Origin of the sequence: Cohnella suwonensis (assembly GCF_042655365.1) — a bacterium.
GTDB lineage: Bacteria > Bacillota > Bacilli > Paenibacillales > Paenibacillaceae > Cohnella > Cohnella suwonensis.
In genome coordinates, this window is record NZ_JBHSMH010000005.1 from 454,655 (window position 1) to 512,325 (window position 57,671).

General features: G+C 56.3%; 48 protein-coding genes (2 of these 48 running past the window's edge). 9 read left to right on the forward strand and 39 right to left on the reverse strand.

Translation table 11 applies throughout. The annotated features are described in order from the left end of the window. From ACFPPD_RS04330 to ACFPPD_RS04340, 3 genes are all read right to left on the reverse strand, one after another. Positions 1-611, reverse strand: partial view of a carbohydrate ABC transporter permease gene (locus ACFPPD_RS04330; RefSeq protein WP_209743467.1) — the 5' portion only. 277 nt of this gene lie to the left of the window's left edge; only the first 611 of its 888 coding nucleotides appear in the window; the start codon lies at positions 609-611; the stop codon falls past the left edge of the window. 92 nt (positions 612-703) lie between these two features. Continuing rightward, entirely contained in the window at positions 704-2,089 is a 1,386-nt protein-coding gene (locus tag ACFPPD_RS04335) for an ABC transporter substrate-binding protein (RefSeq protein WP_209743469.1), read from the reverse strand. Between the two features lie 91 nt (positions 2,090-2,180). Continuing rightward, positions 2,181-3,173, reverse strand: coding sequence for a glycoside hydrolase family 43 protein (locus tag ACFPPD_RS04340; protein WP_209743472.1), 993 nt, complete (start codon positions 3,171-3,173; stop codon positions 2,181-2,183). A 347-nt stretch (positions 3,174-3,520) separates the two neighbouring features. Here ACFPPD_RS04340 and ACFPPD_RS04345 point away from each other — a divergent pair, with 347 nt between their 5' ends. Further along, positions 3,521-4,468, forward strand: coding sequence for an ArsR/SmtB family transcription factor (locus tag ACFPPD_RS04345; protein WP_209743474.1), 948 nt, complete (start codon positions 3,521-3,523; stop codon positions 4,466-4,468). A 576-nt stretch (positions 4,469-5,044) separates the two neighbouring features. Here ACFPPD_RS04345 and ACFPPD_RS04350 read toward each other — a convergent pair. From ACFPPD_RS04350 to lacZ, 3 genes are all read right to left on the reverse strand, one after another. Beyond that, entirely contained in the window at positions 5,045-5,284 is a 240-nt protein-coding gene (locus ACFPPD_RS04350) for a DUF3892 domain-containing protein (protein WP_209743476.1), read from the reverse strand. A 116-nt stretch (positions 5,285-5,400) separates the two neighbouring features. Then, positions 5,401-7,593: an alpha-galactosidase gene (locus ACFPPD_RS04355; protein ID WP_209743478.1), complete on the reverse strand. Its 2,193-nt coding sequence runs from the start codon at positions 7,591-7,593 to the stop codon at positions 5,401-5,403. 40 nt (positions 7,594-7,633) lie between these two features. Next, on the reverse strand, positions 7,634-10,756 hold the full coding sequence (lacZ, locus tag ACFPPD_RS04360) for a beta-galactosidase, LacZ type (RefSeq protein WP_378081307.1): 3,123 nt from the start codon (positions 10,754-10,756) through the stop codon (positions 7,634-7,636). Positions 10,757-10,869: 113 nt separating this feature from the next. Between lacZ and ACFPPD_RS04365 the strand changes: the two genes are divergently transcribed. The 3 genes from ACFPPD_RS04365 (at position 10,870) to ACFPPD_RS04375 (ending at position 13,322) form a co-directional block, all read left to right on the forward strand. After that, a complete protein-coding gene (locus ACFPPD_RS04365) occupies positions 10,870-11,700 on the forward strand; it encodes an AraC family transcriptional regulator (RefSeq protein WP_209743482.1) in 831 nt (276 codons plus the stop codon). Positions 11,701-11,783: 83 nt separating this feature from the next. Then, positions 11,784-12,221 carry a MarR family winged helix-turn-helix transcriptional regulator gene (locus tag ACFPPD_RS04370; protein WP_209743484.1) on the forward strand — a complete coding sequence of 146 codons (438 nt, stop codon included), beginning with the start codon at positions 11,784-11,786 and terminating at the stop codon, positions 12,219-12,221. Positions 12,222-12,290: 69 nt separating this feature from the next. After that, on the forward strand, positions 12,291-13,322 hold the full coding sequence (locus ACFPPD_RS04375; RefSeq protein WP_209743486.1) for an LLM class flavin-dependent oxidoreductase: 1,032 nt from the start codon (positions 12,291-12,293) through the stop codon (positions 13,320-13,322). On the opposite strand, the gene ACFPPD_RS04380 is transcribed toward ACFPPD_RS04375, so the two are convergent. The 20 genes from ACFPPD_RS04380 to ACFPPD_RS04475 all read right to left on the reverse strand — a co-directional run bounded on the left by ACFPPD_RS04380 (position 13,315) and on the right by ACFPPD_RS04475 (position 38,148). Further along, entirely contained in the window at positions 13,315-13,722 is a 408-nt protein-coding gene (locus ACFPPD_RS04380) for a DUF6232 family protein (protein ID WP_209743488.1), read from the reverse strand. The genes ACFPPD_RS04375 and ACFPPD_RS04380 overlap by 8 nt on opposite strands. 148 nt (positions 13,723-13,870) lie before the next feature. Further along, on the reverse strand, positions 13,871-14,881 hold the full coding sequence (locus ACFPPD_RS04385; protein WP_378081311.1) for an ABC transporter substrate-binding protein: 1,011 nt from the start codon (positions 14,879-14,881) through the stop codon (positions 13,871-13,873). 63 nt (positions 14,882-14,944) lie between these two features. Then, a complete protein-coding gene (locus ACFPPD_RS04390; RefSeq protein WP_209743492.1) occupies positions 14,945-15,958 on the reverse strand; it encodes an ABC transporter permease in 1,014 nt (337 codons plus the stop codon). A gap of 33 nt (positions 15,959-15,991) precedes the next feature. Then, positions 15,992-17,500, reverse strand: a complete 1,509-nt coding sequence (locus tag ACFPPD_RS04395) for a sugar ABC transporter ATP-binding protein (protein WP_209743494.1) — start codon at positions 17,498-17,500, stop codon at positions 15,992-15,994. Between the two features lie 193 nt (positions 17,501-17,693). Further along, positions 17,694-18,278: a Uma2 family endonuclease gene (locus ACFPPD_RS04400; RefSeq protein ID WP_209743496.1), complete on the reverse strand. Its 585-nt coding sequence runs from the start codon at positions 18,276-18,278 to the stop codon at positions 17,694-17,696. 165 nt (positions 18,279-18,443) lie between these two features. Then, positions 18,444-19,430 carry a substrate-binding domain-containing protein gene (locus ACFPPD_RS04405; RefSeq protein WP_209743498.1) on the reverse strand — a complete coding sequence of 329 codons (987 nt, stop codon included), beginning with the start codon at positions 19,428-19,430 and terminating at the stop codon, positions 18,444-18,446. Then, positions 19,427-21,205, reverse strand: a complete 1,779-nt coding sequence (locus ACFPPD_RS04410; protein WP_209743500.1) for a cache domain-containing sensor histidine kinase — start codon at positions 21,203-21,205, stop codon at positions 19,427-19,429. Before ACFPPD_RS04410 ends, ACFPPD_RS04405 begins: the two co-directional genes overlap by 4 nt. Before the next feature lie 6 nt (positions 21,206-21,211). Beyond that, the gene (locus ACFPPD_RS04415) at positions 21,212-22,843 is read right to left on the reverse strand and encodes a response regulator (protein WP_209743502.1); all 1,632 of its coding nucleotides are present in this window, start codon (positions 22,841-22,843) and stop codon (positions 21,212-21,214) included. 264 nt (positions 22,844-23,107) lie between these two features. Then, the gene (locus tag ACFPPD_RS04420; protein ID WP_378081315.1) at positions 23,108-24,550 is read right to left on the reverse strand and encodes a glycosyl hydrolase family 28 protein; all 1,443 of its coding nucleotides are present in this window, start codon (positions 24,548-24,550) and stop codon (positions 23,108-23,110) included. Positions 24,551-24,564: 14 nt separating this feature from the next. Beyond that, positions 24,565-25,488: a carbohydrate ABC transporter permease gene (locus tag ACFPPD_RS04425; protein WP_209743504.1), complete on the reverse strand. Its 924-nt coding sequence runs from the start codon at positions 25,486-25,488 to the stop codon at positions 24,565-24,567. 13 nt (positions 25,489-25,501) lie between these two features. Continuing rightward, positions 25,502-26,437 (reverse strand): ABC transporter permease, encoded by a 936-nt coding sequence (locus tag ACFPPD_RS04430; protein WP_378081317.1) that lies wholly within the window; start codon positions 26,435-26,437, stop codon positions 25,502-25,504. Between the two features lie 94 nt (positions 26,438-26,531). Then, complete coding sequence (locus ACFPPD_RS04435) at positions 26,532-28,223, reverse strand: extracellular solute-binding protein (RefSeq protein WP_209743508.1); 1,692 nt, start codon at positions 28,221-28,223, stop codon at positions 26,532-26,534. Positions 28,224-28,334: 111 nt separating this feature from the next. Further along, positions 28,335-29,789, reverse strand: coding sequence for a response regulator transcription factor (locus ACFPPD_RS04440; protein WP_209743510.1), 1,455 nt, complete (start codon positions 29,787-29,789; stop codon positions 28,335-28,337). Between the two features lie 2 nt (positions 29,790-29,791). Beyond that, a complete protein-coding gene (locus ACFPPD_RS04445; RefSeq protein WP_209743512.1) occupies positions 29,792-31,549 on the reverse strand; it encodes a sensor histidine kinase in 1,758 nt (585 codons plus the stop codon). A 202-nt stretch (positions 31,550-31,751) separates the two neighbouring features. Continuing rightward, complete coding sequence (locus tag ACFPPD_RS04450) at positions 31,752-33,236, reverse strand: esterase-like activity of phytase family protein (RefSeq protein WP_209743514.1); 1,485 nt, start codon at positions 33,234-33,236, stop codon at positions 31,752-31,754. Between the two features lie 191 nt (positions 33,237-33,427). After that, positions 33,428-33,559 carry a hypothetical protein gene (locus tag ACFPPD_RS04455; RefSeq protein WP_378081320.1) on the reverse strand — a complete coding sequence of 44 codons (132 nt, stop codon included), beginning with the start codon at positions 33,557-33,559 and terminating at the stop codon, positions 33,428-33,430. 76 nt (positions 33,560-33,635) lie between these two features. Next, positions 33,636-34,070 (reverse strand): L-fucose mutarotase, encoded by a 435-nt coding sequence (gene fucU, locus ACFPPD_RS04460; protein ID WP_209743515.1) that lies wholly within the window; start codon positions 34,068-34,070, stop codon positions 33,636-33,638. 16 nt (positions 34,071-34,086) lie between these two features. Then, on the reverse strand, positions 34,087-35,580 hold the full coding sequence (locus tag ACFPPD_RS04465; RefSeq protein WP_209743517.1) for a rhamnulokinase: 1,494 nt from the start codon (positions 35,578-35,580) through the stop codon (positions 34,087-34,089). A gap of 36 nt (positions 35,581-35,616) precedes the next feature. After that, positions 35,617-36,273, reverse strand: a complete 657-nt coding sequence (locus ACFPPD_RS04470; protein ID WP_209743519.1) for a class II aldolase/adducin family protein — start codon at positions 36,271-36,273, stop codon at positions 35,617-35,619. Positions 36,274-36,357: 84 nt separating this feature from the next. Next, positions 36,358-38,148, reverse strand: a complete 1,791-nt coding sequence (locus ACFPPD_RS04475; protein WP_209743521.1) for an L-fucose isomerase — start codon at positions 38,146-38,148, stop codon at positions 36,358-36,360. Positions 38,149-38,274: 126 nt separating this feature from the next. Here ACFPPD_RS04475 and ACFPPD_RS04480 point away from each other — a divergent pair, with 126 nt between their 5' ends. After that, positions 38,275-39,294, forward strand: coding sequence for a LacI family DNA-binding transcriptional regulator (locus ACFPPD_RS04480; protein WP_209743523.1), 1,020 nt, complete (start codon positions 38,275-38,277; stop codon positions 39,292-39,294). 183 nt (positions 39,295-39,477) lie between these two features. On the opposite strand, the gene ACFPPD_RS04485 is transcribed toward ACFPPD_RS04480, so the two are convergent. The 6 genes from ACFPPD_RS04485 to ACFPPD_RS04510 all read right to left on the reverse strand — a co-directional run bounded on the left by ACFPPD_RS04485 (position 39,478) and on the right by ACFPPD_RS04510 (position 46,596). Next, on the reverse strand, positions 39,478-39,735 hold the full coding sequence (locus tag ACFPPD_RS04485) for a hypothetical protein (RefSeq protein WP_209743531.1): 258 nt from the start codon (positions 39,733-39,735) through the stop codon (positions 39,478-39,480). 46 nt (positions 39,736-39,781) lie between these two features. Further along, positions 39,782-41,365: an amidase family protein gene (locus ACFPPD_RS04490; protein WP_209743533.1), complete on the reverse strand. Its 1,584-nt coding sequence runs from the start codon at positions 41,363-41,365 to the stop codon at positions 39,782-39,784. 46 nt (positions 41,366-41,411) lie between these two features. Further along, complete coding sequence (locus ACFPPD_RS04495; protein WP_209743535.1) at positions 41,412-42,164, reverse strand: AAA family ATPase; 753 nt, start codon at positions 42,162-42,164, stop codon at positions 41,412-41,414. Positions 42,165-42,318: 154 nt separating this feature from the next. Further along, positions 42,319-42,900, reverse strand: a complete 582-nt coding sequence (locus ACFPPD_RS04500; protein WP_209743537.1) for a nitroreductase family protein — start codon at positions 42,898-42,900, stop codon at positions 42,319-42,321. A 40-nt stretch (positions 42,901-42,940) separates the two neighbouring features. Further along, the gene (locus ACFPPD_RS04505) at positions 42,941-44,848 is read right to left on the reverse strand and encodes an ABC transporter ATP-binding protein (RefSeq protein ID WP_209743539.1); all 1,908 of its coding nucleotides are present in this window, start codon (positions 44,846-44,848) and stop codon (positions 42,941-42,943) included. Then, complete coding sequence (locus tag ACFPPD_RS04510) at positions 44,845-46,596, reverse strand: ABC transporter ATP-binding protein (RefSeq protein ID WP_209743541.1); 1,752 nt, start codon at positions 46,594-46,596, stop codon at positions 44,845-44,847. The genes ACFPPD_RS04505 and ACFPPD_RS04510 overlap by 4 nt, the downstream gene beginning before the upstream one ends. Before the next feature lie 238 nt (positions 46,597-46,834). Between ACFPPD_RS04510 and ACFPPD_RS04515 the strand changes: the two genes are divergently transcribed. Beyond that, positions 46,835-47,299, forward strand: a complete 465-nt coding sequence (locus tag ACFPPD_RS04515; RefSeq protein WP_378081325.1) for a DUF559 domain-containing protein — start codon at positions 46,835-46,837, stop codon at positions 47,297-47,299. A gap of 593 nt (positions 47,300-47,892) precedes the next feature. Here ACFPPD_RS04515 and ACFPPD_RS04520 read toward each other — a convergent pair. Genes ACFPPD_RS04520 through ACFPPD_RS04530 form a run of 3 tightly spaced genes read right to left on the reverse strand, consistent with a single transcriptional unit; the run spans position 47,893 to position 50,482 of the window. Then, entirely contained in the window at positions 47,893-48,585 is a 693-nt protein-coding gene (locus tag ACFPPD_RS04520) for a DNA alkylation repair protein (RefSeq protein WP_378081327.1), read from the reverse strand. Positions 48,586-48,599: 14 nt separating this feature from the next. Then, on the reverse strand, positions 48,600-49,556 hold the full coding sequence (locus ACFPPD_RS04525; protein ID WP_209743543.1) for an RluA family pseudouridine synthase: 957 nt from the start codon (positions 49,554-49,556) through the stop codon (positions 48,600-48,602). Between the two features lie 8 nt (positions 49,557-49,564). Continuing rightward, on the reverse strand, positions 49,565-50,482 hold the full coding sequence (locus tag ACFPPD_RS04530; protein ID WP_209743545.1) for an ArsR/SmtB family transcription factor: 918 nt from the start codon (positions 50,480-50,482) through the stop codon (positions 49,565-49,567). Between the two features lie 197 nt (positions 50,483-50,679). On the opposite strand from ACFPPD_RS04530, the gene arfA reads away from it, so the two are divergent. Both arfA and ACFPPD_RS04540 read left to right on the forward strand, forming a co-directional pair. Further along, positions 50,680-52,176: an arabinosylfuranosidase ArfA gene (gene arfA, locus ACFPPD_RS04535; RefSeq protein ID WP_209743547.1), complete on the forward strand. Its 1,497-nt coding sequence runs from the start codon at positions 50,680-50,682 to the stop codon at positions 52,174-52,176. A gap of 162 nt (positions 52,177-52,338) precedes the next feature. Further along, the gene (locus tag ACFPPD_RS04540; RefSeq protein WP_209743549.1) at positions 52,339-52,659 is read left to right on the forward strand and encodes a hypothetical protein; all 321 of its coding nucleotides are present in this window, start codon (positions 52,339-52,341) and stop codon (positions 52,657-52,659) included. Between the two features lie 80 nt (positions 52,660-52,739). On the opposite strand, the gene ACFPPD_RS04545 is transcribed toward ACFPPD_RS04540, so the two are convergent. From ACFPPD_RS04545 to ACFPPD_RS04560, 4 genes are all read right to left on the reverse strand, one after another. Then, positions 52,740-53,549: a pyruvate, water dikinase regulatory protein gene (locus tag ACFPPD_RS04545; protein WP_209743551.1), complete on the reverse strand. Its 810-nt coding sequence runs from the start codon at positions 53,547-53,549 to the stop codon at positions 52,740-52,742. A gap of 12 nt (positions 53,550-53,561) precedes the next feature. Further along, a complete protein-coding gene (locus ACFPPD_RS04550) occupies positions 53,562-54,224 on the reverse strand; it encodes a helix-turn-helix transcriptional regulator (protein ID WP_378081362.1) in 663 nt (220 codons plus the stop codon). Between the two features lie 162 nt (positions 54,225-54,386). Beyond that, on the reverse strand, positions 54,387-55,895 hold the full coding sequence (gene melA, locus ACFPPD_RS04555) for an alpha-glucosidase/alpha-galactosidase (RefSeq protein ID WP_209743553.1): 1,509 nt from the start codon (positions 55,893-55,895) through the stop codon (positions 54,387-54,389). A 122-nt stretch (positions 55,896-56,017) separates the two neighbouring features. Next, complete coding sequence (locus tag ACFPPD_RS04560; RefSeq protein WP_209743555.1) at positions 56,018-56,920, reverse strand: helix-turn-helix domain-containing protein; 903 nt, start codon at positions 56,918-56,920, stop codon at positions 56,018-56,020. Between the two features lie 209 nt (positions 56,921-57,129). Here ACFPPD_RS04560 and add point away from each other — a divergent pair, with 209 nt between their 5' ends. Beyond that, positions 57,130-57,671 carry the 5' portion of an adenosine deaminase gene (add, locus tag ACFPPD_RS04565; RefSeq protein WP_209743557.1) on the forward strand. 502 nt of this gene lie beyond the right edge of the window, so only the first 542 of its 1,044 coding nucleotides appear in the window; it begins with the start codon at positions 57,130-57,132; its stop codon lies beyond the right edge, outside the window.

Consider the following 57,671-nt stretch of genomic DNA (forward strand, 5'->3'; position numbering starts at 1 on the left):
CAAAACTTCTGCAAGGCGTTCGCCCCGTCGAGCTCGGCCGCTTCATAGTAGTCTCTCGGAACGCTCTGCAATCCCGCCAAGTACAGAAGCATCGTATAGCCGAGACCTTTCCATACGAGCATCATGATGATCGCGGGCTTAACGGTGCCGACGTTGTTCAGCCAATTGGGGCCGTCGATGCCGACAAGTTCCAGCGCTTGGTTGACCAGCCCGAAATCGCCGTTGTAGGCCAGCATCCACATGATGCAGACTGCGGCAATGGACGAGATAACCGGAATGTAATAGATGGCGCGAAAAACGGTCGTGCCGGGAATGCGGCGGTTGAGTCCGAGCGCGATCAGCATGGCAAGGAACAGCCCGACCGGAATGCCCAGCATCATATAGAACGTGTTGTACATCGCCTTGTAGAACAACTCGTCCGCGAAAAGTTCCTTGAAGTTATCGAGTCCGATGAAGCTCATCTGGCCGAGTCCGTCCCAATCGGTGAAGGAGCCGTAAAGAGAATAGCCGGCCGGGAACGCCGCGAAGAGGAGAAAGCCCAGGACCGGCGGGAGGATGAACAGATAGCCGTAATACGCTTCCTTCCGGTACAATCTCGATTTCGTTTTCATAGCCCACCTCGTAGGTGCTCGGAATGAAAATGATGCTAGTTCCCGCGCCGGAGCGCGGGAGTCGCTAACATCATTTTCCGAGCTTAATTCGCTTATTTGTTTACTGCTTTTTGCTCTTGCTCGATCGCTTTATCCAGCAGCTTCTGCATCTTCGGCTGTTCCGCCTTCACGTATTCCGCCGCGGTGATCTTGCCGTCGAGAACCGGCTGAATGTCGGTAAAGAAGAGATCGTACCATTCCCGGTTATAGGTGAGGGTTTGCGGCATCGGTTTGCCGTAATCGATGATCTCCAGGAATTCCGCTTTGTTTGCCGGTTTGAAAGACGTGTCGGCGGCCCACTTCTCGGCCATGTCGGTCAAGTTCGGAATTTGCACCTTCGCGTCGGACAGCATTTGCATGCCTTCCTCGGAAGCCGACAGGTACAGGGCGAGCGCTGCCGCTTCATCCGGCGCCTTCGAGTTCTTGGATACGCCGATGCCGAGCGAGCCGACCCACGTTGAGGCTATGCCGGTGGAGCCTGCCGGATACGGGATGAGATCGAAGTCGAACGGCAGCTTCTGGTACGTGCTCAGATCCCAAGGGCCGACCGGGAAGAAGCCGATTTGACCCTGCATCCAGCGCTGGTACGTGTCAAGCGTCTGCGCTTCCGCGATCGAAGGCGTCACTTTGTGCACATTCTGCATGTCTGCAAAGAGTTGAAGCGCCTCCGCGAATTTCGGATCATCGATCGCGACTTTCGTCTGCGTCGCATCGAGGAAGTCGGCTCCGTTACTCCATACGAAGGCATGAAGCGTCCAGTTGACGTTGAGGCCCGTACCCCATTGGTCAAGCTTGCCGTCGCCGTTCGTGTCCTTGGTCAGCTGTTTGTTGACGTTGATGAACTCGTCCCACGTATACGGCTTGTCCTTGTCCGGGATCGGAATGCCCGCTTTCTCGAACATCGTCTTGTTGTAGCCCATCGCGAAAGGCCCTAGGTCTTTCGGCAGGCCATAAATGTCGCCTTGTCCGGCTACTTTGCCGTCGTAACGGTAAATGTCGACGCCTTTCTTCCATACTTTCCCGATGTCGATGTTCGAATTGCTCTCGGTATACGGCGTAATGTTAAGCAGAACTCCGCCGTTTACGAACGCTTTCAGGTCGCCCGGCTCGAAGAAGAAGACGTCCGGCACGCTTTTCCCGGTGATGGCCGCTTTCAGCTTCGTGGTGTATTGGTCCGGCGCGGTCGTGATGACTTTGACCTTCACGTTCGGATGGTCGGCTTCGAACTTATCGACCGTCTTCTTGTAAGCCGTCTGCTCGTCCGGACCCCCCCGGAACATGAACGTAATCTCTTTCTTTTCCGCCGGCGCGCCGCTACCGGGCGCGCTGCCGCTTGCGGCCGGCTCATTGCCGCCATTGTTGCCGCCTCCGCAACCGGAGAGAACCAGCATTACCGAAATAAGAAGCGATACGAGTGCAAATCCACTTTTCTTAGCCATCGCACGAACCCCTCCAATTGTATGTTTTACGCGATAACGCGCGTTGAAACCGCATTCAATCTTCCTCGGAAACAGCCGGCCGATCGGCCCGCTATTCGTTTCCTTCGCCGTTCGAGTCGCTCGAATCCGGAACCGGAACCCCGAACCAAGGCGTTCCGTCCGGGCTCCAGCCGAACGGCTGCACTCGGGTGTGACGGTTCGGATCGTACAAAGGATCGCCCACGATCTCTTTGTAGTTCCGCGCATGATAGACGAGCAAATCCTCGGAGCCGTCCTCCGACACGGTGAAGCTGTTGTGGCCAGGTCCGTATTGCCCCGTCTCTTCGCTCGTGACGAAGACGGGAACGGGGGATTTGGTCCACGAGTCCGGATCGAGCAGATCCGCCGTATCAAGCGCCGTGAGCAGTCCCATGCAATAATGGTGGTTCGTCGCGCTGCCGGAATAGGCGATATAGATCCTGCCGTTCCGTTTCAGCACCGCGGGACCTTCGTTCACCAAGAAGCCGATCGTCTCCCATTCCAATTCCGGCTTCGTCAGCATTACCTGAGGAAGCTTGATCGTCCACGGGTTTTCCATCTCCGCCATATACAAGTTCGAATTGCCCGGAACGTCGAAGTCCCGCTGCGCCCAAACCAAATATCGGACCCCGCGATGCTCGAAGGTCGTCGCATCGAGAGAGAACGACTCCCATTCGGTCTTGATCTGGCCTTTCTCCGTCCAGGTCCCGTTCAGGGGATCGGGAGATTGGCATTCGAGCACGTACATTCGGTGGTCGAATACCCCTTCCCCGTCGGCGCCGCCCCTGGCAGCCGCGAAATAGACGTACCACTTGCCGTCTATATGATGCAGCTCGGGCGCCCAAATATGGGAACTCATCACGCCGTCGTGCCGTTTCCTCCAGACGACGGCCGTCTCCGCGTGGTCCAATCCTTGCAGAGTCTCCGATCTCCGGAGCTCGATGCGGTCATACTCGGGAACGGAAGCCGTAAAATAATATTTTCCATCCGCGTGCTTATATATCCATGGATCGGCTCGCTGACTGACTAACGGATTGCGATAAGGACTTCGGATCGTTTGCTTCATTCCCTGACGCTCCTATTCTTGATGTTCCGCTTTGGCTTGCCCTTGAGGCAAGGCGTAGATTTTACCAATCCCCCTGATTGTTCAGTTGCGGATTTCCTTCAATAGTTAATAATTTTGCGAATATATTCGGCTTGATATTAACGATATCATGAAAGCGGTCACATTGTCAACGGATTAGTAAATAAATTTATTCTATTGTAAATGTTTTTATTAACTATAGGTGCGTAGTTTCTGCATTTTTTTACGCCGCGAGTCACTCATTTCCTTGCGAAAATGTTAATAAAAATATATAGTATTCATGCAACCACCTACTTTAAATGGCCCACGACCGGTCAGGAGGATCCTCCATGAACCTCGACATATCCGATAAATCGTTACCCGTGTACGAGGCGCTGGCAAGCGGCGTCCGGCACAAGATCATACATCTTTTGGCCAAGCAGCCGATGAATATGCGCGAGCTTTCCGAAGCAATAGGCCTCAGCGCCGCCATCATGACGATGCACATCAAGAAGCTGGAGAAAGCCGGGATCATCCGCACCGACATGCAGCGGAGCCGCGGCGGCGTGCAGAAAATCTGCTCGCTGCAGGTGGAGCAAGCGGAAATCATCTTTCCGAACAAGATGGAGCATATCCGGGAATATCACCAGAGCGAACTCTCGGTCGGACACTTCACCGATATTCGCGTGGAGCCGACATGCGGCCTTGCGACCGCCGAGAAATTCATCGGCATCGTCGACGATCCCCGATCCTTTCTCGACGCGGAGCGTTTTATGGCTAAAATCATATGGTTCAGCGAAGGGTATATCGATTACAAAATCCCCAACTTCCTGCTCTCGACGGAAAACCCGAAGGAGCTCGTCATCTCCATGGAGATCGCTTCCGAAGCGCCGCTTACGAACAATAACTGGCCATCGGACATTACGTTCTACTTAAACAACGTTCGGCTGGGCACTTGGACAAGCCCGGGAGATTTCGGCGACAAGCGGGGCAAATACAATCCGTCCTGGTGGCCGGACGACATTAACCAATACGGCCTGCTCAAGCATCTGACGGTAACCGCCCATGGAACCCGGATGGACGGCCATCCCATCTCGGAAGTGACGCTCGACCAGGTTAACGTGCGGGACAAACAATGGACGCTGCGGATCGCGGTGGAGAACGGCTCCCGTAACGTTGGAGGGATCACCTTGTTCGGCAAAGAATTCGGCAACTACAAGCAGGACATCCTGTTTCGCCTGTATTACGAGAAAGTCGTGCCGGCGGCGGGCGGCGAACAGCCGGTGGGTAATGGGTAGAATGGGGCGCATGGTTTTTCGTCAATCCGGCCTACGGCAGAAAAACCCCGTCCGTCGTGATAGATGAATCCAACTTATACGTACTTCTTTGCCCCATTATTCTATAACCGATACGCGTATCCGCAAGAGTCTGTTTACGGAGTCTCGACGTATCAGAAACAATAACCGCCCGAAGGCGGTTTCTAGATCGTCGAGAAACCCGCGAGCTCTTTAGTATCCGAAAAGCCTCGCTCCATCGGACATGTTACGCGCATTCCCTGGGATTCGCTGCCGCCCGTTGAAGCGCCTTCTCCCGACAACCTGCAAAAGTGCAGTTTGTTCGGGGTAATCTTGTCAATACGACTCAACAACCTGCAATAATACATTTTGTCGAGTCGAAATGGAGCGTTTCTCGCGAAAAGTAGTAAACAACCTGCATATTTGCAGGTTGTTTGGCTGTTGCGGCGAAATCGGCTAAGCGTAAACAGCAGATCGGCCAAAATACGATTGAGTAACCGTGGATAAGGACTTTCTCGACAACCTGAAAACCGCCCGAAGGCGGTTTCGGTGACCCCAAGCGAATGCTGCTGACGTCCTTTAGAAGGTCGGCAGATTGTCGAGGTTGTTGTCCGTACGACCGTCGGGATTCGAGCGCAGATGCTCGTCTCCGTCCCTGCCTTTGAACACGTTCACGTTGTCGATTTGATCGTTTTTGGCCATCGTCTGGGCTTCTTTGTACCCGACGACCTGGCCTGAGCTTAACTGCAGCTCGACGATATCCCCGTCTCCGTTCTTGCGGACGGCGACGATTTGCTGTTTCCCGGATTGCTGTTCCATTTCTTCCACCTCCGCCCCCTAGTCTGAACAGCTTCGGTCAGGTTCATGCACGCAAAGAAAAACCGCCTCCGGCGCCATGAAGACGCCGAAAGCGGCAAGAGGTGCGTTCGTACCGTTCAGGAAATCCGTTCAAGACGCCAGACGCAAGTCGCGTAGTCGCCGTGAAGCTCGGGGATGACGATGCCCGCGTACATAAGCTGGTCCCCGCCGTATACCGATTCGCCGCCGACGAGCCGGTATTTCGCCTTCGCTTCGAGTCCCTTGAAGCGAAGCCAATCGAGCGGCGCGTTCGGTTCCGCGAGCACTTTCGCGTATACCGCGAACGCTTCGGACTTATCCTCCGACACCATCATCCACGCGGCGTCGTTTCCTTCGAACGGGCTGCGCAACCGGTAGAAATCGCCGAATTGCACGAGATGGCGAACTTCTTTGTACTGGGCGACCTGCTCAGCGACTTCCTTCTTCTCCCGCTCGCTCATTTGGGTCAAGTCCAGCTCGTAGCCGAAATTGCCGGACATGGCGACGTCCCCTCGCGTCTTCAGCGACGTGTTCCGGTGCACTTGATGGTTCGGCACGGCCGATACGTGGGCGCCCATCGCGCTGACCGGGTAAGCGAGGCTCGTGCCGTACTGGATGCGAAGGCGACTGACGGCGTCCGTATTGTCGCTCGTCCACGTCTGCGGCATATAGTACAGCATGCCCGGATCGAAGCGGCCCCCGCCGCCGGAGCAGCTCTCGAACAGCACGTTCGGGAACGTCGACGTAATCGTCTCGAGCACGCGGTATAGTCCCAGCATGTATCGGTGGGCCGTCTCGCGCTGGCGGTTCGGCGCGGCAATGGCCGAGCCGATCTCCGTCATGTTGCGGTTCATGTCCCATTTGACGTACGTAATCGGAGCGGAGCTTAAGATGGCGCCGACCGATTCGATCAAATAATCGCAGACGTCCTTGCGGGACAGATCGAGCACGAGCTGCTTCCGCCCTTCCGTCCGGCGCCTACCCGGCACATGCAGGCACCAGTCCGGATGCGCACGGTACAGGTCGCTGTCGGGAGACACCATCTCCGGCTCGAACCACAAGCCGAATTGCATGTCGAGACGGTTGACCCGCGAAGCGAGATCCGCCAATCCGCCCGGCAGCTTGCGATAGTCGACTTTCCAATCACCGAGCGACGAATCGTCGTTGTCGCGGTGCCCGAACCAGCCGTCGTCCAGCACGAACAGCTCGATGCCGAGCTGCCGGCCGACCGCGGCGATGGACTCGATTTTGTCCGCGTCGAATTGGAAGTAAGTCGCTTCCCAGTTGTTCACGAGCACCGGTCTCGCCTCGTCGCGGAATTTCCCGCGGCAGAGCCTGCTGCGGTACAGGCGATGGAAGACGCGGGACATGCCGCCGATGCCTTCCGGCGAATATGCCATGACGAGCTCCGGCGTCAGGAAAGACTCGCCCGTCTCCAGCCGCCATTCGAAGTCGAATGGATTTATGCCGAGCGATACGCGGGTCGTCCGGAATTGATCGACTTCCGCCTGCGCGACGAAGCTTCCGCTATAAACGAGGCTGAAGCCGTAAGCTTCGCCGTTGTCTTCGTCCGCTAGCGGGGACACGAGCGCGACGAACGGATTATGCTGGTGGCTGCTCGAGCCTCTCCGGCTCTCGACGGCTTGCATGCCCGGCACGATCGAACGTCTGAACAAATCGCGCTCGCGCGCCCAAGCTCCGGATAACGTAATCATGTCGAACTTATCGTGCTTGAAGTCGACGCTTCCGCTCATCGCCCGAAGCAGCCGTATAGTCGCGCCGCCCGCGTTCGTCAGCTTGACGGACCTGGCGATCGCGTCATGGTTCGCGAACGCCGTATAGCTGAACTCGACGCGAAGTCCCGAGTACGCATCCGCGAGCTCCAGCAAGAGCGTCTGCGCTTCGGCGTCGCTCTCCGCGTAAGTGGACGGCAACCCTTCGAGCGCGGGTTTGCCCGCGACGATCCGGTGGCCGACGTAGGCCAGCTCCGTGATCGTCGTACCGTCTTCGAGCTGGACTTGGTAGGCGGGGTGGCGGAAGTCGCCCGTCCCGTAAGCCGGATATTCTTGCGGCATCGTATCGAACGATATGGACCGGTCTTCCGGATACGGATTCGGAGAGAAGGACGCCCGCTCCCGGAACAGCAGCATGCCGTCCCACGGCGCATCCTCGATTCTCCTTCCCCAATAGACGTGCATCGGCACGCCTTTTTCGTTTAATTGAAGCACGTAGCTCGTGTTCGGACCTTGCAAATGAAACAGCCGATGCTCGGCGACGTAATGAATTCCCATTGTCGAATATCTCCCAGCGAACGATGCTTATCGTCTTCTCTTATTTGGCGATTCCTTGCAGAGCAAAAGCATAACTATAAGATTTGTTCGCGAACAGCGTGTATTCCGGATGCGTTCTGGCGCTCCAGCTGTCGTCCCCGCCGACGCCCATTTGCTTATGGTTGACCCGGACGACCGTCTTGTCCGAAGCCGGCAACAAATGATAATGGCTCGTTTGCTCCAGCTCGCGAGGCGTATACGGCAACGCGCTCAACTCGACGGCCGTTTGCCCCTCGACGCGCAAGCCGACGCCGTTCTTGTTCGTCACGGTCGCGTAACGCACGCCCGTCTTGTTGCCCGTCTCTTGCGGTCGAAGGTACGGCGCGACTTGATCGGCCACTTTGCCCGAATGCAGGCCGAGACGCGCGCCTTCGCTCCGGTCCCAGTAATTCTCGTGCGGGCCTTTGCCGTACCAGGTCACGTCGTCGAACGAACCGTCCATCTCGAACAGCATGCCGATCTCCGGAATTTCGGGTAAGCCTTCTCCCGGCTCGAGGTCGAATTTGACGTTCAAGCGTCCGTTTCCGAGCAACGTGTACGCGATCCGGACGGAAGACGCCGGAACGGTCGGCAGAACGAACGCCGCGACGACTTCCAGCGCAGATTCCCCGAGCTGAGCGACCGAGCACTCGGTCAGCTTCCGGTTCGCGCCCGCGTCCCGCCAGATCGCGGTCCGCTCGTGATGGCCGTTGCCTCTGTCGTTGTCGGTGTACGCCCGCCAGAAGTTCGGCTCGGGCGGCCGGCGCAACAGTTCCGTTCCTTCGACGGCATAGGAAACCGCCAGTCCCGCCGCCAAGTCGAAGACGACGGCGAAGCCTTCGCCGTAAGCGGTCAGCTTGTCGCCGGCGCGTTCCGTGCGGATTTCGCCGTAAGCCGGCGTTTCAACGACGGCTTCGCCCGTCACGGGAACCGGCAATACGAATTGTCCGTATGCGACTTCGTGTCCGTTCTCCGCCCATGCCGTCGCTTCCTTCAGTATGAACGACAGAGTGAGAACGAATTCGTCGCCGACGGCTGCGCTTGCAGGGATCGAGCCGGATAAGTCGATGCTCGCGGTTTCGCCCGGAGCCGCCTGTACGTCGAGCTTGCCTTCGCCGACGGCGACGCCGTTGTTTTCCGATTTCCAGACGAGCTCGAACGTATCCAGGTCCGTGAACAAGAAGCGGTTCGTCGCGGTAAACAAACCTTTCGCGCTATCGACGGCCGCGAACTTGACGTTCTGGTAGCAGGCTTTGACCTCGTGCAGCTTCGGAGAGACGGCGCGGTCCGCGAATACGAGGCCGTTGCCGCAGAAGTTGCCGTCGTGAGGCGTCTCGCCGAAGTCGCCGCCGTACGCGAGATGCGAAGATCCGTCCTCGCCCCGCACCCGGATCGCTTGGTCGACCCAATCCCAGATGAAGCCGCCCTGCAGAATCGGGTATTTCTCGAACAGCTCGGTGTACTTATGCAGGCCTCCGCACGAATTGCCCATCGCATGGCTGTATTCGCACAGGATAAACGGCTTCTTCGGCGCGGGGACTTGAAGCGCGTATGCTTCGATGTCGCGCGGCTTCGAGTACATCTGACTCTCGATGTCCGAAGCTTTTTCCGACTTGCGGCAATGGAACACGCCTTCGTAATGGACGACGCGCGACGGATCGTTAGCGCGCAAGAAGTCGTGCATATGGACGAAGTTGTCTCCGCCCCACGCTTCGTTGCCGAGCGACCAAATGATGATCGAAGGATGATTCTTGTCCCGCTGCATCATCGAATTACACCGGTCGATGACGTTGTCCCGCCACTCCGGCTTGCTCCCGGGAACGGTATGGCCTTCTTCTTGCTGGTTGTACTCCCATGAGCCGTGCGTCTCGAGGTTCGTCTCGTCGATGACGTACAGGCCGTATTCGTCGCACAGCTCATACCATCTCGGATTATTCGGATAATGGGACGTGCGGACGGAGTTGATATTATGTTGCTTCATGAGCAAAATATCGCGTACCATGTCGGCTTCCCCGAGCGCGCGGCCGACGTCGCAGCTGAATTCGTGGCGGTTGACGCCTTTGAATTCGATGCGCTTGCCGTTGATGCGCATGAGTCCGTCTTGGATCTCGAAAGACCGGAAGCCGACTTTGCAGCTCACGTATTGCAGCGTCGTTCCGGCGTCGTCCGAGAGCCTAAGCACGAGCGTATACAGGTTCGGATGCTCCGCGCTCCACTTGCGCGGCTTCGCGACGCGTACCGCTCCTTCCGCCCGTTCGCGGCTTCCCTTCGTTCCGTTCGCCGCGAGCCGGAAAGGCTCGTCCAGCGCGGCAACTCCGAAGTCATCGTACAATTGCGCTTCCGCGTTCCACCCCGAACCGACAGCGCATTCGACGAGCGCCTTCACGCGAAGGGTCGCGTCTTGGTAGTCGGCGTCAAGATCGGTATGGACGAAGAAATCGAATATGCGAGAGTCCGGCGCGGTATACAAATAGACGTCACGGAAAATGCCGCTCATCCGCCAGAAATCCTGATCCTCTAGCCAGCTGGCGTCGCACCAACGGTACACCTCGACGGCAAGCTTGTTCTCTCCTTCGATGACGTAAGGCGTCAGATCGAATTCCGCGGGCGTGAACGTATCTTCGCTATAACCGACCAATTCTCCATTCACCCAGACGTAGAACGCGGATTCGACGCCCTGGAAGCTGATGAACACCGATTGATCTCGCCAGTCCGCCGGCACTTCGAACGTGCGAATGTAGGAACCGACCGGATTGTATTTCGTCGGAGCGAACGGAGGCTTTAGATCGGGTTCCGAATCTTTCCACGGATATCTGACGTTCGTATATTGAGGATAATCGTATCCTTGCAGCTGCCAATGGGCCGGCACGTCGATCTCGTTCCAAGAAGAAGCATCGAACCCCAGCTCGTAAAAGTTCTGAATGCGCGCGTCCGGATTGGCGGCGAATGCGAACTTCCATTTGCCGTTCAAGCTTTCGTAGCTTCGGGACGATTCGCGGTTCCCCGCCAACGCTTCTTCGAGCGAATGATGCGTGATCAACGTCGCGTGGGCGTCCATCCGGTTCAATTGGAAAATCGTCGGATTGTTGTTCCATTCCGGATAACCGTTCGCAGGCGGGGTATATTTCCATTTTGCTTTAGACAAGTTGCACACTCCCATTCATAATGTAACTATATTCGTATTATAATTTCGGAGAGCAGCCTTATATATTAAAATATTTTCGCGTTTCTATCACAATATGAAAGTAGATGCAGGACATGAACAAGCTATCGTTTCCGAACGTGACCGAACTGGACGCCGAGCTTCCCTTGTATTTGACGAGCATCGGCCATTGGGACTACCAGGAAAGGACGCGCCGGCCCGAAGGTTTTCCCGATTATCAATGGCTGCAAGCCGATGCGGGCGCCGGAGAACTGATCGTCGGCGATAAGCGCTACGCGGTGAAACCGGGACAAGGTTTCTTTCTGTTTCCGCGCGAAGCCCACTTATACCAGCCCGTCGCCGATAACTGGGGCGTTCATTGGATGAGCTTTAACGGCGGGCTCGTTCCTTCGTTGCTGCGCCAGGCGGGCATTATCCGTTCCGGCGTGTTCGCGCTTTCCGCTCCGGAGCGGATCATCGCCCATTTCGATCAAATCCACGCCCTGTCCCTCTCCAGAATACCCCTCCTCGGCATGGAAATATCGAAGCTTCTATACGCTTTCCTGCTCGATCTGTCCCGCAGCGTCCGGACGGGCGCCTCCTCCGCGGATCATCGTCTGGCGAAGCTGCAACCGGTCGTCCGGTTCATCGAGGCGAATTCGCATCGCCCGATCTCGATCGACGAGATGGCCGGCGCGATCGACGTCAGCGTTCAGTATTTATGCCAACTGTTCAAAGTCGGCATGCGGATGCGGCCGATGGAGTACGTTAACCGCGAGCGGATCAAGCGCAGCAAGGAATGGATGTTCCGCGAGCCCGGTATCAAGATGAGGGAAGTCGCCGCGAAAGTCGGCTTCGACAATCCGAGTTACTTCAGCTCCGTATTCAAGCGCATCGAGGGCATGAGCCCCGAACAATTCAAGCTTTCGCACGGCCGGAACTCCTGACACGCTTTTCTAGGGCGCCGTTTGACATCCGAGCCCTTTTCCGATAGTCTTTAGTCAATAAATTGACTTTTGGAGCTGTCCCCTTGAACAACGACGGACAATTGCACGAAAGCGTAGTCGTCAATCTCTTCCGATGCTCGAACCTGCTCGAGAGAATCGGGCGCAAGCTCGTGTCGGAAGTCGGGCTGACGAGCGTTCACCAATGGTTTATTTTGTCCGCGCTCTCCGGCGGGGATTTATCCTTGAAGCAGTTGGGGCTGAATACGCACGTCACGAAGCAGAACATGACCGGCATGGTGGAACGCCTGAAGATGGGCGGCTTCGTCGTGACGTACGACGACGCGGGCGACAAGCGCAGCACGCTAGTCCGGCTGACGGAGCTCGGCAAAGATACGCTCGCGACGTTGGAGCGGTTCGGCACGCTGAGCGACCGCGCATGCATCGACCGGCTTCGTCTGGAAGAACTCGCTTCCTTCAACGGCTGCTTGCTGAAGCTTATAGACAACATGAACGAAGACTAGATCGTCGGTTCTTTCTCGCCTCATAGTCAAGATATTGACCAAAATCATTCGACCTGGAGGTACTTTCCGATGACCCTATCCCCGAATACGTCCCGAGACGGCATTCCGTTTTCCGTTCTCGATTTCGCTTCGATCGTGGAAGGCGGCACGCCTTCCGAATCTTTCCGCCATACGCTCGACTTGGCCCGTCACGCCGAACGATGGGGCTATAACCGTTTCTGGCTCGCCGAGCATCATAACATGCCGGGAATCGCCAGCTCGGCGACGTCCGTCCTGATCGGCCACGTCGCGGGCGGCACGAGCACGATTCGCGTCGGTTCCGGCGGCGTCATGCTGCCGAACCATGCGCCCCTTGCGATCGCCGAGCAATTCGGCACGCTCGAATCGCTCTATCCAGGCCGGATCGATCTTGGCCTCGGCCGGGCGCCCGGCTCGGATCAAGCCGCTTCCCGCGTCCTTCGGCGCGGACTCGGAGCGGGCGGCGAAGACTTCCCGGAGCTGCTGAGCGAGCTGCGCGCCTACTTCGACCCGGATGCCTTCGACTTCGGCAACGTCGTGCGCGCCTTCCCCGGCGAAGGGCTTCACGTGCCGATCTGGCTGCTCGGATCGAGCGGCTTCAGCGCGCAGCTCGCCGGCCAACTCGGCCTCCCGTTCTCGTTCGCGAGCCATTTCGCTCCGGATTATCTCATGCCGGCGCTCGAAATCTATCGCGGCAGCTTCCGCCCTTCCGCCGCGCTCGATAAGCCGTACGCGATGATCGGCGTGAGCGTAACGGCCGCGGACACCGAGCGACAAGCGAGAAGGCTCGCCACTTCGCAGCAGCAAGCCTTCCTGAATATGATTCGAGGCAAGTTCGGACAACTGCCGCCGCCGGTGGATAGCATGGACGGACTCTGGTCCCCGTACGAGGAAGCGGCGCTTCGCAAGCAGTTCGGCTTCGCGGTCGTCGGCGACGCCGATCAAGTGCAAGAGCGTCTGGCCGCGATCATCGCCGAGACGGGAGCGGACGAAATCATCGTCGCTTCCCAAATCTACGACCATGCGGCCCGCCTGCGCTCGTTCGAGTTGATCGCGAACGTTCGGCGCCGGCTGTTCAGCTAATCATCAAGCCGCGTCCTCTCGTCTCCGCCATCGAGCGGCTGAACGCGTTGGCCAGTCCTTCGAGATAATCGTAATCCGTGACGCCGATCGCTTCTTTCTCTCCGGAAGCGAAGGTGAGCAGCAGCTTGTGCACCGGCTTCACGAGCGCGTAGACGAGGGCGCTCGCGACGAACCCGGCGATGCCTAGCAAGCCGACGAGGCTATGGAAGCGGTAGTCCCATCCGAAGCCGCCGATCATCAGCAGAAGCTCGAGGACGAGCAGCGTATAAGGGATCGTCCTTTTCGTCCTGACGAGCCGCACCGAACAAAGGTGGGGGATCGAAAACCGGGCATTGCCGCTGATGAACAATTCCTTCGTGATCATGAAGTTCTGGTCCTTGTAAATCGGCTGCGGTTCCATGTTCATTCCTCCTAGAGGCTGTTACGGGCTCCTTTTCTATGTTCGACGCGCGAATGGAAACTCCTACCGAATAAGGATATAGACGAGAAAAAACGGCCGGTCAAGTTCGCCCTTGACCGGCCGCTTTCGCGTCTGCGAATGATCCGTATTATTCGTACAATACCGCTTTCACTTCGTCGTTGTCGATGTTCGTTTTGTCGTACCAGACGAAGCCGGAGTCGATGATCGGCTCGACCGATTCGCCTTTCGCCGCGGCTACGGCCGCTTTGACCGTCTCGTAGCCGATGCCTATCGGATTCTGGGATACGGCTCCCGCCATCAGGCCGGACTTGATCGCGTCGATCTGCGCTTTGCCGGAGTCGTAGCCGATGACCGTGATTTTGCCTTCCATCTTCAGCTCGGACACCGCGTTGATGACGCCGATCGCGGCGCCTTCGTTCGTGCCGAAGATACCTTTGAGGTTCGGATGCGCCTGCATGATCGCTTTGGCCAAGTCGGTCGCCTTCAGGTGATCGGCGCCGTATTGGATGTCGACGATTTTGATGTCCGGGTATTTCTCTTCGATGCGATTCTTGAAGCCGTCGCGGCGGTCAATGCCGGTGCGGCTCGTTTGGTCGTGGGCGAGGATCGCGACTTCGCCTTTGCCGCCGATCAACTGCGCCATTTTGTCGGCGGCTATGCCTGCGGCGTTCGCGTTATTCGTCGTAACGGTGCTGAGAGGTATATCGCTGTCCACTCCGGAGTCGAACGCGATGACCGGAATTTTCGCATCTTGCGCTTTTTTCAACAAAGGAATCGACGCTTGGCTATCGAGAGCCGCGAAGCCGATCGCCGTCGGCTTCTTGTCGAGCGCGACTTGGAGCATTTCCAGCTGCTTGTCGACTTGGGCTTCCGTCTCCGGTCCTTCGAACGTGATCTCGACGTTAAGCTCGGCGGCCGCTTTCTCCGCGCCGATTTTGACCGCTTGCCAGAATTGGTGCTGGAAGCCTTTCGAGACGATCGGGATGTACATTTTGCCCGCAGCCGGCGATTCAGCCGCTTTGGAAGGCGATGCCGCCGACGGCGACGCGTTGCCGCCGTTGTCGTTGTTCTTGCCGCAAGCCGTTACGATGGCGACGAGCGCCACGAGCGAAATCAACCATGCTTTTCTCATGTTCATAACCCCTTCTATTTGGAAGTATGAAGTGCTATATATAATCTCCGCGAGGAGACCATACCGTGGTTACGCTTTGCGGCGGCGGATAATGTCCGCGAATACCGCAAGCAAGATGACGAAGCCGACGACGACCGTCTGCCACTCCGGCTTGACGGACAGGATGCGCAGGCCGTTCGTCAGCACGCTCATGATCAACGCGCCGATAACGGTGCCGACGATCGTGCCTTTGCCGCCGCTCAAGGAAGTGCCGCCGATGACGACGGCCGCGATCGCCTCGAGCTCGTAGCCGGAGCCGAGCGCCGGTTGCGCGGAATTCAGTCGCGATGCCATGAGAACGCCGGCCAGACCGGTGAACAACCCGGTAATCGTGTAGATGACGATCTTCCAGTTGCGCACGTTAACGCCGGATAAGCGGGTCGCTTCTTCGTTGCTGCCGATCGCGAAGTTGTAACGGCCGATAATCGTCTTCGAGAGTATCAAGCTTCCGACGATCGCCGCGAGGAAGAAGACGACGACGGCGTTCGGAATGTCGAAGCCGGGAATAAGATCGCCGAGGAACGAACCGAGCGATATCTTGATGAACGCTTCGTATTCCGTGAAGTAGATCGGCTTGGAATCCGAGATGACGAGCGAAAGCCCTTTGGCGATCATCATCATGGCGAGCGTGGCGATGAACGGGGGGATGCCCATCCGGGATATGGTGAATCCCGAGAGGAACCCGCACAACGCGCCGGTGAGCATTCCGCCGATGATGCCGATCGGAATCGGCACGCCCCACATCGTGATGAACACGCCCGTCATGACCGCGCTGAGCGTCATGACCGTTCCGACCGACAAGTCGATGCCGCCGGTGATGATGACGAACGTCGAGCCGAGCGCGAGCACGCCGATGACGGCGGTCGAGAGCAGAATGCCGACGATGTTCGAGAAGTGGAAGAAGTTGCTCGAGGCTACCGAGAAAATAATGACCAATAAGATGAGGCTCCCGAACGCGAGAAGCTGCTGCAATCCGGATTTGAAGGCGATCGACGGCTTCTGAGCCGCGTCCGTCCCCGCCGTTGGTACCGTTGCTTGTTTCATGTTTGTCTCTCCCTTTCTGTGCCGTCTCCGGGTTTAACCGATCCGGTCCGTCGCGTAGGTCATGATCCGTTGCTGCGTCGCGTATTCGTCGTTCGGAAGCTCGCCCGTGATGCGTCCTTCGCACATGACGATGATCCGATGGCTGAGTCTCAGAATTTCCGGCAGCTCGGAGCTGATCATGATGATCGATTTGCCGGAAGCGGCCAAGCTTTCGAGCAGCTTGTAGATTTCGCTTTTGGCGCCGATGTCGATGCCCCGGGTCGGTTCGTCGAAAATCAAGATGTCGCAGTCTCTCGTCAGCCACTTGCCGATGATGACCTTCTGCTGATTGCCGCCGGACAAGTATCGGACGTTCTGGCGAATGCTTGGCGTCTTCACCTTCAATTCGCCGACGACGTCGTTCGATACTTTCGCCATGCGGCGGTCGTTCATCCATCCGGCCCTATTCCTGAACTTGCCCAACGTGGCCAAGGCGACGTTCGTCTTCACGTCCATGTCGAGCAGGCAACCGAAGTGCTTGCGATCCTCGGTCAAATACCCGATGCCGTGCTTCACCGCTTCGTGGGGCCCGTTAATGCGCACCTTGTTGCCGTGAACGAAGATGTCCCCCGAATCGATCGGATCGGCGCCGAAGATCGCGCGCGCCGTCTCCGTCCTGCCCGCGCCGACCAAGCCGGCCACTCCGAGAATTTCTCCCTTTCGCAGCGTGAAATTCACGTCCTTGAGCACGTTTTTGCGGGTTAACCCGCGAACTTCGAGCACCGTCTCGCTCCGCTCCGCCGATTGCCGGTCCGGCTTGGCGGGCTGGTAGATTTCCCTGCCGACCATCAGCGAGATGATCCGGTCGACGGTAATGTCCGCCGTCGGCATCGTGTCGATATAACTGCCGTCCCGCATGACCGTGACTCGGTCGGTGATGACCTTCAGCTCCGCCATCCGGTGGGAAATGTACACGATGCCGACGCCTTTCTGGCGCAGCTGCCGGATCATCCGGAACAGCTCTTCGATTTCCGTCTCGCTGAGCGCAGCCGTCGGTTCGTCCATGATGAGCACGCGGGAGTCGTAGGAGATCGCCTTGACGATCTCGACCATCTGCTGCTTCGCGACCGTCAGCTTCGATACCGGCGTCGTCGGATCGATGTCGAGGTTCATTTGTTTCAGCAAGATCGAGGCTTGCTTGTTCATTGCTTTATCGTCGAGCAGCAAACCGAAGGTTTTCCGGGGCTCCTTGCCGATAAAAATATTCTGGGCGACCGTTAAATCGGGCGCGAGATTCATCTCCTGGTGGATCATGCAGATGCCGAGCTTCTGCGCCGCCCTCGTATCCGGTACTTGGACTTCGGCGCCTTCGTATTCGATCGTACCTTGATCCTTCTGATAGACGCCGGTTAAGATTTTCATCATCGTCGATTTGCCGGCGCCGTTCTCCCCGACGAGTGCGTGCACTTCGCCCGCCCGCAGCTCGAACCGGCAACTTTTAAGCGCCTGCACGCCGGAAAATTGCTTGTCGATCCCTTCCATTCTCACGACGGTTTGACTCATCGTCCCACCTCTTTCGGTTGCGCTGTCGCTTTCTTGAAACTAACTTTACACGCATTGCGAAGGCGCTTACATGTGATTTCTTTCGGGGATAGTCGAATAATTTACGGGATTTTTTTCGCGGAAAAAGAAAAACGATCTCCCTTTCGCCGCGTTTGGTCGCGATGAAAAAGAAATCGTATTCGGGTTGAAGGTGCTATTGCTCATCCTCAGGAGGAAAAATCTCGTTCAGCATCACGCTCAGGCAAGGTACGGTCGGCGACGTCAATTCATGATCCTCCGTTAGCGTTGCCACCTGTTTGTACTTTCCTTCCTCGAGCACGAACTGCTCCACAAGTCTATAAACCGGATCGACGAGCCAATATTCGCGGACGCCGAACTTCTCGTAGCCGTCTTTCTTGATCGTCTTGTCCCGTCGCCCCGTGCTGGAAGACAGAATCTCGACGACCAAATCCGGCGCGCCGTAGATGTATCCGTCTCGAATAATGTCCCTGTTCGAGCGGGAAACATAAATCAAGTCCGGCTGAAAAATGTTGTCGGCATCGAAGTGGACGTCGAGCGGCGCCAAGAGCACCTCCCCATCCGACGAACAAGCATGGCGAAACGCAAAGTGCAGATCGCCGAGTACGCGTTGATGAACATACAGCGGAGACGACAGAAAGTCGTATCGGACGCCGCCGATAATTTCAAACCTTTCGTCAATCAAGTAATTCGCGCTTTGCTCCTTCACTTTCGTCGAAGACTTTTTGTCGTTTTCTCCGTTTCCGACGTTCTTCGCCATTCCGCTCATTCCCCTCCGAAATCATAAAAGCACCTCGTCTAAGCAACACTTCCCGTGTTCGGCTTCGACGAGATGCTTCCTCGACTTTTACGCTATATTCAGATTATGCCGAATGCCTGTCAAGCTGTCAAGAGAATCCAATTCGCTCTCGCTCGAGCGTCCGCCTCACTTCCCGACGAACGGGAACAGCAGCTTCTGGTTCTCTTCTTCGTACATATTCTGCTTCGTGATGACGAGGGAGCCGGTGTCGACGACGCGCTGCACATTCTTGCCCAAGACGGCGTCTACGGCCGTCTTGACGCTGAGATAGCCCATCTGGAACGGCCTCTGGATGACGGTCGCCTTCATGACGCCTTCGTCGAGCAGCGTGATTTCGTTGAAGGAGCTGTCGAAGCCGATCAATGTCACCTTGTCCTGCAATTTCATCTCGCGGATCGCCCTGCCGGTGCCGACCGAAGTCGGCTCGTTCAGTCCGACGATGCCGACGATGTCGGCATTATCGGCCAGCAATTGCTTGGCCTTGACGTAGGCCTTCTCCTCGGAGCTTTCGGCGTAATACGTATCGAGCAGCTCGATGTCCGGGCTTGCCTCGAGCACGCTCCGAACCCCCTTCTCCCGGTCGAATTGGGACGCAGCGTTCTTGACGTAGCTGATAATGGCGACCTTCCCTTTGCCTGCAAGCTGCTTCAGCAGCTCCTGGCCCGCTTCTCTCCCGGCTTTGAAGTTGTCCGTCGCCACGATGCTTCGCGGCTTGTCCGAACGGATGCCGGAATCGACGATGATGAGCTCGATCCCTTTCTTGTCCGCTTTCTCGGCGACGGGGACGAGCCTGTCGTAATCGTTCGCGGCGAGCACGATCGCGTCCGGATTTTCCTCGATCGCCTTCTCCACGAGGGCAATCTGCCCGTCGACGTCGGTCTCGGTTTTCATACCCGAGATCTCGACGTTCACGTCGAACTCCAGCGCCGCTTCATTCACGCCGTCGACAAGCACCTGCCAGAACTCGACCGAGGCATCGGTCGACTTGATGATCACTTTCACGTCTACCGTCTTCTTTCCCGCGATTCCGCCGTATTCGTATATCAGCCCGAACCCGACGAGGAGCGTTGCCGCGATCGCCGCCAGCATGATTTTGACCCTTGAACCGCTCATCGCCCTTCCCCCCTCTGCCGGAACGATTTCGGAATGCGGAACAGCACGCTCGTCCCTTCCCCGGGAACGCTCTTGTACGTTAGCCCGTACTCCGGCCCGAAATACAGCTTCAGCCGTTCATGGACGTTGCGGACGCCGACGCCTCGGCCTTCTCCCGTATCGCGTCCCGGCAGCAGCAACGTTCGAAGCGTCTCCTCGTCCATGCCGTTCCCGTTGTCCTCGATGACGATATGGATTTCCGTATCGGTCTCTTCCGCCGTAATCCGGATGAGTCCCGGGCCGTGCTTCATCTTGATACCGTGATAGATCGCGTTCTCCACGATCGGCTGGAGAATGACTTTGATCGTCTTGTAATCGTATACGGACTCGGCGATCTCGATCTGGTAATCCAACTTGTTCTTGTATCTCATCTTCTGGATCATTAAATAGTTGGCGATATGCTCGGTTTCCGTCCGGATCGACACGAGCTCCTCGCCTTTGCTGATCGAAGCGCGGAACAGCTTGGCGAGCGCGGACGTCATAAGGACGACTTCCTTCGACTTGTTGCTCTCCGCCATCCAGACGATCGAATCGAGCGTATTGTACAGGAAGTGCGGATTGATTTGCGCCTGAAGGGCATTAAGCTCGCTTTGTCGCTTCAGCTCTTGGTCGCGCACGACCTGCGTCATGAGCTCCTTTATTTTTCCGACCATGATGTTGAACGCCCGCGCCAGCCTGCCGATCTCGATCGTCTTGGGCACCATGACGTAAATGTCGAAGTTTCCCTTTTCGACTTCCTTCATCGAGTCCTGCAGCCGCTTGATCGGCTTGCTTACCCGCTGCGACAAGAAGAAAGACAGCACGATCGCGAGCAGCACGCAGATGAAGCCCCACAGAATAAATGAAAACCGGATTTCGTTCTGGTTGCCGACGAGCTCGTTCACGTACGAGACGCCGACGATTTTCCACCCGAAGTCGGAATCCCGTACCGTGTACATCCGGCTATCCCGGCCTTCATCGCTCGTGAAAGTGCCGTTCTCGACCGCGAGCACCTCTTCGATCTTCTCGCTTTTCAAGTTGCTGTAGACGAGCTGTTGCTGAGGATGATAGACGATTTTCCCTTCGGAATCGACGATGAACAAGTAGCCCCTCTGGCCGAGCCTAATATCCTTGAACATGTCGTTCATGACGCTGAAGTTCAAGTCCGCGAGAAAAATGCCGAGCTTCCGGCCGTCCTTGCTGACGAGCTCGCGACTGAGAGATACGACCCATGGGTAACGCCCTTTGAAGGCGGGCTGTACGTGGGACGGAGAGAGCACGTTGACGCCGCCGGCCGCTTGCGCGTTCTCGTACCAGCTCAGCGCCTGGTAGTCGATGTACGGGTTCAGCTCCAGCTCCTTGCGTCCGCTCACGAATTGCCCGCCATAGCCGAAAATGTTAACGGAGGCAATGTCCGCGCGGGACACGAGCATCGATTCCAGCATATCGGCGATAGCTTGCTTATCCTTCTTCTCTCCTTGAAGCGACGCGTACGCATCGCCGGACAAGTAGGCTTGAACGGTGTGGTTGCCCGCCGCCAAGTCCGACATGTATTTCATGCCGTTCACGTACGATTTGATGTTGTTGTTGACCTGCTTCACCAGCTCGGTCGTATACGCCTGCGCTTTCGCCTGTACGGCGTCCTTCGTCAAGTAATACGAAATGATGCTCATGATGAAGATCGACAGCACGATCAGAAAAATCGAAGACAGCAGCATGTGCGTCTGAATGCTTCGCAATTTCGTGAAAAATCCCATGTCGCCTCACGCTTTCCCCGGTATCGTTTTGTTGCGGTAATCCATCGGCGTCTCTCCGAAATGTTTCTTGAACGCTCCGCTAAAATAGTGGGGATCGCTATACCCGACCGCGTAAGCGACTTCGTAGCTTTTCATCGAGGTCAGGCTGAGCAGCTCCTTCGCCTTCTCCATCCGCTCGTGCGTAACGAATTCGACGAACGACTTGCCGTTGTGCTGTTTAAAAATGCTGCTGAAATAGCTGCCGCTCATCGAGACGTGCTGGCAGACGGTACGGAGCGACAGCTCCGGGTCCATGTAGTGCCGTTTCACGTAGTCGATCGCCTTGGCCACTTGGCCGAGCGTCTGGTCTTCCCGCTTGCTTCGGATCGCGGCGACCGCCCTCGCGCACGCGGCTTGCATCCACGCTTCGCTCTCGTCCAGCGAGCCGAGGCGGCTGAGTTCCGCGACCGGATCGGTCGACTCCCCGAACGCGCGGGCGCCGTCGTCGTTCATTTCGTACAGCGTGTGCATCATCGTCAGCACGAGCCGCTGCAAGTAGATCGCGCAGACGTGGGCCGGAAACACGTGCTCCCGGAAGACGGCGAACAGCCTTCGCACCCACTCCTCCATTTCCTGCGGAGCGCCCGTTTTCAGCTTCGAGATCAGCTCCGCGTCCCAACTGACCGCGGACAGCAATTCCGGCCGATCCCGGCTCTCCATGTCGGACAACGCGATGATGGCGTCGGCTCCGATCACGTAGCGGTACTCGAGCGCGGATACCGCGGTCCGGTGCGCTTGCGGCGCGTTGTCCGCCAATCGGCATGCCCGGCCGATACCGATCGACAGCTTGATCGGCAAGTACGCCTTCGCCGCGTCCCGAACGTCTTCCGCGAGCTTCGCCGCCGCCTCGTTCAACGTCTGTTCGCCGTCCCCGCACAGCACGGCGACGACGCGGTTTTCCCTGTCCCGAAACGTCGCCGCGCTTTCCAGGTCGCCCGCGAACTCCTGCGCGATATTGTGAAGTCCGAAGCGGACGAGCTCCCTGTCGAACAGCGAGGTCGGCCGTTCGTTCTCCGCTTCCCATTCCCACTTGTCCACGTCGGCCGCCAGCGCGATCAGATGCGAGCCGGTCCAATCGAGGCCGAACGCCTCGAACGACTCCTTGATCTGCCGTTCCGTCATCGGCGACGTGATCAGCCGTTCCAGGAAGCGTTCCTTCAGCAGCGGCAGGCTCTCCATCAATTGCTTCTTCAGCTTCTCGTGGTCATGGGCGTGCCTCTTGCTGGCGTCCAGCTCCGACGCCAGCTTCGTGACGACGGCTTCCAGTTCCGCCGCTGTAATCGGTTTCAAAATATAGTCAACCGCCTGCAGCTTCAACGCCTGCTGGGCGAAGTCGAAATCGTCGTAACCGGTCAGAATGATCACTTTCACGTCCGGGTAATTCGCCGCCAGCTCCCGCGTCAGCTCCAAGCCGTCCATGAACGGCATGCCGATGTCGGTCAACACGACGTCGGGCGTCTCGCGCTTGACGAATTCCAGCGCCTCCAGCCCGTCCTCGCAATCGCCGACGCATTCGAACCCGAGCCGGTTCCAGTCCATCTGTTCCTTGATCGCCTCGCGAACGAGCGCTTCGTCGTCCACGATCAACAGTTTATACACGATAGCCCTCCTCGTTTGTCCGGCATAATTTGTAACCGATTACCCCATTCTTCCCTATGAGTCTAACACATCATTCAAGTAACGGGCATGCCAAACGGCAATCCATTATTCGGTATCCTCATCGTAAGAAGTGCCGCACTGCCTGCCAATGCGAAAATCTACTGAAATAGTCGAAAAATTTACTGCGTTTGACCGGCACGACCGCGAAAAAGCCGCAGGCGCTGTGGCGCCTAGCGGCTTGCATAAAATCGTGGACGAGGAGGATTACTCGCTGAAGGATATGCCGTACGCGTATTCGTTGATGTCGAAATTCCCTTTATCCGAATTCAATATTAATTCCCCATTGATCCGAAGATTGATGAAACGAACGCCTTCCACGACACGTTCGGCGTCAAAGCCGTGTATGCGGTTCGGGTTCGTATTCGCGCCGTTATACGCGATGTTTCGGAACGTAATGTTTTCGATCCGATTGCCTGCCGCCGGATTATAGTCTTTATTCCAAACGACGCGGATATCCAGCAGTTGGCCGAGCTCGAATTCCTCGACCCTGATCGCGTCGTAGGTCACGTTCCGGATCGTATTCTTGTCTCCTGCGTTAATCGACATGGCCCCCCAATAGTTCACTTGAGGCTCATGATGCTCCAGAATATCGATGTTCTCGAACGCGATATCTTCAATGACATCTCCGTCGCGATCATGGTCGCCGTGGATTCCCATATTCAAAGCATGCGCGACATCGGCCCAGAGCACCGAATTGCGTACGCGAACGTGCCGCGTATCGCCTTGATAATCCCCTCGCGAGCCATAAATCGCGATGCAGTCGTCGGAGGTACGCAGGAAGACGTCGTCAATATCGATGTGCGAGCTGGCCATCATGTCGATGCCGTCGCACCATCCGCGCGTGCTGAACGACTTGAAGTTGCGAATGCGGACGTGCTCGGATTTACCGATGTAAATACTGTAATGAGGAGGGTCTAGCGTAATGATGCCTTCGACCGAAATATGTTTGGAAAACCGGATCTGAACGCCGCGCAGATAGGTCGTCTTAAGAAAATCGGACATGTATAGGATCCCTCTGCCCCTAATGACGACATTCTCGACGCGTTCGCACACGAGCGACCCGGCGACGATGGCTCCGCCGGCAATATAAACCGTTGTATTGGACTGTATGCTCAGCACGTTCTCTTCCAAAACGTGTATCCCCGGCGCGAAGTAAATGATTTCCGGGACATTGCCGGATAGCGCGGACGGCTTCTCGGAAAGCCGGGAAATCTCTTCGCTCCGGTGAATGCCCGAATTCAGCAATAGAACATTCGGATCGTAAGGCCACGGAGCATTCTCCTCCATCGGATTGGCGAAAAGATGCAGGTTGTCGAACCGCTCGCCGTTGATCTCGATCGATAGCTTGCGCGGACGATCCAGCGCGAAGAGGATGACGTTGTCGTTCCGATCGAACGGAATGTTCGCCGATAACGGCCGGATGACCGCTTGATTCACCGGCCCGTTGCGGCAGACGATCATCACTTCGACCGTTCCTTCCATATCGAAATAGACCATGGACGTTGGGCGGACTTGATGCATGTCTACCTTCGCTTCATACACGAACAGCTCTTCCCACGAACCTCCGGGCGTACGTACGCTAACCGAAAAGTCTTCCCGGCCGATTGCGCCTATTGGTGCTTTGTATACGACTAAACGATTTATCATGTCCACCTCATTCGTCACTCTTTGACAGAACCGAGAAGCACGCCTTTAATAAAAAACTTCTGCGCAAACGGGTATATAATAATCATCGGAATCGACGCAATGACCATAGCCGCCAGCTGAAGGGTTCGGGCCGTAACGATTCCCTGACCTTGAGCTTTGGAGTAGAGCGCTGCGACAGCGGGATTGTTGGCATTTACGGTGTTAGCCATCTGTTCAACCGCATCAGTCGACTGAACCAGCTTTAAGATCAGATACTGCAGCGTTTGCAAATCGGCGGATTGGGTGAAATAGAGCGTCGCCCCGTAATCGTTCCATACGTTAACAGCCGTGAAGACCGAAAGAGCGGCCAAAACCGGCTTCGATAACGGGATGACAATGCGGAAGAAAATCGTATACTCATTCGCTCCGTCCATTTTCGCCGATTCAAACAGAGCCTCGGGAATCGCCTTGAAATTCGCATTGAAAATAATGACGTTATAAAATCCGAGAAAAAGACCGGGGATGATGTAAACCCAGTAGCTATCATACAACCCGAGCCAATTCATCAACATAAAGGATGGAATCAACCCGCCGTAGAAGTACATGCTCGTAAAGCCTATTGCCGCATACCACATTTTTCCTTTTAAATAAGGACGGGAAAAGGCGTAAGAAAACATCGCCGTATACAGAATAGAGACGACCGTTGCAAGCACAGTCCGCGACCCGCTTATCCAGGCCCCCTGAAGAATCCCTGGGTCCGACAAAACCGTTCGCCAGCTCGCCCATGTAAATTCCCTTGGCCATGCAAATATGGGTCCGCGCATAAGATCGTCGCCTGTATTCAAAGAGTTGACGACCGAAAACCAAAAGGGATACAACGTCAAGAGCATCACAATCAGCATGATGATAACATTCGACGCACTAAAAATGCGGTCTTCCCAACTCCTGCCTCCGACCATTCCGGACGCCTCCTTAAAACAAACCTGATTTTGTCAACTTCTTGGATAGATAGTTGGCTCCAAGCAGCAGCGCCAGCGCAAAGAACGATTTCATCAACCCGATCGCCGTGGCGGAAGCGAATTGGAACTGTTTCAGCCCTGTTTGATAGACATAAGTATCAATAACCTGACTGGATGGGATGTTCAATGTGTTTTGCAGGACGTAAATCTGCGTAAAGTTATTGTTCAGCATGCCGCTCACCGCGAATATGACCAGAATCATCAAGGTTGGCACAATGCCGGGCACCGTGATATGCCACATCCGCTTGAACCGGCCCGCGCCGTCAATGGCGGCAGCCTCATATAAAGACTGGTCGATGCCTGCAATCGCAGCCAAATACAAGATGGCGCCCCAGCCAAGTTCTTTCAAAAAATTTGTCCCGATCGCGATGCCCCAGAAATAATCGGGATCGCCCAAAAATAAAATGGGTTTATCGATCAGGCCCAGCTTCAAGAGCAATAAATTCACAATGCCGCCATCCGGATTGAGCAGCGTAATAAACAATCCGCCAAAGATAACCCAGGACAGAAAGTGCGGCAGGTACGTAACGGTCTGAACAAATGATCTGAACCTGGCATTCCGGATCTCGTTTAACAGCAGGGCGAATAGGACGGTTACCGGAATCCCGATCAGCGACCCCAGCAGATTGATACCAAGCGTATTTTTGACCATGGGCCAAAACTCAAAATGATTGAATATCGTCTTAAAGTTCTCGAAATCGTTCCATTGACTCGTAAAAATGCCTTTGACTCCGGAGAGGGGATCGTAGGCCTTAAATGCCATGAGCAGCCCGTACATAGGGGCAAAATCGAATATAGCAATAAGAAGAACTGCAGGCCAAAGCATGGTCTTAAGCTCAAACTGGGTACGAAAATCATGCCCAAGCTTGTATGATTTTTGTTTCGCCATCATTAGTCCCTCCCTTGGCAAACAATGATAATGCCAAAGTGCAGCATGCGCAGGCACATGCACTTTGGCACTATTCATCGCTCAAATCGTACGATTATGAATTAACGCCTTTAACCGTTACACCCATTTCCTGCGACTTCTTCTGAAGCTCCGCATCTCTTGCCGCATCAAGTTCATCGACCTTCAATGTTTTCAGCTGGGCGACATACTCGTCGTAAAGCTTGTTGAAAGCTGCTTCGTCCTTCGCCAAAAGCATCTTGGAAACCTGAGCTTCCATGTATAGTTTAATTTGTTCTCTTAACGTTACGTTTTTGCCTCCGGCCGCGTAGAAACTTCCAGGCAAATTCAGCACGGAAGAATCATATCTAACGATTTCCGGCGATCTCCCTAAAGCGGTCTTCGCCTCCATTTCGATCAATCCGCCGGCGCCTTCCCTTTTTGTAGGAGCAGGCTGCACATTCTCAAGGAATGCGATATTGGCGAATTGCCAGAAGATATCAAGTCCCGTTTTAGGGCTGTCCTTCTGGTCCTGAATCCCTTTCTCCGTCCTTACAATGAGACCTTTGTCATCTTTCGTGTATTCAACGCCTTCAATGCCAAAGTGGATGAGCGTCATCCCTTCAGGGCTGGTCATAAAGCTGAGCCATTTCGCCAATTTTTCCGGTTCCTTGGTCTCCTTGGAAATAAACGTCTGCATCCAGCCTGCCGCTGGTTCGGACCAGAATGGGAAAACAGGTTTCGTGCCTTGGTTCGATAAGATCGCGCCGGGAGAAACCCAGAAATCAAGCTTGTCAAATTTAGCGTTGGCCAAATTCCCCATGTAAGCGAACACGCGCCCGGACAAGAGGGCTGCTTCCACCGCTGCATTATCCATGGTTAACTGGCCTGCATCGAAGGCTCCGCCATTGGCTGCTTTAAACAAAAATTCAATCGCATGCTTGGTTTCAGGAGCAAGCAGAATATCTCTGAATTTCCCGTCTTTGTCAATCGGCATGGCGCCGAAAGATTTCTGAAGGAATTGGAACGTCTCGCCATGATAGGATTTGCCGGAAACCTGAAGCGGGATGACAGGCTGGCCGTCAACGGCCAGCTTCATATCCTTTACCTTTTTGAAAGCCGCGAGCAAACCATCCTCGGTTTTCAGATCATCAAGCGAAAGACCTGCCTGCTTCAGGATATTCGTGTTAACCACAATACCTTTGTTATCGCCATATTTCGCCGAGTCTTCAAAATAAGCGCTAGACGGCGGGTATTGCTTCCTCAAGTCACCGCTGACCATATGGCTCGGAATGGCATACCAATCGCCATCGCGTTTGACTAGCTCCTTCTTCATATCGGCAGGAAAATCCTTCAGTAGATGGGACTCCGGATCGTATTGCTTAAGGAATTCTTCCAATTTCCAAACCTTACCCGAACTCGCGAGCTTCTGAGACATATCAGGACCTACAGTTGTAATGACATCCGGGAAATTTTTCGACGATGAAACCATCAGCAGACTCAGTTTCGTGTCGCCGTCCTGTGCCGGAATGTTGTAGCTGAAGGTGAGCCCCGTCTTTTTTGTAATTTCGCCCGAAACAGTTCCAGACTCGGTCTTCCATTGCGGCGGGTTCCAGAAACCTGCCGTCGCGAACCACGATAAATCGACCGGCGCCTCGGTTACCGCCGACGGCGTCGCGGATCCAGCCGCCTTTGTCGGTTCGGCACCGCTTTTCGAATTGTTGGCGCCGCAGCCCGATAACACGACAGTCCCCGCCAAAGCCAGAATTGAAAACACTTTCATTTTCATAATAGTTGATCACCCCTGTGTATATTGTTTACTGCTTCTTCATCATAGCCCCCTACCCCGCCGTAACATATGTTTAGCTTTTTCTATTTTGGTGTTGATTTTTGATAGCGATTACATTTTGCGATATTTGCTCGGCGTAATGCCGAACTGTTTTTTGAACAGCTTGTTGAAATGAAAATAATCCCGATATCCCACGCGCTCAACGATCTCGTGAATGGACAACGACGCGTCGAGCAGCAATTCCTTGGCCAAATTCATCCTTTTGTTCATCACGTAATCCGAATAGGTCGTTCCCGTCTCTTTCTTGATCAGAGTGCTTAAATAACCAAGGCTGATGTTGAACTTCTTGGAAAGAACCCCGAGCATAATATCTTCCGTAAAGCTGGAATCGACATATTCGATGATCTTCTTTACGGTGTCGTTGCTAATGTGCAGCTCTTCGCCGGATTGCTGCGAGAAGATGGCTTTCAGCCTCTCGAACAGCTGCCCGATCGAGCCGTAATGGCGAAAGAGCTGATAATAGTTCAAATAGTCGACTTCATGAACCGCATCGCTGTTGCCGTAATATTTGTAGAAGAGCGAGACGATTTGATTATAAATCGCGGAGATTTGGTCGATCGGCATCTGCCTTGCCAGGCATGCCGCGCACAGCTCGTCCAACCCTCCGTTTAATGGCTCCTGCTTTTGTTCTTTTATCGCCAATTCGATTTGCAGGAGCGTCCTTCTAAGCGCCGCGGCATGATCTGCCCCTTTATATTCGATAATCCGGCTTTCGGGTCGGGAGAAAGAACTGCACAAGGCCACATCCGATTCCTGATAGAGCTTGGCTACGGGAGCCGAGTAAACGCCGATGCCGCTGATGCCGATACGATGGGCTTCGGATAGGTGAACCGAAATGAAATCAAGCAACCCGGCGGGATCCTTGTACTCGTCATAATTGATCAAGAAGGAGAGTTTATGCTGACCCGTCCGAAATCGCAAATAACGGATCCCGGAGTTCGCCGCCATGCCCGCTTCGGCATCGGAAACCGACGAATGCTCGAATAGACAACTAATAAACCGGAAGTGCGGATATTCCCATTCCAACCCGCGGCTTGCCAGAAAATTGCGTACCTTCATTTTTTGATCGGGCTCGAAAATATCGAACAAGTCGTCGAGCAGCAGATCGAGTTCTTTATACGCTTGAAGCTTTTCTATGAGCGCCTTTTTTAACCGCAGCAACGTATCCGTCAACTTGTTCTTGTCCACTTGCTTCAACAAGTAATCAAAGGCTCCCAGCCGGAGCGCTTTTTGCGCGTATTCAAACTCCGAATAACCGCTGATCAGAATTACCTTGCACGATAGGTCGTGCTGATGAATGCGCTCCAGCAGCTCGATTCCGTCCAAGCCCGGCATGCGAATATCCGAAATGACGACCTCCGGCTTCTTGTCCATTATCGTTTCCAGCGCCGACAGTCCGTTATAGGCTACTCCGATTACGGTAAAGCCTAAGCTTTCCCAATCGACCAATTCTTTTATTCCGTATGCCACCCAAGGCTCGTCGTCCGCGATTAAAACCGTGTGCATCGTCATAAAACCTCCAATTGTTCCGCATCATGTTGTAAAGGGAAGTTGATCGTGACGGTCGTGCCGAAGCCGGGCCGGCTCTCGATGTTCATGTCGGCCTCGTCTCCGTAGAATAGCTTTATTCTCCTGTAAATATTAGATAATCCGATTCCATGCTTCGCTTCTCTTGAAGTCTGACTCTGACTGTCAAAGTGCCGGAGACGATCGTTCAACTCCTTCAGCTGCTTATCGTCCATCCCGTATCCGTTATCCCGGATGACGTATTGAATTTGATTTTGCGGTGTCTTATGCACCTGGATCCGAACGATGCCGTCATCGATTTTTTTCTCCAAGCCGTGAAAGACGGCATTTTCCACGATCGGCTGAACGAGCATTTTCAAGGCGGTTGCTTCCAGAACATCTTCATCCGCTTCGATGGCGACCCGTATTCGGCCTATAAAGCGATACTCGATGATTTTCGCGTATTCCCCGATGTGGAAAAGCTCGTCCCGGATGTGAACGAAATCGCTCCCTTTGACCGAATACCTGAACATATTGGACAAGGAAGTCGATATGTCGGCGATTTCCTGCACCTTGTAATAAAAAGCGATGGCGCGGATGCATTCCAGCGTGTTGTACAAAAAGTGAGGGTTGATCTGATTTCGGAACGCCGAAATTTCCATTTGCTTCTTCGAAATTTCGATCTCGTATTTTTGCTTCTGCGTCAACTGAATCTCTTTGCCAAGGGTATCGATTTCATCCAGCATCTTGTTCAGATTCGCGGCGAGCACGCCGATTTCGTTAGGGGCGACAACTTGAACGCGGCTCTCCCCGCCCTTTCTAGGATACGATTTCATGAAGTCCATTAACGATCTGATCGGCTTCAAGATGCGCGAGAAAAACAGAATCAGGAATAATCCGAGAATGCAGAACATGACCGCATAGGTCGCAATGTTCAGCCTCTGGACCGTATTCAGTTCCCGAAGGAGCTCGTTCTTCGGAATGGCGCTGATCAGCTTCCAACCGGAATGGGGCAACGATTCCGTCTGCACGATAAATCGTTCGTCTTTGTTCCACTCGTCTATGCTGAACGTACCGGATTGAAGACCGTTTCCTTCATCGGCCATGATTCGATTGTTTTGATCGAGCAGCCACAGACGGGAACTTTCCGTCACCTTGGCGTTTTTCAAGATCTGGTTGAAATTGTTCACATCCATCATAAAAACGCTGGTTCCGCCGTAATCCCAGACCTGCGAGCTTTTCAAATTAAAGATCGGATAGGTGATGGAATAATAGTTGCCCGCGCCGGCGCCATCCGGGATCGCGATCAATCCCGAATAGTATGCCTTTCGGATCGGATAGCGGACCGATTCGCCGGTCTCGACTCCGATGCTGGTGACCGGCATCCCGTCTTTATCGTAAAGCTGAATGCCTTTAATATCATCTTTGAGCGTCATCGTATTGGAAACCATCGAAATGATTTCATCATTCTTCAGGATCTTCGCTAAGGCATCTCCCGAACTCAAGTAGGTTTGGACGGTCGGGCTGTACAGCAAATAGGTCGAGATCCCTTCCATGTCCGAATAGAAGCTGATCATCTTATCCTCAACCTGAAGCAAAATTTTCCCGGACGTATCCGTTACCTTTTTTTCGATAATCCGCTCCGCAATCCGGTTCGACACGACAAAGGAAATCAGAAGAACGGCAAGCATGATGATAATCAGGTAAAGGAATTGAGCGGTAATGCTATGTCTGTTAAATCGACCCATGAATCGATACATGGTTCCCCTCCTTGCCTTTCTATATCTTCATGCGCAGTCTGAGTGTCGCAATCGCTTCCATCATATCATCCAGGTCCGTCGTTCGACAGCCAAATTGTTACATACGACAGTAACAAATATAACCTCCTCTGGAAGCTAAGTTAGGATTGCAAAAAACCGTCAAGCGCTATCGCGCTTGACGGTTTGGCTAGCGGTCCTGCTATTACCACAAATCCTTCACTTCGATTTTCCACACTTGAGACATCTTGTCGGTCACCTTCAACACGCCGTTCGCGTCGTATTCTCCGACGCCGAAGTCGTTGTCGTTCGCGACGAGAATCGTGTTCTTGTTCAGCACCGTCAGCCCTTCGAACTTCTCGAACGGGTAGTTCAGCTTCGTCAGGTCGAGGACGAGTTCCTTCGGCGCCGCGTTGACGTTCAGCGATTTAAGCTGGTCGATGGATGTGCCTTCTAATTCCTTACTGATCTCTTTGCCGAGGATGTTCGTCGCTTTGGACAGGTCGATCTTGTAGACGCGTTTGATTTGCGCGGCGGATCCTTCGTTCTTGTCGCGTTCGTCCACGAGAATGACGTCCGCCGACAGCGCGTGCAAGTCGGAGATGACGACGTCTTTCTGCGACACGTTGACGAAGGATTTCGCGTCTTCCGCGACGTACACGTATTCGCCGACGAATTGTTTCGTCGATAGGTCCATTTTCAAAATGCGCAAGTTGCGGGATGCTTCGCCCGTCGCTTTGTCCGGTACCGCCATCGGGCTTTGGATCGACGCGTACAGAAACTTGCCGTCCGGAGACACCGTGACGCCTTCGAAGCCGCGATTAGCGATGCGTTTCGCGTAGATCGCCGGGATTGTCTCGAAGATCGGGGCTTGCGCGTCCTTCAGCTTTTCCTTGTCGCCCGCAGGCACGTAACGGCCGATGATCGTGCCGTCGCGTTTGATCTGGAGCAAGGATGGCCGGTACTCGTCGCTGATCCAGAACGTGTCGTCGGACGGACTGTACGAGATGCCTTCGAGATCGAGGCCGTCCGGATCGAGCGGCAGTAACGTCTTGCCGGTGTTGTCGTACGATTTCTCGTCCGACGCGATGTTGCTGAAGCCCGTCGTGTCGCGACTTTTCGTGATCGCGTTCGTTTTACCTTCGGGCAGCTTGATCTTGATCGTGTCGAGAATTTTCACTTCGTCGTTCACGAGTTGAACTTTGTAGAAGCGAGGCACGTAATCTTGCGCCGGGAACGTGCGGTTCACGGATTTGTCGATCGTGATCTGTCCGTTCGGACCGCGGTCGGCGATGAGGTAAAAGACGTCGTCCGGATCTCCCGGAAGATGCGTCATGCCGGAGAACCCGCCTTCTTTCAGGCCGAGTCCGAGCGACGGCGCGTTTTTCCAAGTATAGACGCCGGCTTTGATCGGGTATGGCTGCATCGTCAGCGTCTTGGTCGCGTTATCCCAAGTCGACTTCTGCCCGAGCGCGTCTCCGAGCGCCTTCACGGGAACGTACAGGCTGCCGTTGATAATGACCGGCTCCTTGGCCAGCTTCGCTTCCGAGCCGTTCACGATCACTTTCGCTTTGAGCGCGATCGCCTTCAGCGCGTTATCCGCCGCTTGCGTGATCGGCGTCGCGCATGCGACCGCGAGCACGAGCGTCGATGCGACCAAAAACCCTTTTTTGCCTGCCGGTAATTTCAATTCTATCTCTCCCTCGAATGGTAGTTCCTACTATTTACCATGATAGGAGACAAGTATTAACGGAATCTTCGGCGGGCGTAAAGAATTGTCAACGCGAGGGGAGGATAAGGGACGATGCGGTTGGCGGTTGGCGGTTGGCGGATGGCGGTTGGCGGATTGACCGCTCTGCATGTTTCTGACGAGGGGATGATTTAGTACGCCGACAGCGTGCTATTGGGTATCCGCTCGGTCAATTTACTCGTGCAGTACGCCGACAGCGTGCTATTGGGCATCCGGTCGGTCCGTTTACTCGTGCAGTACGCCGACAACGTGTTATTCTCCATCTGTCCCGCCGCCGCATAATGCAAAAGATCCCGCGCCCCGATAAAATCGAGGCGCGGGATTTCCTATCGTGCACGATCACTCCGCCGGAATGACGCCCTTCTTCAAAATCAAATTCGCGTACAACGCGCTTTCGCCCGTCGCGACGATCGCGTAGGCTTTCTTCGCGCGCTCGTAGAACGCGAACCGCTCGACTTCCTCGAACGGCGCCACCAGTCCGGTCCTCGCCGAGACGATGTCCCCGTACGTCGCCCAGATCGGCGTCTCCGTCCTGTCCCCCGGCATGACCTGCATGAGCGCCGCCGGCTTATCGACATATTGATCGAGCGGGAACAGCTTTAGAATCGCGTCCAGCAGCTCGGGAATGCCATGGCCGTCCGAGCGGATCAACCGCTGAGCGTGGCTGGCCGCCGGGAAATTGCCGTCGGCGAGCACGATCTCGTCGCTGTGGCCCATTTCCATCAATATTTTCAGCAGCTCCGGCGAAATCAAACTCGAAATTCCTTTCAGCATCCGTCATGCCTCCTTATCAAGTCCGGCCGAAGCCGAGGAACTTCCTGTACGCGTCCGCCCAGCTCGAATCGGCTTCCGGCTCGTAGACGTCGACCGGGAACGACGCGGCGACGAGTTCCCGCGCTTCCCTTAGATCTTTGCATTCGCCCGTCGCGAGCAACTGCGCCAGCATGTTGCCGATCGCGCTCGCTTCGACCGGACCCGCCCATACGGGCTTGCCGATCGCGTTCGCGGTAAACCGGCACAGCAGCTTGTTCTGAATGCCGCCGCCGACCATATGAAGCCCCGCGTACGTCCGATCCGTCAGCCGCTCCGCTTGCTCGAGCGCTTGCCTGTACCTCAAAGCCAAGCTTTCGACGATGCAGCGCGCGAACTCCGCCTCGTTCCGCGGCGCCGGCTGCCCGGTTTCCTCGCAGAACGCGCTTATTTTATCGGCCATGCCGCCGTGCGCGAAGAACCGCGGATCGTCCGGGTGGATCAAGCTTCGGAACGGCTCCGCGCCTTCGGCCATCGCCGCCAGCTCGCCGAAACCGATCTCGTTCCCCTGTTCGTCCCACTCCCGCTTGCACTCCTGGAGGATCCAGAGGCCCATGATGTTTTTGAGCAACTGGTACGTGCCGCCGACGCCGCCTTCGTTCGAGAAATCGAGCGCCAGCGTCTCGTCGCTCAACAACGGCCCGTCCATCTCCGTGCCTAGTAGCGACCAAGTCCCGCAGACGAGAAACGCGAACGGATCGTCGCCCGCCGGAACGGCCGCCACCGCGGATTCCGTATCGTGCGTGCCGACCGCGACCGCTTGCATGGCCGGAACGCCGAGCTCCGCCATCACTTCAGCCGACAATGGGCCGACGATCGTCCCCGGATGAACGGGATCGAGAAACAAATCGGCCGGAATGCCGAGGCGCCCCATCAGCTCTTTGTTCCACGCTTGTTTGTCCGGGTCGTACAAAGCAGTCGTCGTCGCCATCGAGAACTCGCATGAGCGAATTCCCGTCAGCAAATAAGCGAGCAAATCCGGAGTAAGCAGCAGCGTCCGCGCGATATCGAGCTTCGGCGAACCCGCTTTGCGCATCGCGTACAACTGGTACAACGTGTTGAACGGCATGAACTGGAGGCCGCTTTCCTTGAACAACTTCATCTTGCCCACGAGCGCGTTCACTTCGTCGATGAGCCCTTCCGTCTGCGGATCGCGGTAATGGTACGGATTGCCGATCAGCTCGCCGTTCGCGTCGAGCAAGCCGAAATCGACGCCCCACGTATCGATGCCGAACGTCGCGGGCTCGTAGCCTTGCTGGAAAGCGAAACGAATGCTCTTCTTCATCTCGCGCAACAGCCGTAAAATATCCCAATGAAGGTGGTTGCCGACTTGGACCGCATGGTTCGGAAAGCGATGGATTTCCGTCACTTCCAGCTTGCGCGAGCCGTTCACCCCCGCGATCAGCCGTCCGACGAGCGCCCTGCCGCTGCTGGCCCCCATATCGAACGCCAGCACCGTCGTCTGATTCGCCATGCGCGATGATCCTCCCTGCGTCGAAGCTTGCGCTTCTTATTTCATTTTCTGAAGCAGCTGAATACGGTACGCTTCGCTCTCGAGCGACGCGATCTCTTCGGTCTCTTCGGCCGTCAGCACTTTAGGCTCCTTGATCGCTTTGGCGATGAGGAAAATCTTCGCGCTTTCCTCGACGACTTCGGTGCGGTAGTAAGCTTCGCGAAGGTTGCGCCCCGTCGTGACGAGTCCGTGGTTGCCGAGCAGGATCGACGAATGCTCGATTTTCTCGACGACCGCGTCGGCCAACCGGTCCGTCGTCGGAAGTACGTAATCGACGTATACCGTTCTACCGACGAGCGCCGCTTGGTCCGGGAACATGATCGGCAAATCTTTTTCCACCAGCGTAAAAGCGATGCAATAAGGCGGGTGAGTGTGCACCATCGCGCCGATTTTCGGATTTTGGCGGTACGCGTACAGATGCATGAGCACCTCCGACGACGGACGAAGGCCGATATCGGTTATAGCCCCCGTCTCGATGTCAACTTCCACCCATTGCTCCGGCTTGATTTCGTCCAGCGCGAAACCGCTCGGGGACAAGTACATTTTGCCTTCGAAGCGGGCGCTGATATTGCCTCCGGGCCCTACGACCAGTTTGTTGCTGACGGTTTTCTGCGCGTATTTGCACAATTCCTCGCGAATCGCTTGGCTGCTCATATCCGTTCTCCCCATCTATGGACGGACGAAGATCGCCTGCTCCGACCGGGCAACAGGCGACGGCGACGTCCATCGTACGTATTTTTATTTGTAGAGCGGTCCGAAGTTGGCGCATGCGCGGTAGTCCGCGCTTTCGGCGTCGGCCGTTCCGAACAGTCCCCATGCCCGCGGGCGGAAAACGTTCTCCGGCGCCACGTTGTGCATGCTGACCGGAATGCGAAGCATCGATGCTAGCGTGATCAGGTCTGCGCCGATGTGGCCGAAGCTGATCGAGCCGTGGTTCGCACCCCAATTATCCATGACATCGTACACGCTCTTGAACGAACCTTCGCCCGTCAAGATCGGAGCGAACCAAGTCGTCGGCCACGTCGAATCCGTCCGCTTATCGAGCGTGTCGTGCACGCCTTCCGGCAAGTCGACGGAATAGCCTTCCGCGATTTGCAGCACCGGCCCGATGCCTTTGACCAAGTTCAAGCGGGACATCGTCATCGGCATGCCGCCGCGCGTCAGGAAGTCGGACGAATAACCGCCCCCGCGGAAATATTCCACGGACGCCGGACGCCAGGACGTCGCGTCGAGACACTTCTGCGCTTCCTCCTGGCTGATTTCCCAGAAAGGCTTCATCGCCGGCTTGCCGTCTTTCGTCTGTTCGCCCGTGCCGTCGAGCGTCGCCGGTCCGGAGTTGATCAAGTGAAGCAATCCTCCAGCTGCCGCTCCGCTCAGCTTATGTCCGGTCACGCGTTCTACAGCGTCCGCGCTCCAATAGGTACGAACGTCGGCGAAGATTTGCGCTGTGTTCGTCAGCAGGTTGCCGAACAGCATGACCGCGCCGTTCAGGCTATCGTTCTCGGTAGCGAGCATGTAAGGCGCGCGAATGCCGTTCCAGTCGAACGAGGAGTTCAGCATCGCTTCCATGAAGTCGCCGTTCGGGAAGTGGTCCGTCCATTGGCGCTGGCCTTGGAAGCCGGCGACGATCGCGTTGTGGCCTTGCGCTTCTTCGCCGAAATCGAGCTCCGCGAGGCGCGGGTTGCCGACCATCAGATCGCGCGCGATGATCGTCATCTTGACGACCGTCTCCCAGTCCTTGTCTTTGCGCTGACGGGACGTTTGGATATCGGCCGGATTGTTGTCCGGACCTTCCTTGCAGTTTTCTTTCACCCAAGCAAGCGCTTTTTCGTACTCGATCGGATCGAAGATCCCTTCGTCCATACGGCGAACGAATTCGCTCATGTCGATATATTCGGTGCGAAGGCCCAAAAATTCTTGGAAAAACGCGTCGTTAACGATCGAACCGGCGATGCCCATCGAGACGGATCCCATCGACAAGTACGACTTGCCTTTCATGAGGGCGACCGCGAGACCGGCGCGCGCGAAGCCGAGCAACTTGCCTTTTACGTCTTCCGGCACATCGGTCGTTCCCGCGTCTTGCACGTCTTTGCCGTAGATGCCGAACGCCGGCAAGCCTTTTTGCGCGTAAGCGGACAATACCGCCGCCAAGTACACCGCGCCCGGGCGCTCCGTGCCGTTAAAGCCCCATACCGCTTTCGGAACCGAAGGATCCATGTCCATCGTCTCGGTGCCGTAACACCAGCAAGGCGTAACCGTTATCGATACCCCTACGTTCTCGCGGGCGAATTTCGATGCCGCCGCGGCGGATTCCGCGACGCCGCCGATCGTGCTGTCGGCGATGACGCACTCGACGGGGGAACCGTCGGGGTAACGCAAGTTTTCGGAGATCAGCTTGGCTACGCCAATCGCCATGTTCATCGTTTGGTCTTCAAGGGATTCTCGGACGCCTTTGCGGCGGCCGTCGATCGTCGGGCGAATGCCGATTTTCGGAAAAGCGCCATTCCATCTGAAAGTTTGCTCTGCCATTCGATTAAGCCTCCATAGATCAAAATAATGTTACCGATAACCCTAAATTATCAGGGAAAGCGCTTGCTGTCAATCGGGGATTTCGGTAAGATAAACGTAACATTTGTCGGGCAAGGAGCTTTATTAATGGTTACAATCTACGATATCGCCGCCCAAGCAGGCGTGTCCGCCATGACTGTTTCCAGGGTTATCAATAACACTGGGAAGATCAGCGATAAGACGCGAGCGAAAGTTCGGCGGGTCATGGAAGAACTGAATTACGTGCCGAACCATATGGCCCGCAGCCTCGTGCTGCAACAGAGCAAGCTGCTGTTCCTGCTCATAACGGACATCACGAACCCTTTCTATACGACGTTGGCCCGGGGCGCGGAGGACGCGGCGAAGAAACACGGCTACCGGCTGTTATTCGGCAACTCAGACGAAAGCGTCGACAAGGAAAAGGATTACGTCGACGCGATTCTCGCGACGAGAGCCGACGGCGTGCTCGTCGCCCCGGCCGGAGACCTTTCGTTGCCCCACTTGGAGAGCCTGCGCATGCACAACGTGCCGTTCGTGTTGCTCGACCGCGAAGTGCCCGGCGTAGGCAGCGACGTCGTTCTCGGCGATTCGAAGGAAGGCTCTCGCAAGCTCGTCGACCATCTCACGTCGCGCGGGCATAGAAGGATCGCGCTCATCAACGGCTCTCCCACCATATCGAGCGCCCGTCTGCGCCACGAAGGCTATCGGGAAGCGCTGAAGCTGAACGACCTCGCGTACGACGAGCGCTACGTCCACGAAATGGCGTTCCAGCTTCGCAACGACCTGAGCGAAATCGAGAGCTGGCTCGACGGGATGACGCCGCCTCCGACCGCGATCGTCGCCGGCAACAACGTGCTCGCGGTCGAAGTCATCCGCACGCTGCACGGCCGCGGTTTGCGCGTACCGGACGATGTCTCGGTCGTCGGATTCGACGATCTCGGGCCTTACTCGGAGATCGATCCGTTCCTGACCGTCATCGCCCAACAGGCGTACCAATTCGGTTACCTGGGCATGCAGATGCTCGTCGAGCGCATCCAAGAACGCGGCGGCGAATCCCCTCAGCCATGGCGCAAAATCGTGCTTCCGGCGGATTTGATCGTGCGTCGGTCGGTCGCGGATGCGAAATAATGCAAAAAGCAGGCCCTCGATAGAACCCTCGGTAGGGCGATGTCGATGACCTGCTTTCTTATGACAGTATCCCCGTCTCTCAGGAGAAAAATGTGCAAATAGTCGTTATGATGGGCAGCGCTGAGTTAGTCGTTCAAAGCGACTAATTCGACGGGTTACCGTTCCGCTTCGCCCTCCGGTCTACTAGCCCAACCGCAACCCGCACTCCGAGCAGTCCGTCCCGTTCAGAGCGACCCGATGCCCGCAGGACGGGCAATCCGCGTAAGTCGCGTCGTCGCTTTCGTCTGATATATCTTCCTTGTCCGTGCCCGATAACAGCTTCTTCAGCGTTCGCACATCCTTAGCTAGCTTCGAGTTGTCGATCGCCGCTTGAATGACGTTGTACAAAATAACGAAGAAAAAGAGGATGCCGACAATCCAACCGATCAACAATCCGATCATAAAACACCTCGATCCCCGTTGAATAGCGTTACACGGTCAAAACGGTTCAATCCTCGGACGAAGCTTTCAAGTCGGGCGCAAACCGATGCTTCGTCGCTTGTTCGTAACCGTAGGCGATCTTGATCAGCGTCGTTTCGCTGAATGCCGTTCCGACGAAGCTGACGCCTTGCGGACCGCTTGTCGGCGCCTCGCCCCAAGGGCGGGTGCTCGTCTTCGCGTAACCCGCGGGCACGCAAATGGACGGGTATCCGGCTCTAGCCGCCAGATCTGTTCCGTCGTCCGCTCCGAAGAACAAGAGGGCGTCCAAGCCATGCTCGCGAAGCGCCTCGTCGATCGCGCGGCGCGCCTCGACGTTCATCGCCAAAGCCGCGACGTACTCGGGCTCCGTTAACGTGCCGCTCGTCTCCTCCGACCAGATCAGCGTCCCTTGCCCGTATTTCAGCGCCCGGTCGGCGTTCATCTCGTTATATGCGATGACTTCCTTCAACGAATGGACCGGAACATGCTCTGGCAACTTCCCCAAGTAATCGTTAAGCGCCTTCTTGAACTCGTAACGCAGCACGTCCCCGTTCCATTCCTTATCCTCGCAACGAAGACTGACGGGGTCGACGATCGTCGCGCCGCGGCTTCTTAACGTTTCGATCGCCGCCTCGAAAATCGACAATCTCTCCGCGTCCAGCCCTTGAACGTAGTGCCGAGGAATACCGATAACGGACTGCTTCAAGAACGCCTCATCCAAGCACTCCGCATAACCCTGAGCGAAAGGGATATTGGCCATAGGCACGCTGTTCCCCGTGTAACCCTGAGCGAAAGGGATATTGGCCATAGGCACGCTGTCCGCCGAATATCCCTGAGCGAGAGGGATACCGGCATTAGAAGCCGGATCCCTGGCATCCGCCCCGACGATCGCGCCGAGCACCGCCGCCGCGTCCGCGACCGTCCGAGCCATCGGGCCCGCCGTATCCTGGCTGCTCGTGATCGGAATGATGCCCGATCGGCCGACCAACCCGACGGTCGGCTTGATTCCGACGAGCATATGCTGGCAGGACGGGCTGATAATCGACCCCATCGTCTCCGTGCCGATCGCGGCAGCCGCGAAGCTCGCGGCGATCGAAGCGCCCGATCCCGAGCTGGAGCCGCCGACGAACAGCTCGCCCGGTCCGTAAGGATTTTCCGTCTGGCCTCCCCTGGAGCTATAGCCGGACCACATCGTCGACGACATGAAATTCGCCCACTCGGTCATGTTCGTCTTCCCGAGCAGCACAGCCCCCGCCTCGCGCAGACGCGCTGCCACCGCCGAATCTTCGGCCGCGAACGAACTCGCCAAGGCGATCGAGCCCGCGCTCGTATGCATTCGGTCTCCCGTATCGATATTGTCCTTCAGCAGAATCGGAATGCCGTGCAACGGCCCGCGGCTCCCCCGCTCTTCCCGTTCGCGATCGAGCGACTTCGCGATCTCGAGCGCGTCCGGATTGATCTCCAATACCGAACGGATGGCGGGATCGTACTTCCGTATCCGATCGAGATACGCGCCGACGAGCGCCACCGAGTCGAACTCGCCTTTTTCCATCGCCGCTTGCAACGTACCGATATCCTTTTCTATGATCCATTCCGGTAATTTCATGCCCATTTGTCTCTACGGCTCCCTCCGGCTCTGCCGCCAAGCTTATCCCGCTTCAATCGGCGAACAACTCTTCCAACATCCGTTTCTTGTCGTTCAAGAAACGCTTCGTAATCGTATAATGATCGGTCTCCTCCAGCGTTGTCGTCCCGATGCCGCCCGACGTCAGCTCGTACATGACCGAATCCGGATACGCCATCAAGATCGGGGAATGCGTCGCGATGACGAACTGCGAGTCCTGACCGACCAGCTCGTGGACTCGCGCGAGCATCGACATTTGCCTCAAGGGAGACAGCGCCGATTCCGGCTCGTCCAACAGGTAAAGCCCCATGCCTCCGAACCGGTGAATGAACGCCGAGAAGAACGATTCCCCGTGCGACTGCTCGTGAAGCGACTTCCCGCCGTAGGAATCCTTAATTCGAGGCCCAGGCCCGCCCTCCCGATCCAGCTCGTCGATGTTGGACGCGAGATTATAGTAGCTTTCCGCCCGGAAAAAGAACCCGTCTCGCGCCTTATACGCTCCTCGGACGAGACGAACGTATTCGTGCAGCTCCGAGTGGGTGGCCGACGTGGAGAACGAGAAGTTTTTCGTGCCGCCTTCCGCGTTGAACCCCCATGCGACGGCGATCGCTTCCATCAGCGTCGACTTGCCCATGCCGTTCTCCCCGACGATATACGTCACCTTCGGGTGAAAGTCGAGCTTATCCAAGCCGCGGATGGAAGGAACGTTAAACGGATAACGCCGGTGATCCGGAATCGAGTCGCGGTCCAAAACGATGCTTCTCAAGAACGTCGGTCGAACGGTCATGCGACAACCTCCATTTTCGGCGAATAGGACTCCAGTGTAGCATATCCATATTGGGAATAGTTGGTATACTTCGGGGAGAGAACGCATGCCAAAAGGCCAGTCTCGGCCGGTTTACGCCCGGGAGACTGGCCCATTTCCTTGCAAACCGCTTTATTTAGCTTTCCAGCCATACGGTTTTCTCCGCGGCGGGAACGCGCTTGCCGACCGGGATCGCCATGTCGGGGTAGCCGACGTAGATCAAGCCGACGATCTGTTCCTCCTCGGCGAGACCGAAGGCGCTCTTCATCTTCGGATGGTACGCAGGCTCGCCCGTGCGCCATACCGCTCCCAAGCCGTTCGCGTGGGCCGACAGCAGCAGGTTCTGCACCGCGGCGTGAGCGGCTGCCAACTCTTCGATCGCGACGGCGCGAGCGTCGTCCGACGGCGAACAGATCGCCGCGATGACCGCCGGAGCGCGGAACGCTTGCGCGACGGCTTTCTCAAGCTTGTCGCTAAGCTCCGCTTCCGGCAAATCCCCCAGCTTCTCGGCCGCGACGTCCGCGTACGCTTGACCGAGCACGCGGCGCCCTTGGCCCGTCATGACGACGAACTTCCAAGGCTGCGATCCGAAGTGGTTCGGCGCCCACGTCGCCGCTTCGATGATCCGCTCCAGCAATTCCTTCGGAACGGCATCCTCCTTGACTTTGCCTATGCTTCGTCTTCCTTGGATGACTTCTTCTATGCTTGCCATATCCATCGTTCCTCTCCCCGTTAAGCAACCTATTGTGGCGGCGTGATTAACCCGCGCTCTGCCGAAGGCCTCCGCCTACGAACTGGCTGTTGTACAGGTCGGCGTAGAAGCCGCCCTTCGCCAGCAGTTCCTCGTGCGTGCCCTTCTCGATGATACTGCCATGATTCATGACGAGAATCAAGTCCGCGTCGCGAATCGTGGACAGCCTGTGCGCGATGACGAAGCTCGTGCGGTTCTGCATCAGGTCGTGCATCGCCTTCTGAATGTGCGCTTCCGTCCTCGTGTCGACGCTGCTCGTCGCTTCGTCCAGAATGAGAATCGACGGATTCGCGAGAATCGCCCGGGCTATCGTAAGCAACTGCTTCTGGCCTTGCGACAAGTTGGACGCTTCTTCATTTAACACCGTATCGTAGCCTTCGGGCAGGGTACGGATAAAATGATCCGCGTGCGCCGCCTTAGCCGCCTCGACGATCGCCTCTTCCGACGCGCCGATGCGCCCGTAGCCGATATTGTCGCGGATCGTGCCGTTGAACAGCCACGTGTCCTGCAGCACCATGCCGAACAAACCGCGCAAATGACCGCGTTTCATCCGCGTGATCTCTACCCCGTCCACCGTGATCGATCCCGCGTTCACTTCGTAGAACCTCATGAGCAGGTTGACGAGCGTCGTTTTCCCGGCGCCCGTCGGTCCGACGATCGCGACCATCTGTCCGCTGCGCACGTCGATGTCCATGTTCTCTATAAGCGGCGCGTCCTCTTTGTAGCCGAAGCTGACGCCGCGCAGCGAGACGTCCCCTTTCGGAGAGACGAGCTTCGCATCCGCGCCGTCCGCCGCTTCCGGCGTTTCCTCCGGTTCGTCCAGCAGCTCGAACACCCGCTCGGCGGAAGCGATCGTCGATTGAATGATATTCGCGATGTTCGCCGTCTGGACGAGCGGCATCGAGAACTGTCTCGCGTATTGGATGAAGGCTTGGATATTCCCGATCGAGATCGAGCCTTTCGTAACCATGATGCCGCCGACGACGCTAATGAACATGTAGCCGATATTGCTGACCATGTTCATCAGGGGCATGATGTTGCCAGAGACGAATTGCGCGCGCCAGCCTGACTCGTACAGCCGCTCGTTCACTTGATCGAACTTTTCGACCGCGTTCTTCTCCTGTCCGTACGCTTTCACGATCTGGTGTCCGGAAAACATCTCCTCGACGTGACCGTTCAGCATGCCGAGCTCCATTTGCTGGGCCTTGAAATGCTTCTGCGATCGTCCGGCCGCCCCCTTGATGACGATCATGGAGAGAGGAAGCGTCAGTAGTAATATCAACGTAAGCCACGGACTGATCGTGAGCATCATGATAATGACGCCGATAATCGTAATAAGCGACGTGATGAGCTGCGTCAAGCTTTGCTGCAGCGTGTTGCTGATATTATCGACGTCGTTCACCGCGCGGCTCAGGATTTCCCCGTTCGGTCGGCCGTCGAAATATTTAAGCGGCAGCCTGCCGAGCTTTTCCTTCACTTCGTTGCGAAGCCCGTATACGGTTTTCTGCGCGACGCCCGCCATCAGGAATTGCTGAATATAGCTGAAGATCGAGCTGACGAGGTACAGCGCCGCGAGAAAGACGATGATTTGCCATATGCCCGGCAGATCGAACGATGCGTTCGGATCGCCGTTGAACTTGCCCATCATGCCCTTGAATAACTTCGTCGTCGCTTCGCCGAGCACTTTCGGGCTATAGATCGAGAACGCGGTGCTTAAGATCGCGGTGACGAGCACCGCCATTAATTTGACGCGCTGCGGACGCAAGTACCCCATCAGCCTGCGCAACGTTCCTTTGAAGTTTTTCGCCTTCTGCACGGGCATTCCCATACCGCCCATGCCGCCGAAGCCGCCCCCCATAGGGCCTCTTCCTTGCGGCCCTCCCTTTTCGGGTCCTCCGCGCTGCGGTCCGCTCATGCGATCTCCTCCTCGGAAAGCTGGGATGACACGATCTCGCGATAGACGTCGCAGCTTTGCATCAGCTCGCGGTGGGTTCCGCTGCCGACGATCCTGCCTTCGTCGAGCACGATGATCCGGTTCGCTTCCATGACCGTGCTGACGCGTTGGGCGACGATGATGACGGTCGCTTCCGTCGTCTCGGCTTTAAGCGCCGCCCGGAGCTTCGCGTCCGTCTTGAAGTCGAGCGCCGAGAAGCTGTCGTCGAACAAATACACTCGAGGCTTGCGAACGAGCGCGCGGGCGATCGACAGCCGTTGCTTCTGTCCGCCGGACAAGTTCGTTCCTCCCTGGGCAACGGCGGAGCCGTAGCCTTCCGGCATCTCCTCGACGAAGTCGCTCGCTTGGGCGGTCGCCGCCGCATGCCGAACCTCTTCGTCGGTCGCATCCGCCTTGCCGAAACGGATATTGTCGGCGACCGTTCCCGTGAACAGAAGCGCCTTCTGCGGGACGAGGCCGATCTTCTCGCGCAGCTCCTCTATCGACAAGTCGCGGACGTCGGCGCCGTCGACGCGAACCGCGCCTTCTTCGACGTCGTAGAAACGAGGCAACAGGCTGACGAGCGTAGACTTGCCGGAGCCCGTTCCCCCGATGATCGCGGTCGTCTCGCCGGGCAGCGCCCGGAACGAGATGCCCGAGACGGCCGGATTCTCGGCGCCCGGATAGCGGAACGTCACGTTGTCGAACTCGACCGTTCCCCGTGCCGCCGACTCCGCCGGTTTATTTTCCGACGCGCGTTTCCGTTCCTTCTCGACGTCCTCGATGACGGGCATCGTCTCCAGCACCTCGTTGATCCGGACAGCGGAAGCGGAAGCGCGAGGCACCATAACGAACATCATAGATACCATCAGCAGCGAGAACATGATCTGCATCGCGTATTGCAGGAACGCCATCAAGTCGCCGACCTGCATTTGCCCTTCGCTGACCCGGACGCCGCCGAACCAGATGATCGCGATGGACGAGAAGTTCAGGATCAGCATCATCAGCGGCCACATGGAAGCCATGATCTGGTTGACCTTGATCGCCGTCCGCGTCAGGTCGCCGTTCGCTTCCTTGAACCGGGCCGTTTCGTGCTCGAATCGGTTGAACGAGCGAATGACGCGAATGCCCGTAAGCCCTTCGCGAAGCACGAGGTTTAGCTTGTCGACCTTCTTTTGCATCGCTTTGAAATACGGAATACCCCGGCTCGCGATCGCGTAGATCGTCAGCGCGAGAATCGGGAGCGCCCCCACGAAGACGAGGGACAGGTGGGCGTCCTTCGATACGGCCATGATCAAGCCGCCGATGCACATCATCGGAGCGGAAATCATCATTCGCATCATCATGACGAGCACGGATTGCACTTGCGTAATATCGTTCGTCGTACGCGTGATAAGCGATGCCGTGCCGAGCTTGTCGAACTCCTGAAGGGAGAAGCTTTCGACGTGCCGGAACACTTTGCGCCGAACGTCCCTTCCAAAGGCGGAAGATACTCGCGAGGACAAGTAACTCGAAGCGATGGACACGATCGTCCCGATCGCGGTTACGCCGAGCATAAAGCCGCCGATGCGCCAAATGTAAGGAATATCTCCTTTGACGACCCCGTCGTTGATAATGTCCGCCATGAGCGTGGGCAAATAAAGCTCGCTTAGCGATTGCAGCAGCACGAGCGCCATGACCGCGGCCACCGCCCAGCGGTACGGACCTAAATTACGAAAAAGCTTAAGCATCGACTCCATCATCTCCTTGTCCGTTAATCGATAATGCCATATCTTCATATGTAAAAAATATAATATGCTAACATTATGAACGGAATATGAACGGAAAACAAATGACCGCCGAATCGGTAAGCGATTGCCGAGCGTCTTCCCAATGCGTTATACTGTTCCCAACGAGACGAAGAACGTCCCGCTCCATGCCTAACATGGAGACGGGACGTTTTTCTTTTTAAAGGAGGAATTCGTTTTGATGTCATTCGACCATGCGCATGAGGCATTCATTCGGCATCACATGTCACGTCGGACCGGAGAGAGAAAAGGACGACTTGAACGCGGTCACCGCGAAGCCGAGAAATTGTTTTGCGAGAACGTGTGGCGGCCCGTTTTCGGACATTTCGACGCGTTGCATCCCGAATTCGAAGTGCTCGATTGGCGCGGACATTCGTACTTTTGCGACTTTGCCTGGTTAACGCCAAGCGTCAAGCTCGTCATCGAAATCAAGGGCTTCGTCCCGCACGTCAAGGATATGGACAGGCCGAAATACTGCATCGAGCTGAATCGGGAAACCTTCTTGACCGCGATGGGATTCCAGGTCGTCTCGTTCGCTTACGACGACGTAGCGCAACGCCCCGAACTTTGCGTCAACTTGTTGCGCATGGTCATCAGTCGATTTCACTCTCAAGCTTCTCCCGTGGACACGGTAACGTTGCTGTAGAAGGAAATCATCCGTTTCGCTTGCAGGTTGGCCGGATCATTGCGCCCTATCGACGTGGAAACACACCTGGGCTTGAACCACCGCACTGCCGTTAGGACGCTTCGAGCGTTGTGCGAGAAAGAGTTGTTCGCGCCCGTCGCCGGCACGGAAGGCAAACACGTCGTGCGTTACGTGCTTCGCCCGGTAGCGTTGCGTATGTTGTAGAAGGCGGACTTGCTTGCGTCAGCTCGATGCAGAATAGCGAATATTTTTGAAAAAGCCTACAATTGTGCAGTTATTTGCGTACCCGTCATAACGGAGCGATCGATTCCTGCGAAAATACAGCAATTTACCGAGCGCATACGCGATTGAGGCGTTTATTGGTAATTTTCCTGCACTTTCGCAGGAATTATCATTCTACGGCGTCTTTCGTCTTCGAAAAGATGCACTTTCGCAGGAATTGCCCGAAGGGAGGGAAACGAGGGGGCATACTTTTGGCTTAACCGACTCATTCGGCTTAACCGGCTTATCGGCCTACCGGGCTTTCACAGCTTTCACAGCTTTCACAGCTTTCACAGCTTTCACGGCATTCCGGCTTACCCGGCTTATTCGACCTATCCCGTTCCTTTACCGATATGCTTGAGAGCCTCCCGCACGCTGAGCGGCGAAAGCTTGTTCGAGGCAACGAACCGCCGCACCGCCTCTGAGTCGGTTTTGGCGTATTCGCGCAGCGCCCAGCCGATCGCCTTGCGGATGAAGAACTCGCTCTCGTCCTTGCAGCGCAAGACGTACGCGAACAGCCTGTCCGCGTCGGTGCGGCCCTTGTAGCCGAGCTGATAGAGGATAGCCGTGCGGCGAAGCCACATATTGTCCGAGCGAATCCAACGTTCCGGGTATTCCGATAGCAGCTCGGGGAACCGCGTCAGATGCGTTCCCATCGTATGTGCAGCCAAATAATCGACCGTGTCCCACCACGACTTCGTCGTGATCAGATTCTCGAACGCTTCGATGTCCCCGATCTTCGCCTTCTTCTTGTATCGTTCGAGGAACGCCATCGCGACGTTCTGGAACTCCCGCTCGGGCAACGCCCATAGCCGGTTGACGATCTCCAGCACGTCTTCGTCCGCCGGATAGCCGCGCTCCGCCCAGAACGCCTTCGTCAGCCGCGTCCGCTCCGGCGTCTTGATGCCGAGGAACGGATACTGCCCGCGCATGTAATTTTCCATCGGGATCGCCGTTCCCCTATCCTCGTGCCGCCTGAACCACGCGGCCAGATCGCTTGCGTACCTCTCCGCCTCCGTCGCCAACCGTCTCGCCCTCCTTATTCGTTGAAGCTTAGCCCCGCCTTCGCCATCGCCGTTCTCATATCGGGCGGAACCGGCGCCTTGAATTCCCTTCCGTCCGGCATCACGATGCGCCACGCGTGCAACAACTGATGGTTGACGTCGCCGAACCGATGCCCGCCGTACTTGATATCGCCGAGCAACGAATGGCCGATATGTTGAAAATGGGACCGAATCTGGTGCGTACGCCCGCTGATCAGCTCGATTTCCACGAGAGAGTGCGAACCGCCCGTCTGAAGGACGCGATAGCGGGTTTCCGCCGACTTGACCTGTCCGGCGCCGCCCAGACGTTCGACGTCCAAGTTCCCGTCCACGACGCGGGTCCGGTTGTTCTTATCGTCGCGGATCAGATCGTCGGCAAGCGTTCCTTCGCCGGTCAGCCTTCCTTCGACGATCGTCACGTAGAACTTGCGCAGCTCGTGTTTCTGGATCATTTGATTGAGACCGTGAAGCATTCCGGCCGTCTTGCCGACGAGCACGATGCCGCTCGTATTCCTGTCGAGCCGGTTCGCTGTCGCCGGCATGAACAGCGGGCTGTCCAGCTCGCCTTTGCGATACAAATAAGCGTGCACGCGGTTCACAAGCGTATCTTTCTGGTCGGTCTGGTCGGGGTGCGTCAACATGCCGACCGGCTTGTTCGCGACGAGCAGCTCGGCATCCTCGTACAACACGTCCACGTTCGCGTTCACGCCGACGTACTTTTGTTTTTTCTGGCCGATGCTCGCTTCTTGATATGCGGATTCCTCCACGTACAGCGACAGCTCGTCGCCTGCAGCAAGCTCGTAATCCTGCTTTTTACGTTTGCCGTTCACCTTCACTTTGCCGTTGTCGATCATTTTATAGATTTGCCCGAGGGGAATGTTCGGCATCAGGTTCCTCAAATAGCGATGAAGTCGCTTCCCGCTCTCGGACGGGGTGACGGTACGATTGATCATGGTCGAATTTATCTCCTCTGGCTGTAGTGCAAGCGAAATTGTATGTCTTTATTATAGTTGCCGAACCCGGCTCCGTACAAAGTCAGCCCGCCGACGTGGGTCGCGTCGTCCTCGACCGTGAACCGCAGCGTCCAGAACTTGTCGTCCAGCCGTAAATCGTCCAACGTGACGTCGGATAACCGTTGCCCGTCCATAAACGTGCCGTCCCGGTTCACGCGTAGCGACTTCCATAATCCGTACTGGTTCATCGAAGGATGCCACCAATCCGGCGAGAACCGCCCTTTGGCATGGCTGCCGAAATCCCCGGGGCTCGTCCATTCCCCGAGCGGAACGCCGTTCAAGTAAAAGCGGATGTCCGACGGCCACTGGTCGTTCGCGCCCGGAGCCTCCGAAGCGATCTCGAACTCGATCTCCAGCTGCTCCGCCTCTTGGCTAGGCAATAAGTAATTCGGCAGCTTGTATTCCACATACCCTTTCCCGAACCAGAGGATCGCCGCGTTCACCCGCTCCGGATCGAGAAAATACCGCGGATCGTCGTATTGGCCGACGAGCTTCTCCCGCGTCGCGAGCCCGCACGTCGGAAACACTTCGAACGACGTGTAATGGCCGACGGGTATGTGCTGCTCGTAATAGGGCTTGTCGGCCGCCTCGGCGTGCGGAAGCTCGATTTCTACCGCGGTTTCTGCGAGCGCGCACATTTTGTGCGTGCCCCCTTCTTTGCGGACCATCTTCGCGGAGATCAATCCGGCCTGCTCCAGCTTGCGGACGTGCATCGTCAAGATCGCGCTGCTGAGCGACAGCCGCTCGGCAATATCCTTCACGTTCATCGGCTTCTCGGCCAGCAATTCGAGCAATCTCAGCCTCACGTCGCTCGCGAGCGCCTCGTACAAAGGCAGCCATTTCCGATCGGTGTTCGCTTTAATCATTTGTTCGCTTCCTACTCTCTTGTTCATCCTATACAATTAATATAAATATAAATCCTAATAAAATCAACACTTTCCACAAGTAAATAGGTTGCCAAATTGAATATTTTCGGTTTTAATAGGAGTTGAAAACATGTTTTTGTTTATCGGTTAATAATAACATTAACTTAGGAGTGATCCCTCTGTCCCGCAAAGCAACGATGATCATCGACAAAGACTTCGCCATTTCCAAGATCGACGAAAGACTGTACGGTTCGTTCATCGAGCATCTTGGACGCGCCGTGTACGGCGGCATTTTCGAACCCGGGCATCCATCGGCCGACGAACGCGGCTACCGCAAAGACGTTCTGAACCTTATCCGCAAGCTTCGCGTGCCGATCATTCGTTATCCCGGCGGCAACTTCGTCTCCGGCTACGACTGGAAGGATGGCGTCGGACCGCTCGAGCTACGGCCGCGCAGGCTTGAGCTCGCTTGGAGAACGGTCGAACCGAACCTGTTCGGTTTGAACGAATTCGCCGACTGGTCCAAAGCGGCCGGCTCCGACGTCATGTGGGCGATCAACCTCGGCACCCACGGCGTGGAAGAAGCCCGCCAAATCGTCGAATACGCCAACCATCCGTCCGGCTCGTATTGGAGCGACCTGCGCGTCTCGCACGGCTACAAGGATCCTCACAACATCAAGACATGGTGCCTTGGCAACGAAATGGACGGCCCATGGCAGATCGGCCACAAGACGGCTGCGGAATACGGCCGCGTCGCCCAAGAATCCGCCAAAGTCATGAAATGGGTCGATCCCACTATCGAGCTAGTCGCCTGCGGCAGCTCCGGCAAGTTCATGACGACGTATCCGGAATGGGAAGCGACCGTGCTCGACCATACGTACGAGCACGTCGAATACTTGTCGCTGCATACCTACTACGGCAACCACGAGAACGATACGCCGACGTTTCTCGGCCGCTCGCTCGAGATGGAAGACTTCATCCGCAGCGTCGCCGCGACTTGCGACTATATCAAAGCGAAGAAAAGAAGCAGCAAAACGATGTATCTCAGCTTCGACGAATGGAACGTCTGGTTCCACTCCAACGACGCGGACAAACAAATCGCCCCTTGGCAGATCGCGCCGCCGCAGCTCGAAGACGTGTACACGATGGAAGACGCCCTCGTCGTCGGTTGCTTGCTGATCGCGATGCTGAAGCATTCAGACCGCGTCCGCATGGCCTGTCTCGCGCAGCTCGTTAACGTCATCGCGCCGATCATGACGGAGAACGGCGGAGACGCGTGGGCGCAGACGATCTTCTATCCGTTCATGCACGCGTCCGTATTCGGAAGAGGCACCGCTCTCGTGCCGCTCGTCCAATCCCCGAAATACGATACGAAAGCCATTACGGACATTCCGTACCTGGAATCCATCGCCGTCTATAACGAAGAAGCCGGCGAAGCGACCATTTTCGCGGTCAACCGCGATCTGAACGAATCGCTGCCTTTCGAAGCTGACTTGCGAAGCTTCGGCAATTGCCAAGTTATCGAGCATCTCGTGCTCGAGCACGCCGATCTGAAAGCGACGAACACGGCGCGGAATCCGGACAACGTCGCGCCGCACGCGCGCGGGAACGCGCAAGCGGACGGCTCCAAAGTCTCCTCCGTTCTGGGGAAAGCGTCCTGGAACGTCATCCGCGTCAAGACGACGCTCGCGTAACGCCGACGACGGCTTTCGGAAGACGGGCTTACCGCCCTCTTTTCCGAAAGCCGTCGTTGTCATTTGTTATCATTTTTTTCGGAAGTATTCACAAACGGGTCTGAGCCGTGCTATACTGTAAGCGCTACCACAAAAACATCTTTCTGAGGGGGATTTGGAACGATGACTGTAGCGCTACAGCACAAAAACGTATACGAGGATTTCGACCCGCGCCAGGACACGTTGTTTTTCAAAGTCGGGGCGCACGGATTGATCAGCTTTCACGGACGGAACTATAACATCAAAAAGAGAATGTCCGCCGATGAAAGAAACCGCTTGGTAACCGACTCCGCCACCTTCTTCCGCATCGCCTCCGATTGTTACGTCAACGTGAGGAACATCTCCGTCGTCGGAGACCACCACCTGTTCTTCGGAGATACCTCCAAGCGTCTGCCATGCTCCGCGAGGAAGCAACAACTGATCCGCGAATTGATGGACCGTTAATTGAAGAGGTCGTTCAAAGACAAAGCCTGAGTGAACCAGGAAGTATCGCTTCCCGGTCGACTCAGGCTTTGTCGCGTTCGCTAGGAGACGAGCATCTCCATGATGAGTCCGGCCGTCTCCTCGATCGCCTTTTCCGATACGTCGATGATCGGGCAACGAAGCAGCTTCATCATACCCGCGGCGAACTCGATTTCCTTCTCGATGCGTTCCATCGAAGCGTACTTCGCTTGACTCGGCAGCCCGAGCGCCTTCAGACGTTCGGTGCGGATCTTCAGCAGCCTCTCCGGTTGCATCGTCAGCCCGACGATAAGCCGATCGGCACGGGAGAAGAGCTCCTGCGGCGGCTTCACTTCGATCGTGAGCGGGTAGTTGGCCGTCTTGATGCCTTTGTGCGCCAAATAAATGCTGAGCGGCGTCTTCGACGTGCGCGACACCCCGACGAGTACGACCTGCGCCTGCAAAAGTCCCCGGGCGTCTTTGCCGTCGTCGTACTTGACCGCGAACTCGATCGCTTCGATCTTGCGGTAATAATTCTCGTCCATCTCGTGAAGCAGGCCGGGCTGGTATTTCGGCGAATCGTTGAACGTATCGATGAATGCCTGCATCATCGGCCCCATGACGTCGACCGCCCTGACGCCGCTGCGGATGCACTCTTCTCGCATCGTTTCCCTGAGCTCCGGTTGAACGAGCGTATAAGCGATGAATCCGCCTGCCCGCGATGCTTCGTGAATGATCGATTTGATCTCGTCCTCTTGCTTGATATTGCCGTACCTGCGAATCTTCACCTGTTCGGTGGCGAATTGGCGCGCCGTCGCTTTCGCGACCGCCTCCGCCGTCTCCCCGACCGCGTCCGAACAGACGAATATCGTTTTTTGACGCTCTTCCGCCATGCTCTCTTCCCCCTACTCCGCGATGAAACCCGACGCCAGATCGACAAGCGCCTGGGTCATGTTCGTTTTCGTGATGCGGCCGACGATGTCGAGCCGGCCCGAGTCTCCGCCCGTCTGCACGACTGGCAATCCGCTCACCTGGTGATCGAGCATCTTCCTTGCCGCGTCGATGACCGAATCGTCGGGGAACACGTAGGCGACTCTCGGAGAACGAGTCATGACCATGCTGATCGGAACGGCCGCGGCGCCGGGATTGCCTAGCGTAATCTTCAATAGATCCTTTAAGCTGACCATGCCCGCGAGCGCGCCGTGTTCGTCCGTTACCGAGATATGGCCCGTGCTTTCGACGAACAAGGCGATAACGGCGTCGTTCACGGTGGCGTTCTCCGAAATGACGACCGGACGGTTCATGACGTCTTTCACCTTCAAGCTAAGGAACTTCTCTCCTTGTCGGCCTTCCGGACTTAACGCTTTTCCGATAAAATAGCCGACCTTCGGCTTCGCGTCGATATAGCCGAGCATGACGAGCACGGATAAGTCCGAACGGATCGTCGGACGGCTTATGCCCAAATATTCGGCGATTTGTTCGCCGGTAATCGGGGCGTTCTTCTTCACGTGGTCGACGATTGCGATTTGTCGTGCGGTGAGTTCGATGGCGGTTCCGCTCCTTTCTATCAAAGATGGTGCATAAGTCGATAAATATGGTATACCACAAACGGATATAGGTCACAATATTCAAATTCAATATTCGATATATAACGATATAAAAGCCCTCATCGCCGCCGATGAGGGCTTTCGTTCCCGAGTATATACCTGGTTACGCCTTGCCGGTTCCGGTTAGTGCCCCGCCTTGGCCCGGTCTTTGCCTTTATCCGACTCGCCGGCGTTCCGGTTGGCCGCTTCCCGGTCCGCTTGCATCTCCTCGACCGTCTTCACGTGCAGGCGCGCGGCGCCCCGGTAGCCTTCCTTCGTCGGGACGCGCTTGCCGGACGCGAGGCGGGCTTTCGCGGCGACGATCGCGTCGCCGTATTGCGGCAGCCACTTCTCCTGGGCGACGAGCATGTCGTCGACCATCTGCCAGATTTCGTTCGGGTTGCATACCGCTCCGACGAGAGGATCCATCATGAACGCCTGCCTCAGCAGCTTGTCGTCCCCTTGGACGGCCGCTTCGACCGCGAGCCGTTGCACCGAAATGCTGACGTTGCATACCGCCGCCGGGCCGAGCGGCAAGTCGCCGACGAGCGGCATCGAGATGCCGTTGCGATCGGCGTATCCCGGCGCTTCGATAATCGCGTCGTCCGGCAGATTGGAGATGACGCCCCGATTGACGACGTTGAAGTGCCCGCGATAGACTCTCCCCGTTTCCAGCCCTTCGATAATATAAGAGCCGTGCTCCTCTCCGCGCTCCGATGCCTCGTAACGATAAGCAGGCTCCTTCATCCAGTTCGGAAAGTCAGTCTCGAACCAATCGCGGCCTTCGGTGCAGACGCGTAAATAGCCGCCCGTCTCGCCGTTGATCCAACTGCCGAGGTCGATCCATTCCGCGATCTCGTCCGGACGCTTGCGATACCACGGCACGTATTCGCTCAGATGCCCGTTAGACTCCGTGCTGTAGTAGCCGAATCTCCGAAGCATATCTATGCGAACTTTCTCCGTCCGGCTGAAGTCGGGATGTTGCTCGAACGCTTCGAGCAGCTTGCCCGTCATATCTTCACCGTCGTGGCGGATTTGGACGTACCAGGTCTGATGGTTGATGCCCGCGCAGACGATATCGACGTCCTTCTTGTTCAAGTCGAACGCTTCGGCGATCTGCCAGTGGCCGCCTTGCACCCCGTGGCACAACCCGATCGTCCGCACGCAGCCGTACTTGTTGCATGCCCACGTCAGCATCGCCATCGGATTCGCGTAGTTGAGGAGCAGGACGTCCTTGTCCGCTACCTCACGAATGTCTTTGCAGATATCGAGCATGACCGAGATGCCGCGCTGTCCGTACATGATGCCCCCGGCGGAGAGCGTATCCCCGACGCATTGGTCGACTCCGTACGCGAGCGGAATATCGACGTCCGTGGCGAACGCCTCCAAGCCGCCGACGCGAATGGTGCAGAAGACGTATTTCGCGCCGCGAAGCGCCTCGCGCCTGTCCGTCGTCGGGCGGATCTCGATGTCGAGACCGTTCTCCTCGATGTCCCTCTGGCAAAGTCTCGTCACCATGTCCAGGTTATGCTCGTTAATGTCTGTAAACGCAACTTCGATTCCCCGAAATTCTTCGACGGAAAGCAAATCCCGCAGCAATCCCCTTGTAAATCCGATGCTCCCCGCACCGATGAAAGCGACTTTGAAACTCACCGAATACGCCCCCTACTCATATTCATCATGGATACTCGCTTCCAGACCATTGTAGCAAGCGCCATGAAGAAAGCGTTATCGGAAAACGGACCAGATTCGCTTCGAATTGTCAGCTATTCTAACTATTCGTACGTCCGCACCATTCTGTCCATCGAATTCCTGAACGCAAGCGGCGTCAGCCCGGTATGCTTCTTGAATACTTCGTGGAAATATTGCCGGCTTCCCGCCCCCACGTAATCCGACACGTCCGCGATCGGAATGTCGGTATGCAAAAGCAGCATCTTCGCTTTCTCCATGCGCAGCTCCGTCAAATAGGCGACGAGCGTCCGTCCGGTCTGCGCCTTGAATATGCGTTGCAAATAACCCGGGTGGACATTCACGTGGGCGGCCGCCTCTTGCACGGATAGCGGTCGGTCGTAGTTCTGCCCGAGGAAGCCGATGCATTTCTTCACGTAAGTATCGCCGGCGCCTCCGCTCAGCTGCGACTCCCCCCTCAGCCTTGCGATCCGAATGAGCAGTTGGGAGAGCAGCAACCGTTCCATGACGCCGCCGTCGTTCGTTTCCTTGCGATCGAGTTCCAGGACGAGGCTTCTGAGCGCATGATAGACGTCGTCCGGATCTTTAAGCGCGAGATGCCGGGCCGATGCGGAGATCAGTTCCCGTAGACTAAGCTCCCGCGCGGCCAATTCGCCGATCGACGGAAATCCGTCATCCGGGCTTCGTTCGGCGAAACCGAATTCGACGTTCAGCATCCGGCATGCCCCTTCGACGACGAGACGATGAGGCACGAGCGCGTCCAAGACGACGAAATCGCCCTTGGCCAGCTTGTCCGAGCGTTCCTTGCCGTCCTCCCCTTCCCACGCGACGACGCATTCTCCTTGGATGACGTACATGATCTCGGTCGAATCATGCCGATGGCTGTCCATGTTGAACCGTTCCCACTGCTTGAAGTAATACGCGTAAATACGCGGCGAATACGGGGATTCCCCCAACAACCGGCGGTCGAAAAGGCTTCCGTGTCCCATCGCTACCTCCAGACGGTTATTCCGTTAATCGTCATTTCTCGTTAATCCTACTATGTCGTATCGGACTATGGCAGTCAATCCTTCCTCATCACCTCTTCATCAAGTGAGAATATATAACATATATGTAACAATAACCGATTCCCCCTTTTGAAATTCGGTTGTTTATGTTATATTACTTAACAATATTTTTTCGAAGGGAGCGAACTGGGATGGATAACGCAAATCTGTTGTCGGCATTGCCGAAGGTCGACCTGCACGTTCACCTCGACGGCTGCGTGACGCCGGACACTCTCGTTAAGCTCGCCGCAAGCCAAGGCATTCCCCTACCAGCCCAAACCGAATCCGAATTGTTGCCCTATGTCCAAGTCGGCTCGAATTGCGCCAGCTTAACCGAATATTTGACCAAGTTCGATTTCGTGCTGCCCTTTCTTCAAACCGGCGAGGCGCTCGAACAAGTCGCATTCGAAGCGGTCGCGCAAGCCGCCGAGCACCGCATCAAGTACATCGAAGTCCGCTTCGCGCCCCAACTTCACCGCGCGTCGGGATTATCGGCGGACGACGCGATTCGCCACGTCCTTCGCGGTCTGCAGCTCGGCGAAGCGCATACCGGCGTCATCGCCCGGGCGATCGCGATCTGCATGAGAAACCACGAGCCCGACGTCAACCTCGAAGTCGTGCGCGCCGCCGCCGGCTTCGCCGGCCAAGGCTTGGTCGCCGTCGATCTCGCGGGCGACGAATCGCGATACCCGAC

Coding starts and splice junctions, on each gene's coding strand:
- ACFPPD_RS04335 (WP_209743469.1), bottom strand. CDS start 2,089: ATGGCTAAGAAAAGTGGATTTGCACTCGTATCGCTTCTTATTTCGGTA.
- ACFPPD_RS04340 (WP_209743472.1), bottom strand. CDS start 3,173: ATGAAGCAAACGATCCGAAGTCCTTATCGCAATCCGTTAGTCAGTCAG.
- ACFPPD_RS04345 (WP_209743474.1), top strand. CDS start 3,521: ATGAACCTCGACATATCCGATAAATCGTTACCCGTGTACGAGGCGCTG.
- ACFPPD_RS04350 (WP_209743476.1), bottom strand. CDS start 5,284: ATGGAACAGCAATCCGGGAAACAGCAAATCGTCGCCGTCCGCAAGAAC.
- ACFPPD_RS04355 (WP_209743478.1), bottom strand. CDS start 7,593: ATGGGAATTCATTACGTCGCCGAGCATCGGCTGTTTCATTTGCAAGGT.
- ACFPPD_RS04365 (WP_209743482.1), top strand. CDS start 10,870: ATGAACAAGCTATCGTTTCCGAACGTGACCGAACTGGACGCCGAGCTT.
- ACFPPD_RS04375 (WP_209743486.1), top strand. CDS start 12,291: ATGACCCTATCCCCGAATACGTCCCGAGACGGCATTCCGTTTTCCGTT.
- ACFPPD_RS04380 (WP_209743488.1), bottom strand. CDS start 13,722: ATGGAACCGCAGCCGATTTACAAGGACCAGAACTTCATGATCACGAAG.
- ACFPPD_RS04385 (WP_378081311.1), bottom strand. CDS start 14,881: ATGAACATGAGAAAAGCATGGTTGATTTCGCTCGTGGCGCTCGTCGCC.
- ACFPPD_RS04390 (WP_209743492.1), bottom strand. CDS start 15,958: ATGAAACAAGCAACGGTACCAACGGCGGGGACGGACGCGGCTCAGAAG.
- ACFPPD_RS04395 (WP_209743494.1), bottom strand. CDS start 17,500: ATGAGTCAAACCGTCGTGAGAATGGAAGGGATCGACAAGCAATTTTCC.
- ACFPPD_RS04400 (WP_209743496.1), bottom strand. CDS start 18,278: ATGGCGAAGAACGTCGGAAACGGAGAAAACGACAAAAAGTCTTCGACG.
- ACFPPD_RS04405 (WP_209743498.1), bottom strand. CDS start 19,430: ATGAGCGGTTCAAGGGTCAAAATCATGCTGGCGGCGATCGCGGCAACG.
- ACFPPD_RS04410 (WP_209743500.1), bottom strand. CDS start 21,205: ATGGGATTTTTCACGAAATTGCGAAGCATTCAGACGCACATGCTGCTG.
- ACFPPD_RS04420 (WP_378081315.1), bottom strand. CDS start 24,550: ATGATAAATCGTTTAGTCGTATACAAAGCACCAATAGGCGCAATCGGC.
- ACFPPD_RS04425 (WP_209743504.1), bottom strand. CDS start 25,488: ATGGTCGGAGGCAGGAGTTGGGAAGACCGCATTTTTAGTGCGTCGAAT.
- ACFPPD_RS04430 (WP_378081317.1), bottom strand. CDS start 26,437: ATGGCGAAACAAAAATCATACAAGCTTGGGCATGATTTTCGTACCCAG.
- ACFPPD_RS04435 (WP_209743508.1), bottom strand. CDS start 28,223: ATGAAAATGAAAGTGTTTTCAATTCTGGCTTTGGCGGGGACTGTCGTG.
- ACFPPD_RS04440 (WP_209743510.1), bottom strand. CDS start 29,789: ATGCACACGGTTTTAATCGCGGACGACGAGCCTTGGGTGGCATACGGA.
- ACFPPD_RS04445 (WP_209743512.1), bottom strand. CDS start 31,549: ATGTATCGATTCATGGGTCGATTTAACAGACATAGCATTACCGCTCAA.
- ACFPPD_RS04455 (WP_378081320.1), bottom strand. CDS start 33,559: ATGGAGAATAACACGTTGTCGGCGTACTGCACGAGTAAACGGACCGAC.
- fucU (WP_209743515.1), bottom strand. CDS start 34,070: ATGCTGAAAGGAATTTCGAGTTTGATTTCGCCGGAGCTGCTGAAAATA.
- ACFPPD_RS04465 (WP_209743517.1), bottom strand. CDS start 35,580: ATGGCGAATCAGACGACGGTGCTGGCGTTCGATATGGGGGCCAGCAGC.
- ACFPPD_RS04470 (WP_209743519.1), bottom strand. CDS start 36,273: ATGAGCAGCCAAGCGATTCGCGAGGAATTGTGCAAATACGCGCAGAAA.
- ACFPPD_RS04475 (WP_209743521.1), bottom strand. CDS start 38,148: ATGGCAGAGCAAACTTTCAGATGGAATGGCGCTTTTCCGAAAATCGGC.
- ACFPPD_RS04480 (WP_209743523.1), top strand. CDS start 38,275: ATGGTTACAATCTACGATATCGCCGCCCAAGCAGGCGTGTCCGCCATG.
- ACFPPD_RS04485 (WP_209743531.1), bottom strand. CDS start 39,735: ATGATCGGATTGTTGATCGGTTGGATTGTCGGCATCCTCTTTTTCTTC.
- ACFPPD_RS04490 (WP_209743533.1), bottom strand. CDS start 41,365: ATGGGCATGAAATTACCGGAATGGATCATAGAAAAGGATATCGGTACG.
- ACFPPD_RS04495 (WP_209743535.1), bottom strand. CDS start 42,164: ATGACCGTTCGACCGACGTTCTTGAGAAGCATCGTTTTGGACCGCGAC.
- ACFPPD_RS04500 (WP_209743537.1), bottom strand. CDS start 42,900: ATGGATATGGCAAGCATAGAAGAAGTCATCCAAGGAAGACGAAGCATA.
- ACFPPD_RS04505 (WP_209743539.1), bottom strand. CDS start 44,848: ATGAGCGGACCGCAGCGCGGAGGACCCGAAAAGGGAGGGCCGCAAGGA.
- ACFPPD_RS04510 (WP_209743541.1), bottom strand. CDS start 46,596: ATGCTTAAGCTTTTTCGTAATTTAGGTCCGTACCGCTGGGCGGTGGCC.
- ACFPPD_RS04515 (WP_378081325.1), top strand. CDS start 46,835: ATGTCATTCGACCATGCGCATGAGGCATTCATTCGGCATCACATGTCA.
- ACFPPD_RS04525 (WP_209743543.1), bottom strand. CDS start 49,556: ATGATCAATCGTACCGTCACCCCGTCCGAGAGCGGGAAGCGACTTCAT.
- ACFPPD_RS04530 (WP_209743545.1), bottom strand. CDS start 50,482: ATGATTAAAGCGAACACCGATCGGAAATGGCTGCCTTTGTACGAGGCG.
- arfA (WP_209743547.1), top strand. CDS start 50,680: ATGATCATCGACAAAGACTTCGCCATTTCCAAGATCGACGAAAGACTG.
- ACFPPD_RS04540 (WP_209743549.1), top strand. CDS start 52,339: ATGACTGTAGCGCTACAGCACAAAAACGTATACGAGGATTTCGACCCG.
- ACFPPD_RS04545 (WP_209743551.1), bottom strand. CDS start 53,549: ATGGCGGAAGAGCGTCAAAAAACGATATTCGTCTGTTCGGACGCGGTC.
- ACFPPD_RS04560 (WP_209743555.1), bottom strand. CDS start 56,920: ATGGGACACGGAAGCCTTTTCGACCGCCGGTTGTTGGGGGAATCCCCG.